Below are 45,104 nucleotides of genomic sequence, written 5' to 3' on the forward strand. Positions count from 1 at the left end.
TTGAGCTACTTCTGTAGTTGTTGCTGGTGCTTCTGCAATCGGTTGAGATTCTACCGGTGCTGGTGGAGTAAATACCGCTGGAGTTTCCACCACTGTTTCACTTGGTGTCACCGTAACGTTGCCGCCATTGTCAGCGGTATAGACATTAGCGGCAGTTGGTTGTGTGTCTGCTACTGGTTGAGCAGTTTCGTCCGCTGATACTGTGCCAGCACCAATTAATAGAGCTGTAGCAATAGCGAGCGTGCCACACAATCCAAATGCTTTGCTTTTAGTGAATCCAGTTTTTGCGATTGTTTGAGTGTTGAATGATTTCATGGTATACTCCTTGTATAGATGTTTTTTTCTTGCACAGGCCCTTACCTGTGCTTTTTTTAGTGCCTTCAACGTGCACCCACAACCTCGCCGCTTTGTAAATATGTTTTTTAGAAAGATTTTTGTGTGGGTAGTAAAGTGTTAATTTTTGGGGAAAAATTATGGGTATAAGATGCACTCCACGACGAGGTCATGGCTGCACGCTGAAAGATGGCTACTATTTGCTATATTTCTGTTTAAGCCGCTCTTGTTTTTCCTCTGGGGTTTCCACCACTTCAAAGAAATACTCTTTTTGTTTTGGCTTTTTCTTGCCGAATAAGAACTTTAATAGATGTTTCAAATCAATGTTTCTCCCAAACCGTGCATTTTGTTATAACGATCTCGACTAGGCTCCGATGCGTTTTTCTCAAAAGTCCAAGCTGGAACCTCTACTGTTTCTGCTTGCTCTTTTACAAAGAGCCATTTAAATAGTTTTTTCATTTTTAATTCCTTTCTTTCCCTAACCGCACTAGCTCGCTGCTACGGCTAGGGGTGTTCTTTCTTAAATGTCTAAGATGTCGTGTGTCCTACAAACGGCAACGAAATCAATTGCTGCATCTTGAAACAAATCTTTACATTTATCGTCTGATGTGTCTGGTTTGCTGCAAACATCTCTGTACATCAGACATTTTGTATCAATGTCATCTAGTTCGCTCTTTGCTTTTTTTGAAACATCCAACGTCTGATTGATGTAGAGGATTAACTCCGTAATGTTGTCGAGAGCAGGGATGCCACCTTCCATCTTGTGGAAGTCTTTGTCAAATTGGATAGCGCACGCTACCAACCGTTTTATATAATGATTATTCATAGTTTCTCCTTTTTGAATCTATTCCTGGTTTTCCATTCGATGAAGGACTTGAAACCTTCATAGTTTATGAAGACTAACTTGTGTGTTGGGTTGAACACGTAGTCTCGGAAGTCTTTGTTATCCCTCATTTCTCGAATGAGGTTCTTTGCCATCGACTTCCCTAGACCTTCCCACCGCTGCATGAGGTGGTCGTAGTCTCCCCACTCAGCCGTCTCGTTAACTCCGACTGGTTTGTAGGTGATTTCCATTTTTTTACTCCTTTAATCCTCTTGTTCGATGAGTGGCAGGATGTCGTTAGCTTTTAGCAATTCATACAAAAACAAGCGCCCCTTTTGTGTCCAAGTCGTTGTCATATTGACTTGATCTTGACCGTTCTTATCCTTGTAATCAAATGTCGAACTATCGACATAGCCCTTACCTATGTGTTTCTTATACAAAATCCATTGACTGTTGACTTTGTACTGAACACCTAGATCATGCAAGATTGCATTGAATTTCCTGGCACTCATGCCATAATCTGCCGCAATCTGGGTAACACGCACCGCCCCTTTGCTTTCTAGAATGATGTCGAAGTAGCGTGCTTGCTCTTGCGCCAAGGCCAATTCAGCCTCTAGTTGCACCACTTTAGCTCGTTCGTCTTTAAGAGCTTGAAAGGCTGCAATGGCAAGATCAGGATCATTAAGCAGTTGGTCTGTAGCATACATGCCATGCTTGCGTATGGTTGGCAAAACCTCTGATGTGACCCAACGTTTAAACTCCTTGGCTTGTGGTAGTTTGCTGGATAGGATGAGCGAGTAAAGACCCGATTCGTTGATGATTACTAGGTCTTGCTTACCTCCAGGGGTGTCCATTGTGGTCACCCCTTTATCCTCTCCGTCTACATGGGTACGGATTGCTTTAGCGGTTCCTGAGTAGCCTAAAATCTCTGCTACATCTTTCCCTACGAAATAAGGCTCGTTGTCAACTGTTACAGTTCGGACTGCCTTCCCATTAAAGTTAAAAATTTCATTCATAGTGTTTCCTTTCTTTGCTATAATAGTTAATAAAAACGAGGTATTAACATGAAGAATAAATCTGAAGTATTAGTCCCACTAATGTTAGTAGGTTTGCTATACGTTGAATTTCACTGTATTACACCAGATAGACATTCAGCTTTGACTAGCCTAACTGACATCAATTGGATGTATCTATGTCTAGTGATTGGTGTTGCTTTATTAATCTCGCTGATAGCGCTAAGCTATATTCATGACGTCCTACTCTTTTTCAAGCTTGAGAAAGAGGGAGATATAACTTATAGCTTTGTGATCGCTTTGGCTATCTTTGGAATCCTCGTTTTGAGAAACTGCTTAATTGTCCTGTCTGATACTCAATTTGGAAATTTAATGTCCTTCGTCAGCTTCCCTATCTTCGGCGCTTTCTGGTCGCTTTCCAAACGAACGCTCAAAGCGAATAGGAAGCAAGATAAGAACCCCAACAAGCATTGAGAATGTAAAGAACATGTAGGTCGTGAAGTCCCATTCTGGGATTGTGCGGCCTTTTTGCATGAACTCGATAAAATCGTGAATGTGATTCATTTTCTTCAACCTCCTACTCTCCTAAATCAACCCAAGTCTCGTCGATACCCAAGACATCGCACACTCGGTTTTTCAATCTGTTGCTTCCTTTACCATACTTCAGCAATTCTGAGATGGTAGGCTTCTTTACTCCACAAGCACGAGCAAGGTGTGTTTGTGTCATCCCCTCCGAATTCAATTTGTCTTTGACAAGCTGAGTCCACTTTTGATGTTGTTGAGTCATATTCTCTCCTTTCTTTTTTAAAATATTGACTAAAAAGTTAGCTAATTTCTTGACATCGATAAATAAATTTATTAAAATCAAGACATAGAGAAAAGACTCACTAAAAAAGTAAGGGTTACCTATTCAAAACGGACGCCAATCAGTTTTTAGGTTTTTATTTTTTTAATTGTCTTATTCGCTAACTCTTTAGCTTACAAAAATATTGTAATAAATTTATTAAAGTTTGTCAATGGTTTTGTAGTAAATTTATTAAATATTTTTTGTCGTGCCTTAGAAAGGTTGATGTATCAATGTTTTTCACATTTGAAAAAATAAAAGAATTGGCTGACAAACAAGGTATTTCATTAAATAAACTTGAAGAAAAATTAGGTTTTAGCAGAAATACAATTTATAACATGAAGAAATCAACACCAAATGTTGAACGAGTTTCAATGATTGCCGACTACTTCAACGTTTCCACTGATTATCTTCTAGGTCGTACTGATAATCCTAATATAGCAAACAACGATAGAATCGCAGGTTACACGTCTGACGACCTCCGAAAAATGGCAGAGAACGCCAAGACATTCGATGGCAAGCCACTTACTGAAGAAGACATCGATGCCATCCAGAACATCATTGAGATTTATTTGAGAGGTAGATAGTATGACAAGTATTCCAATGAAAAAGAATCCGTTCAGAGAAAAGATGACAGCAATTAGAATTGTCAATCCTGAAACAGCTCAATCGTTAGGAACAATAACTAATTTCGATGTATTCCCTGGTTCGACATCTTTGGTTGCATTTCTAGACTTCTTTAATCTAAGACCTGAAACAGATTATATCTTATCTCTAACTGCCCACTTCCCTAACGGCACGTCTTACCCTGTCCATGCTACTAGAATTAATATCGCGAGACAAGATTTTGCGCTACTTGAAGACGGCTTTGGTATGGCCACTGGAAATTTCAGCTTTAATTTTACGATACAGAGCCCAAGTGATTTTTACTTTTTCTTCATCTTGATGGACGAAAACGGTCAGGAAGTAGATACAGCATATAGTTATCATCATTTTGGAAAGTGGGGATAAACGATGCCGGACACACAAGATAATTTCAAAACCACCCCTTCCAATGTTTCTTCAATTCACGCTTCTAAAACTTCATTGAAAACTGTACCCACACAAAATCGTGGTATAATGGAGTCAGAAATGTTATCGGAGGAAATTATTATGCCACAAGATACTTACAGCAAATCTGAAATCGACTTAAAACTTGATAAAATTAATTCTGACACCCAGCACGGATTTGAGAAAATTGATTTAAAAATTGACCAACTCAGACAAGAGATGAGTAGCGGATTTGAAAAAATCGGCTTGAAATTTGAACAAGTTGATTTGAAATTTGATAATTTCGAGAAACGTGTAGAGACTATGTTTCTAACTCAAGAGAATAAGAGATTAGAAGAGCAAGCTAAAAGCAAAAAAGAGTTCATGTATTGGTTTATCGGATTGTTAGTTAGTACTTTACTGGGGATACTAGCAATCATCGTAACCATTTTAACAACAAAATAACACAAAAAGGATAATAGCCTATGACTATTGAAGAGCTAGTAGACTCGCACGGTGTCACTCTCGCTTACTTTGATAATGACCTCTGGCATAGACCAGGAGTTTACATCAAAGAAATCAATATTATTTTCATAAACCGTGAGCTGTCAGAAAACGCCAAAAAACGGGTTATATACCACGAATTAGGGCATCTGGATCATTCTGCTGAACTTTATCAAAACAATCGCACTAGATGCGAAAATGAAGCGAATAGGCACATGATCCATAAACTGCTCGAAGAAGAGCTTTCAGCATCAGATGACCACAAGTCTTTTAACTACTTGCATTTTATGCAAAAGCACAAGCTTAGGACAGTAACAGATGAGTTGATGGTCATTGATGAGTACTACGAATTGATAGGGTGAAAATATGGACTTCAAAAAAATAAAAAATCTAGGTACTCACTGAGGAAGAATTTCAAGCACAGAAAGCCAAATTATTATCGCAATAAAAAAAGCCCTATAATCTCCCTCGCCAAAGTTAGATTATAGAGCAGCACCACAGAAAAAACGTGTAAACTGGAAAACAGCCTTACATGTCCTTTTCTGTACCCATTTTACCAAATAATAGGAGATATGACAATGTGGGTAGAAGAATTGCCAAACGGAAAATACAAATATTTCGAAAGATATAAGGACACTTACACTGAGAAATGGAAACGGGTATCTGTTACGCTTAATAGCGGCTCAAATCGAGCAAAGAAAGAAGCTCAGCGCTTACTGGATGATAAGATAGCCCAGAAAATAGAATCATCAAGCACTACTAATGTATCGTTCCATAGTGCCTTTAACGAATGGTGGGAATTTCATCAAAAACAGATTAAGTTAAGCTCAATCAAGAGCCTTGCAGCATCCGTTAAACGAATATATGACACTATTGAACAAGGAACTATCCTATCGAACATCAATGTCAGACTTATCCAATCCTTACTAGACACTGAAGACTGGACAGATTCACAGAAATATCGTGCCAAGACCGTACTAAATACATTCTTCGATTATGCTATGGATCAACAACTTATTACCGATAACCCATCGAGGAAAGCACGACTTCCAAAGAAGACCAATAAACTTGAGAAACAACAAGCTGCCAAGAATAAATACTTAGAACCAGACGAATACAGTCGATTGCTGAAAGAACTCTACCGAAAGGACATAACACTGAGATATGCTCTAGCGTGCGAGTTTATGCTCTTGAATGGTTGCCGTATTGGTGAACTGGCTGGGCTGACTGTTTCAGACTACCACAAGGAAACACGCTCCCTGGATATCCACACTTCTTTCAACAGATACATTCCAGAAAACGAAGGGACGAAAACCGTCGCTAGTTACCGGACAACCTACCTCACCAATCGTGAAATGGAAATCATTGACCAGATACTAGAATTGAGAGAGTTAAGCGAATCAACCAATCCAGATTGGTATCGTAGCGATAAGATTTTCACGACTAACACTGGTAAGCCTATCCACAGCACAATCCTAAGTGCATCACTCCAACGAGCTAACACAAGATTGGAAACACCTATCGATAAACACCTATCCCCTCACATCTTCAGACATACCACGATAAGTATACTGGCTGAAAACAATGTGCCACTTAAAACCATCATGGATAGGGTTGGGCATGCTGATTCGGAAGTCACTACTAGCATCTATACCCATGTCACAAGGAATATGAAAGACCAAGCTGTCAATGTTTTAGATAATATCATCACGAACAATCTTGCCCCTTCCTTGCCCCTTGGGTAGAAAAAAAGAACCCTAGGTTTAACCTAGAGTCCTCAGAAACGTTGTTAAATCAACGTTTTATTTTTTCAAGTTGTAGAATGATTTCAAACCACGGTATTCTGCAACTTCACCAAGTTGGTCTTCGATACGAAGCAATTGGTTGTATTTAGCGATACGGTCAGTACGTGACAATGAACCTGTCTTGATTTGACCAGCGTTAGTTGCAACTGCGATATCAGCGATTGTTGAATCTTCAGTTTCACCTGAACGGTGTGATACTACTGCTGTGTATCCAGCTTCTTTCGCCATTTCGATAGCGTCGAAAGTTTCAGTCAAAGTACCGATTTGGTTAACTTTGATAAGGATTGAGTTAGCAGCGTGTTCTGCAATACCTTTTTCAAGGTAAGCTGTGTTAGTTACGAAGAAGTCGTCACCAACCAATTGAACTTTACCACCAAGACGTTCAGTAAGAGCTTTCCAACCGTCCCAGTCATTTTCGTCCATACCATCTTCGATAGTGATGATTGGGTATTTGTTAACCAATTCTTCAAGGTAGTCGATTTGTTCTGCAGCAGTACGAACAGCAGCGCCTTCACCTTCAAATTTAGTGTAGTCGTAAACTTTACGTTCTGCATCGTAGAATTCAGATGATGCACAGTCAAATCCGATAAATACATCTTTACCTGGTACATATCCAGCAGCTTCGATAGCTTTGATGATAGTTTCAACACCATCTTCAGTTCCGTCGAAACGAGGTGCAAAACCACCTTCGTCACCTACGGCTGTTTCAAGTCCACGTTCTTTAAGGATTTTCTTAAGTGCGTGGAAGATTTCAGCACCCCAACGAAGAGCTTCTTTGAATGTTGGTGCACCAGCAGGTACAATCATGAATTCTTGGAAAGCGATTGGAGCGTCTGAGTGAGAACCACCGTTGATGATGTTCATCATTGGAGTTGGAAGAACTTTAGTGTTGAATCCGCCAAGGTAGCTGTAAAGTGGAACTTCAAGGTAGTCAGCAGCTGCGCGTGCTACAGCGATAGACACACCAAGAATAGCGTTGGCACCAAGTTTACCTTTGTTTGGAGTACCGTCAAGAGCGATCATTGCGCGGTCAATACCTTGTTGATCACGTACGTCGAATCCGATGATGTGTTCAGCAATAACGTTGTTTACGTTATCAACTGCTTTTTGAGTACCAAGACCACCGTAACGAGCTTTGTCACCATCACGAAGTTCTACTGCTTCGTGTTCACCAGTTGAAGCTCCTGAAGGAACCATACCGCGACCGAATGCACCAGATTCAGTGTAAACTTCTACTTCAAGTGTTGGGTTACCGCGTGAGTCAAGGACTTCGCGTGCGTAAACATCAGTAATAATTGACATTACAATACTCTCCTTATGAGTTAAAATTTTTTACACCTATATATTACCATAATATCAAGGCTTAAGCAAATTAAAACCAGAATTTTCTAGCGATTTTCTATTTTTTAATATTTTCAATTATTTTTGAAAATCTCAGAAAGCAACTCAAATGAAAAGGAATTCAAAATATTGTATAATACAAGTAGAAAACTAAGAGGAGATTCCTATGACTTCACTTGAAAACAAAGTGCTCCAATGCGCTAGTGGCGAAAAACGCCTAAATCCCGATGAACTTCGTCAGTATTTTGGAACCTATGCGGAACGTGTAGTCCTAGCTGTTCTATTGGAAAATACCGAAAAGAAAACTGTAATTGACAATTTTCCGCAAATATTAAAAGACTTATTAGCCGTTCACCCTAATCTTAGTCTCAAACTTTCTCCAAAATTAGCTGACCAGACACAATTTAACTATATCAAGACTGCTCAAGCACTAAATATTTCTGCAACTATCGTTGACGAGGCCAAGGCCCATTCACCATACGGTCTTATCGTACATAGTAATCAAGCAGAGAATCTTGATAAAGTGTTATTTTCAGAACTCTATCCTGATATCCTTGCTCCTAGTGAAACTGAACCTATCCTTGAAAAAAAGGGATTTTTTGCTAAACTATTTGGAAAATAAAAGCTGATGCAAAGTCAGCTTTTTCTTATATCACAATGTTTTACTGAGCTTGATGACATTCCCAATATTGAGTCCTGTGCGATAGAGATTCTCCTTAGCGGTAGCTAAAACTTGGTCTAACTCTAATACTTGTCCAATGATAGGGAAAGCAGCTGAGATACCTGCAACTGGAAAATCAGGCAGGTCATCCTTCAAACTACCACAGATAGCAATGACGGGAATAGTTGATGGTGTCCGCCTAGCCACCCCGACTGGTGCTTTACCAGACAAGGACTGGCTATCCATACGTCCTTCACCAACTATGACCAAATCAACTTCCTTCACACGTTGATCAAAATCAACGCAATCAAGTACAAAGTCAATCCCTGATTTAATTTCTGCGCCTGCAAAGGCTACTAAACCCGCTGCCATGCCTCCTCCGGCTCCTGAACCAGCCAGTTTTAAAACCTCAGGAGCAAAGTTTTCGTAGAATTGTGTCATGTCTTGGTCAACCTTTTTAAATTGTGAAGGAGCTAGGCCTTTTTGTCCACCAAAAATATAGGTCGCTCCATCTTGACCACACAAGGGATTATCTACGTCAGTAATCAGATGAATAGTAACACCAGACAAATCAATCTTATTTTTAGAGGATACCTTTTTAATAAGACCAAGATTAGCACCTATTGGCTCAAGTTCCTGTCCCTGAGAGTCATAATAACGATAACCCAATCCATATGCCATACCAATACCACCATCATTGGTAGCAGACCCACCTACGCCTATGATAAAATCTCGGATGCCAGATTGAACCAAATGAACAATTACTTCACCCACGCCTTGTGTCGTTAGAGCTAGAGGATTTCGTTTATCCTTAGGAATCTGTTCCAAGCCACAAATCGCAGCCATTTCAAAAACGGCAGTCTGGCCATTGCTGGCAAAAGAAACACTTCCATCACTTGTATAGGCATGAGGAATCTCGATACTTTTCTTCTCAAGATTTAGATTTTCAGAAAGAGCATCTAAGGTGCCCTCGCCACCATCACCTATTGGCATGAGGTCAAACTCAGTGTCGGGTAAGGCATTTTCAAAGCCCAATTTAAGAGCTAAGGCAACCTCTTTTGCAGACAAACTTTCCTTAAACGAATCAGGTGCAATCAAAATTCGCATGATGTCCTCCTTCTATTTTTCTTTTAGGTAAGGGGATAGGGACTGAACTAACTCATCTGTCATATGTCTTGGACCTCGAACAGTTTTGATACCTAAACTCTTTAGTCTATCACTGTCAAATTCGGTGTCATTAAAGGTGTATAAGGGTTTAATCCGCATCAACTCCTTAATACTCGCCTCTTCACAATAACCTTGATTAGGGATATTCGCTTCTAAAACCTGACAGAGGTAACGGATGGCCTTGGTAGGTGCCGTAATATAGATAGCCACCAAATCTCCCTTTTGCATACTAGCTTTCTGTGTCCAAAGAATCTCCTCATTTGCGGAGAACTCCTCTCCAATATCGTAGTATTTCAAATTTACCGGGATAATCCAATAATGAGGCTCAAAAGCCTTTCTAAGATGTTTTGGGGCCACTAGGGAGCGACTGTCACTAAGAAGCTCAATAATGGTTTGGTCCGACAATGTCTCGTCTAAAACAAGACTAATCCAGGTCTTCTTGGACATATGGTAGCTAGGAAAAACCCCATCCATTTCCAAGAGCTTATCCATTTGCTTTGGATTAACCTTCAGGTTAACCACATCATAAATTAAATCCGCCTTTTCTCCATCAAGCCCTAGTTTTTCTCCCTTAAGAGGAAAAAACAAGGCGTACCATTTACCATCAACCCTAAAGGACAAATAGCTTGGTTCCTTTTCGAAAGGATGGTCTGCTTGGTCTGAAAATTCTTGAACTAAAAACTGAACTAGGCGATTAGCTTGTGGAGATGAGAACAATTGATTTTCATAACAAGAATCAGCTAGCTGTGAGAGAAGTTCTCCATAAGCTTCTCTGACTTGACCAACGTAAGTTCCAGTGGCCTGAGGACTCCTGAAGATATCATAAGGCTCATCAAGATCGATATCAACAACCTGTCCCGTCAACTTACCTTCTAAATCAATAAGCAATCGAGCTTCAAGTTCATCCGCCATCAGTGTTTTTCTGAACTCGTAACCTTGCTCAGTAGTTGTAAAACCAAAAGGCTCTAGGCTATCCTGTTTTAGGATCTTCTGTTTAAAATAAGCATCCTCAAAAGTCATTGGTTCTCCCTTTTTCTAAAAAAGAGAAGTTGAGACAAACTTATGTCCCAACTCCTTTTTTATTTTGTTGACTGACGTAAGGTAAGACCGTGATTAAGAATAACATCTTTTTCTTCGAGCTCTTCCTTATTCATGATTTTAGTCAACATACGCATGCTAACTGCCCCTAAATCATAGAGAGGATGATTAATACTAGAAAGGTTTGGACGTGTGTAGCTTGTAATTGGTGAGTCATTGCTTGTGATGATTTCGAAGTCTTCTGGAACTGATTTACCTGCAGCAAAGAGGCCATTCAAGAGACCTGCAGCCAATTCATCTTCTCCAACATAGGCAGCAGTGGCACCAGAGTTCAAAACACGTTGTGCTAAATCAAAGCCATCTCTATAGCTATATTTGGCTTCAAAGACAAGACCTTCATTGTAACGCAAATTATTCTTTTCAAGTCCAGCCTTATAACCAGCTAGACGGAGTTTGCCATTAATATCATCAATTAGTGGTCCTGATACAAAGGCAACCTTTTCATTATTCTTGGCAAGTTGCGTTACAGAATCCTCAACGGCAACTTTATAGTCGATATTAACGCTCGGTAATTGGTGCTCGAGGTCCACTGTTCCTGCTAGGACAATCGGAGTACGGGTACGAGAAAATTCTGCACGAATTTTTTCCGTCAAGTGGTAACCCATGAAGATGATACCATCTACTTGTTTGGCAAATAGAGAGTTAATCACGGTAACTTCGTGATCGTCATTTTCATCACTAGAAGCAAGGACAATATTGTACTTGTACATCGTTGCAATATCATCAATCCCCCTTGCTAAAGTAGCAAAATAACTATTAGCAATATTTGGGATGACAACTCCTACAGTAGTGGTTTTCTTACTCGCCAAGCCACGTGCAACCGCATTTGGACGATAATCCAAACGATCAATGACCTCAAGCACTTTTTTTCGGGTGTTTTCTTTTACATTTTTATTTCCATTTACCACACGAGACACAGTCGCCATCGAAACGCCTGCCTCACGCGCAACGTCATAAATAGTGATTGTTTCATCAGTATTCATAAAAACACTTCCTTTCTCATTTTACGCTCACTCTTTCACGCTAATTGTATCAGATTCTGAAAACACTTTCAATTATTTTGACTGATTTTTTACAAAAAAATGAAAGGGATTCCTTCTTTGTGGTTATGAGGAAGAAAGCCATTTCAGAAAAAGGCCTCTCATTTCGTGTTTCCAAGACTATCCATCGCTTACAAAACTAGCCTAAAAAAGTCTCAATGAAAGTAAATGATTTAATGAAAAGCCAAAAAAACAGCTTGCATTTTCCTTATAAAAGTGACAGAATGAGTGTAAGAAATACAAAGGAGTTTTTTTCTATGTCTAAACTTGATCGCATTCGTCATTTTTTGAATGAAAATAAAGCAGGGCTAGCTATTGTTTCAGATCCTGTAACTGTCAATTATCTTACTGGTTTTGATTGTGACCCACATGAACGCCAAATGTTCCTCTTCGTCTACGAAAATCGTGAGCCTGCCCTCTTTGTACCTGCTCTTGAGGTTGCACGTGCCTCTGCTTTACTCGACTTCCCAGTATTTGGTTATGTAGACTCTGAAAATCCATGGCAAAAAATCAAGGCTGGCCTAGCAAGTACAGACAGCCCTATTATTTATGCAGAGTTTGACAATCTCAATGTGACTAAGTTCCAAGGATTGCAAACGGTCTTTGATGGTCGCTTTGAAAACTTGACACCATTCATTCAAAAAATGCGCGTTATCAAGTCAGCTGATGAAATTCAAAAAATGATTGTTGCCGGTGATTATGCTGATAAAGCTGTTAATATCGGTTTCGACAATATTTCTCTCGACGTTACTGAAACAGACATCATTGCTCAAATCGAATTTGGCATCAAACGCTTGGGCTATGAAATGAGCTTTGAAACTATGGTCTTGACTGGTAACAATGCAGCCAACCCACACGGCATTCCTGGAAGCAACAAAATTGAAAAAGATGCTCTTCTTCTCTTCGACTTGGGCTGTATGGTGAATGGCTATGCTTCAGATATGACGCGAACAGTCGCTGTTGGAAAACCCGATGATTTCAAAAAAGAAATCTACCACTTGACTTTAGAAGCTCAACAGGCTGCCCTAGATATGATTAAACCAGGTGTAACTGCCAGCGAAGTCGATGCTGCAGCACGTAATGTTATTGAAAAAGCTGGTTACGGCGAATACTTCAACCACCGCCTCGGACACGGTATCGGAATGGATGTGCATGAATTCCCTTCTATCATGGAAGGAAATGACTTGGTTATCGAAGAAGGTATGTGCTTCTCTGTTGAACCAGGTATCTACATTCCTGAAAAAGTTGGTGTTCGTATCGAGGACTGTGGTTATGTTACAAAAGACGGCTTTGAAGTCTTCACACACACACCAAAAGAATTGCTCTATTTTGATGTTTAATTAATCCAGAAGGGTCTTAAATTAAGTTGAGGACCTTTTCGTTTGCACTCAAATTCAAAAGCCATATAAAAAGCTGACTCATCGTGAGTCAGCTTTTGCTATTTTTCCTCATGCTCTTGTCTAAGATAGTCAAGTCCTTCTTCAATCCATCCTGGCATTGCTTCTGCCAAAGGTTTAAAGCCATAGTTCAAACGACTATCTGAGAAACGATGACGATGAGGGATTTTATTTTTTTCTTCCTCAAGGGTTCTCAAAGAAAGACTGGCCTTTTGTGTAAATTCATCAAAATCAACAACTTGAACCAAGACCTCCTGGTCTACCTTGAGGGTATTGTAGATGTTGTCGATATAACCTGTCTTAATCTCCGAGATGTGAATCAAGCCTGTGGTACCATTTTCCAATGAAACAAAGGCACCGTAAGGCTTGATGCCTGTGATAACACCCCTAAGCTTGTCTCCAATTTTCATCTTAGTCTGCTACCTCAACTGTTTCAATCACAACATCCTCAAGTGGCTTATCTTGAGCTCCAACCTCAACATTGGCAATCTCATCAAGCACCTTGTAAGAGTCTTCATCCACCAATTGACCAAAGACTGTGTGACGACGGTCTAGGTGAGGTGTTCCACCATTTTCAGCATAAGCTTCCGCGATTGGTGCTGGCCAACCACCACGTTCGAGTTCCTTTTTAGCATAAGGAATTTCAGGCGTTTGAACGATGAAGAACTGGCTACCATTAGTATCTGGTCCAGCATTGGCCATAGAAAGCGCACCACGGAGGTTATAGAGTTCTTCAGAAAATTCATCCTGGAAGCTACCACCGAAACTTGACTCACCACCCATACCAGTACCAGTTGGGTCACCACCTTGAATCATAAAGTCCTTGATAATACGGTGGAAAATCACACCGTCATAGTAGCCACTCTTGGCCAAATTGACAAAGTTAGTAACTGCTAATGGTGCATGATCAGGGAAAAGTTTGATGACCAAATCACCATGGTTTGTTTTAATTGTTACGACTGGACCTTCTACTGCATCCAAGTCAAGTTGTGGGAAATGAAGTTCTTTTTCTACCAATCCGAGTTCCTCCAAGGCATTGAAAATGCCATCTTCTTCTACTGTTCCTGTAACGTAATCTGCTTTTTCTTTCAATTCTGGTGTAGCGTTACCCATGGCAATCTTAAGTCCAACATAGTCAAAGATTTCCATATCGTTTGGACCATCACCAAACATCATAGCATTGACCGGTTTAAGGTTTTCGTGCTCCAAGACATGCTCGACACCAGATGCTTTTGAGATACCATTTGCTACGACGTCAGAGGAGTGTTCGTGCCAAGGCACCAAGCGGACATGTGTCGCAAGTTCTTCTGGTAACTCAAGCTCACCATCATTTTCCGCAAAAGTCCACATATGGTAAACATCGTTCGACAAGTGGAAGTCTGGCTCCACATCACAAAGACCATAGACTGGTTTCATAGCATCATCAATCAAATCTGAACGCTCAGAAACAACTGGCTTATCCTTACCAGCAAAGCCCCAAGCAATCCCAATCTCCTTGCACCAAGCAACAAAGGCTTCTGTAACCTCACGAGCTAGGGGCTGGTTATAAATTTCTTCGCCTTTTCGATTAATCACATAAGTTCCATTGATGGTTACAAAATAATCGGGCTCTAAGTCTCGAATGTCCTCAACGACACCATAGTAGCCACGTCCTGTGGCAATCCCCGTCAAAATTCCTTTTTCTTTAAGCGCTTTGAAAACAGCCTTAATAGACTCAGGAATGTAGCCTGTCTTTTTGACACGAAGGGTGTCGTCAATGTCAAAGAAAACAATCTTAGTCTTCTTGGCCTTGTATTTTGTTTTAGCATCTACTGGCATCGCTAATCTCCTTTACAGTATCACAGCTAGAGTCAGGTATAGCTAGTATCCTAACTAAAGACCACATGGTACTCTCATTATATCATGTCTTAAAGCCAAAAACAAAAAATCATCTAGGACTATAGTAGTCTTAGATGATAGGCGGTTTAACGGTTAACACTCTTGATAATACGTTTAATATCACGCTCTTGTTCACGACGCTTGATAGACTCACGTTTATCGTAATCGTGTTTCCCTTTGGCAATACCGAGCAATACCTTGGCAAAACCGTTTTTTAGGTAGACCTTAAGAGGAACTAGGGTCATTCCTGTACCCTTAAGATCATTTTGAAGTTTGGTGATTTGCTTTTTCTTAAGCAACAACTTTCTCGTACGGTCTGGATCTTGATTCCAAATATTTCCTTGCTCAAAAGGAGCAATATGGACATTGATTAACCAGGCCTCACCATTTTTGATTTGGGCATAGCCATCTTTAAGTTGGATGCGGGCCGCACGAACAGACTTAATCTCTGTCCCTGTCAGTACGATACCCGCTTCAATAGTATCAACGATACTATAGTCATGTCTAGCCTTTTTATTCTGAGCAACAACATTGCCTTCACCCTTTGGCATAGCAGTCCCTCCATTCTCATCCTATTTTCGTTTTTTAGCAACGTCCTTGTAGAAAGGTTTGTTCCCTTTCTTCTTACGACGGCCACTCTCACGTCCCTTGTTATCATTATGAGGACGGTTTTGATTTTTACGTTTGTCTGGTTTCTTAGATGACTTACGTTTTTCGTCATAAGAGCCTTTACGACCATTACCATCTTGACGATTACGGTTATCCCCACGTTTACCACGACGTTCGAAGTCTCCATTTTGACGGTCACGACGTGGACCTCTATTACGGAAGGACTTAGCCTTCTCTTCACGTTCCTGACGTGCCTTGTGATCTACTTTTTCAGTAACATCATACTCGCTTGGAAGGTATTGGAAGTCAATGTCTCCTGTTTCCTTATCCGCACGTGTTAATTTGACACGGATAGGCTGACCAACTCGGAAAGTCTTACCAGTTTTTTCACCCTGAAGTGTCATGGTACGTTCATTGTAATTGTAAAATTCTGGAAGGGTCGTGATGTGAACCAAACCTTCGATGGTATTTGGCAATTCCACAAACATACCGAATTTAACCACACTTCCAACAATACCGTCGAATTCTTGACCAACAAACTCTTCCATGTATTCCGCTTTTTTCATCGCTTCAACGACACGTTCGGCATCAATGGCACGGCGTTCAAGGGTTGAAGATGATGTCGCTAACTCAGGAATAACCTCTTCAAAATGTTCACGCGTTTCTTGAGACATATTGTTAGTGTACTCACGAATCATTCGGTGAACCAAGAGGTCTGGGTAACGACGGATTGGACTAGTAAAGTGGGTATAATACTGAGCCGCAAGTCCATAGTGCCCATGATTGTGTTCTGAATAGCGGGCTTGTTGCATTGAACGAAGCAACATCATGTTCATGACCTCTGCTCCAGGTTTGCCTTGAACTCGCGCCATGAACTCTTGCAAGTCTAGTTGATCCATCTTATTGGCAGTTCCTTTGATTTGAACACCAAAGATAGAGGCATAATCCATGAAGCGTTGTAATTTCTCAGCTTTTGGCTCTTCGTGGATACGGTAGATAAATGGCAACTTAGCCTTAGCGAAATGCTCTGCCACACATTCATTGGCAGCCAACATGAAGGATTCAATCATTCGCTCGGCTGTTCCACGTTCACGCACCACGATATCCACTGGCATCCCCTTCTCATTTACCAAGATACGAGCTTCAGATGTATCAAAGTTAAGGGCACCACGACGCTCACGCATGTCTTCTAAAATCTTATGTAGTTCTGCCATAGCTGATACAGAGTCCATGATTGGCTTAAACTGCTCAATCTTATCTGGATTTCCAGCCAACATCTCATTGACATCACTGTAGGTCATACGGAAGGTTGTATTAATCACAGATTGGCAAATCTTATGATTAACCACCTTACCTTTTGGAGTAATCTCCATAATGGCTGACTGAGTCAAGCAATCAACATTGGGATTTAGTGAACAAATACCATTTGAAAGACGCTCAGGCAACATTGGCACCACACGATCTGTCACATAAACCGAAGTCCCACGTGCTACGGCCTCACGGTTAAGAGCTGAACCTTCAGTGACATAGTAGGACACATCGGCAATATGAACACCAAGCTCAAAATTACCATTTGGCAAACGTTTAATATGGACCGCATCATCCAAGTCCTTAGCATCAGCTCCATCAATAGTAAAGGTCACCTCTTGACGAAGGTCAACACGACCAAGGAGGTCTTCCTGACTAGGTGCATCTGGTACAGCTTCTGCTTCCGCCATGACATCCTCTGGGAACTCTGAAACAATATCCATTGATTCTAAGACTTCCAAGACATCAATACCAGCATCCCCTTGATGACCAATAATGTCACGAACACTTCCTACGAAATAATCATAGTGACGGTTAGGGTATTTTTCAATATCAACCTTGATAATTTCAGTACCGTCTAGGGCAACTGGTTCTTTCTTAATATAAATTGGCTGCTGAATTTTCTGATTTTTAGACTTAATGTAACCAGCATAAGGTTCTTTCTCGTCGCTAAGGATAAATTTCCCTACAACAGTCTTAAGCGAACGTTCTACAATTTCAACAACTCGTGCTTCCGCTGCTGTCCCACGCAAACGATCCGCTGGCTTCTTGATAACAACAGCAACAGTATCACCATCAATGGCATGGCCAACATCATTACGACCAATGAACATATCATCTTCACTGTCATCGACATGCAAGAAACCAAAACCGTTCTTATTGGCACGGAAAACACCTTCAACAGTCACCTGATTTGGATTTTCTTTCTTAGGACGCAAGGAAACAGAGCCATCTCGATTAAAACGCAACTGCCCCTTACTTTCCATGGCTGATATGGCCTTGATGAGCTGAGGAAACTTTTCTCCCCCAGCATGATTAAGAGCCTGGGCAATGTCGTTTACACTGGATTTCCCATGCTCCTTCAAATAATTTATAATAGATTCTTTCATGATTTCCTTTTCTTTTATTTATTGACTATAACGCAAAAAATGAGCCAACCTCAGTCAGCTCATTACTTACTTGAGAGAATGGAAAGGACGATTGCATCTACAATCCATAGAAAAACCATGATTCCTGTAAAGCGTTGCATAAAGGCTTCAAAACCACGTGGTTTACTACGTTCAAATAGTGCTTCTGACCCACCACCATCAAAGACATTGCTACTTGGATTCTTTTGTGGCTGCATGAATACCGCAATCACAATAATAGCTGACATCACCAAGAGCAGCGTTAATAATAAGTCGTACATAGTTATTCCTCCGAAAAAGTCCTTTTTATTCTACCATAGAACCCTTTAAGATTCAACATGTAAGGTTACTTTTCTATCCTTGGGGCAGAATTTGGGTACCTGAATTTTCTCAGGATGATTTTGTTTATTTTTACTTGTGAGATAGTTGATGCTCCCACATTCACTACACTTTAAATTGATTTTAACTCTCACCTATATTCTTGACTCCTAGCGATTTTCTAAAGATGATTAAAGACCAGACAAAATTTCCAAAGACAATCATTGCGGTCACAAAGAAGACCCAGCGATAACCTAGCCCAGTCGCAACTGCTGAACCAACAAAAGGACCTAAAACTTGTCCAATGTATGAAAAGCTTTGATTAAAGCTAAATATTCTTGAGATTCCTTCCTTGGGTGTCATCTTGGTCAATAAAGAATTGACACTAGGCATAAGGGCACCCACACCGAAGCCATAGGCAAAACGTAAGATACCCAATTGCAAGGCTGAACCGGCAAAACCACAGAGGAAATACAAGAGGAAGCTATAAAATAGTCCTATTAAAAGCAAGCGATGATTCCCAATACGGTCTCCTAATTTTCCCAGAAAAGGGGTACTCAAGAGACTAGAGAAGCCCATAGCAGAAACAATTAAACCTGAGTAAAAAAGGATATTGTCCCTCTGACCTAAATAACGAATATAAAGGGCCAACATAGGTGCAATCGATTGGGCAGAAATCTGGATAATCATACTGGTCACAAAAAGGCCAATCAACATAGATTTGCTGGGAATTTTCGCAAAAACCTGAGAAAGAGTCATCATCTCTCCCTTTTCGATAGGTTGAAAATTCTCTCGCAAACCAAAGACAGTTAAGAGGCAGCAGATAAATAGAATGAGGCCCACCAATAAAAAGGTCCCTCTCATACCAAACGCCTCAGACAAGGTACCACCTAACAAAGGGCCAATCAGAACACCTGCCGTTAGACCCGTAGATAAGGTCCCCAGGGCATAGCCAGAACGGTTCTGAGGAACCTGGCTAGCAATTAAAGCTGTGGCATTTGGAACATACCCCGCAAACAAACCATTCAGCGTTCTTAAGAAAAGCAGCCAGAAAACATTTGGGACTAAGGCAAGACCTCCCATTGTAAAAGTCATCACCATGCTGGCTCTAATCATCATGGGCTTTCGGCCATAACGGTCAGCCAAGCGTCCCCAAATAGGAGAAACCAGGGCCGAGGCTAAAGCAGAGATGGCAACAGACAAACCAGTATACCATTCAACCATGTCTCCTTTAACACCTAATTCCTCAATGTAGAGGGCCATGAAAGGCATAACAATGGAGAAACTAGCTCCAGTAAAAAAGGTTCCTATCCATGCAATTTTAAGGTTACGTTGCCAATCAGTACTTTTAAGCTCTTTTTGGCGCAAATAATCATCTTCTTTCTAAAATTCACTATCCATTATATCACAATGACTAGCTATGAGGAGCTAGGTAAATCATTTATTGCGCTCTTCACTTTCTCCTTCAAATCATCGAGACTACCGTTATTATCAAGAACCAAACTAGCATACGGCTTTTTCTCTTCTAAAGACATCTGGCTAGCGATACGCATACTAGCTTCCTTTGAACTTAAGTGATTACGTTTCATCAAGCGTTGGCGCTGGACCTCAGGTAACACTGCCACCAACCAAATCTGGTCAAACCATTCCTGATACCCATTCTCAATAAGTAAGGGAATATCCATGAAAAAAACATCTTCTTTCTTGGCCAAACAATCCCTTTGAGTTGCTAGTTCCTCTCGAATAATTGTCCCTTGAATCTCAGCAGACCGATGTCTCATCTCCTCATTCGAAAAAATCAGTTGCCCTAGTTTAGGACGATTCAATTCTCCATTAGGAAGGAGAATCCCCTCTCCCAACCAATCAAGCAAGGCACGATACAAACGGCCTCCTTTGGCCTGCATATCGTGGACAAGCTGATCAGCATCAATGACCTTGTAACCTGCCTCTTTAATCATTTCAACAACCGTTGATTTTCCTGAAGCAATACCACCTGTTAACCCAATAATCATCGTTTCTGACAATGAGGACACAAATGTGTCCCTCTCCCTCCTAACTTGATTTTCTCAATTGTGCTTGCGCAGCGTGGACAAGGCTGTCCCGTTTTTCCGTAAACCTGCAAATAGTTCTGCATGGTTCCGTCCTCACCAAGGGCATTACGATAGGTCCTTATGGTTGAGCCGCCTTTTTCAATGCCAAGCTGTAAAATGGCAATCGTTTGATCATGGACCCGCTTCATGGCTGCCTTGCTGAGTTCCTTTGCTGGCGTTTCAGGATGAACCTTGGCTGCCCAAAGCACCTCATCAACATAGATATTTCCTAGACCAGCCACCAATTTTTGCTCCAAGAGGAGACTTTTAATGGGCTTTGCAGAACTCATCAAGGCTCTCTCAAACGAGGCGTATTTGAAGGCCTTCTTAGTAGGCTCAGGACCAAGCTTTTTCCTTGTAAAATAAGCCTCCTCTTGACTTTTAGTCAATAAATCAAAGGTTCCAAACTTGCGGACATCTTGATAGACGAGGGTGGAGCCATCATCTAACTTAAAAAATAAGTGAAAATGCTTGTTGGTAGGAACTTGATCTGTAAACAGCAGGTATTTTCCCTCCATACGCAAGTGGGAAATCATAATCAACTGTCCAAAGTCAAAAATCAAGTACTTGCCTCTTCGTCGCAGGGCTTGAATGGTTTGACCAGGTAAATCAGTCAAAAAACTATCGTAGGAGGTCTTAATCATTTTTGGAACCTTGACCTCAAGCGACAAAATAGTCCGACCTACTACTAACCTTTCTAAACCTCGTCTAACAGTTTCTACCTCAGGTAACTCAGGCATCTGCTCCTCCTTCTAGCAAGAAAGCCGAGCAAGTGCCCAGCTTTTTAATATTCTTTTTCATTGTAACCAAAATCGGCCAAATCAAGTTTTTTATCACGCCAATTTTTCTTAACCTTAACCCAGGTTTCAAGGAAGACCTTGTCCCCAAGCATGACTTCAATATCTTTACGAGCAAGGGTACCAATTTTCTTGAGCATGGAACCTTGTTTACCAATAACAATACCTTTTTGGCTGTCACGCTCAACCATGATTGTCGCACGAATATGAATCTTATCCGTGTCTTCATCACGCTTCATCTCATCAATGACAACCGCAACGGAGTGTGGAATTTCTTCACGTGTCAACTGAAGGACTTTTTCACGAATCATTTCTGATACCAAGAAACGCTCAGGGTGATCGGTGATTTGGTCCGCTGGGAAATATTGGAACCCTTCCTCAAGGTTATCACTCAAGACATCCACAAGGTGGGAAACATTGTTCCCTTGGAGGGCAGATATCGGAATAATCTCCTTGAAATCCATTTGTGTATGGAAATCGTCAATCTGCTCTAGGAGCTGATCTGGATGGACCTTGTCAATCTTATTGATTACCAAGATAACTGGAACTTTAGCTTGTTTGAGGCGTTCGATAATCATATTATCACCCTTACCACGAGGCTCATCCGCTGGTACCATAAAGAGGACTGTATCAACCTCACGAAGGGTTGAATAAGCAGATTCCACCATAAAATCCCCAAGAGCCGTCTTAGGCTTGTGAATCCCTGGGGTATCGATAAAGACAATCTGTTCCTTATCGGTTGTGTAAATTCCCATAATTTTATTGCGGGTTGTTTGAGCCTTATCACTCATGATAGCAATCTTTTGCCCCATAACATGGTTCAAAAACGTTGATTTTCCTACATTAGGACGGCCGAGAATAGCCACAAATCCTGATTTAAATGTCATATAACTTCTTTCCTATTTCGTTTTAATTGAAAATTAAGTGCCAAATTTTAGGTATGAAAACAATCATCCCCGTAATGACTGCATAACAAGAAACCACTAAAACAGCTCCAGCGGCCATATCCTTGGCATTTTTGGCTAGCATTGAAAAGTGATAATTACTAGCTAAATCGACAACATTTTCAATGGCAGAATTAACAATCTCTAGGGCTATTACGAGAAAAACTGCCATCAAAAGAAAGAGCCATTCTGTCGCAGACACACGAAAGATTAAGCCAGCCAATACCACCAAGATAGCTGAAACCAAGTGCTTGCGCATATTGCGTTCTTCTTTGAAAGCCGTTATTATTCCTGTCAGAGCAAACTCAAAACTAGCTGTAAATTCTCTATTTTTCCACTTTTTTTGTGGATTATTGTCGCGTAAGTCCATAAGCAGTCAAAATTTCTTCCTGTAATCCAAACATTTCCGCTTCTTCTTCTGGGGTGTAATGGTCATAGCCATTGATATGGAGAAAACCGTGAACAGCCAAGAAACCCATCTCACGTTCAAAACTATGTCCATAATCCTCAGCTTGCTCGTGAGCCTTATCAACAGAAATAAAGAGTTCACCGATATAACTATCAAACTCTCCCATCATTTCAGCTAATTCAGGATTTTCAGCCAACTCTTCCTCATCAAAGCTAATATCTAACTCAGGCTTATATTCCAAACTAATGACATCCGTTGGACGGTCTGTATCACGATATTCCAAGTTTAGTTCGTGGCTGCGTTCGTTGGTTACAAATGTAACAGCCATTTCCTTGTCTTCCTTGCCAAGTTTTTGTGCTGCAAAATCTAGCAACTCCAAGGTTTGTTCTTTTAATTTCTCAGAGACTTGTCCAGTCTCGTCAATCATTTCAATATACATAAGATTCTTTAGGAACGGCTATGCTCACTTCAAGCACAGAACCGCTCGCTTCCTTTCACTAACTCATTAGCTTTTTATAGAAATACTCAAATACATAGAATCCTAACTTTGAGTATTTTTAGTTTAATATTAATCACCTCATTATACCATAAGGACACAGAAAAAGCAGACTTAAGCCTAACTGTCTGCTTTTTGTATGGCCTCTCCGTGAATCGCTTACTTATCCAAACTATCCTTAAGACGTTGAATATGAATGGTTAAATAGACCTGTTCGTCCAAACTCAATTCAAAAGTATAACCTGTCTTAATATAGTTAGCAATCTTTTGGGTACAGATAAAGGATTCTGGATAATTTACCCTAACCTGCTCGTAAAGAAAAGCATCATTTTTACCACCACTAACCCCACTCACAATCCGTTGCGCTAGATAGCGAAGATGTGTAATAAATCGGTTATAAGAGAAACTATCCTCCTCCAAATCACAACCAAAATGAAAACGGACAATGTCACTAATCCCAACCACAATTTGAGTCATCTGTCGGTCTTTTTCATGGAGACCCGCATCCTTTTGTGCATTGACAAAATGTAAAGCGACAGAGGCAGCCTCATCATCTGCCAATTTAACTTCTAAATCCTTGACAATCAAACGAAGAGCTTGTTTTCCAATCTCATACTCCCGAGGGTAAAATTTTCGAACCTCCCAAGCCAAGGGATTCTGCAGAGAAATACCTTCTCCACTTCTTTCAATGGCGTAATGTAGGTGGTCAGCAAGGGCGATGAAAAAAGAGGGGTCAAACTTGGTTTGTAAGACAGCTTCAGCAAAAGTAAGGATATTCAAAAAGACCTGCATTTCACCTTCAGGCAAATTGACATAAACACGATACCATTCATCTACTGCCTCTGTATTTTCCAAAACAAAAGTCTTTTCAATCTTTTCCTTATCAACAAAGTCTCCGACCTTCTTTTGAAAGCCCAGTCCCTTCCCCATGACAATGTATTCCACATTATTATCCAAAGCCTGAACAACATTGTTGTTTAAAATCTTTTCAATCTGCATCATGATCCCTCGTCATTAAAGCGTTTACTTTATTTTACCAAATTTTTAATGAGAAACCTACTTACTGCAAACGAAAAGCGCTGGACTTACCAACACTTTTCCTAAAGTTCTGTTCGATTTTCGATAGCTCTTAGCAAGGTAACTTCATCAGCATACTCGATGTCAGAACCAACAGCCAAACCACGCGCTAAACGAGTCACCTTGATTCCCGCAGGTTTGAGGACACGTGAAATATACATAGATGTTGCCTCACCATCTGCTGTTGCATTAGTAGCAATGATAACTTCGTCAACCTCGCTATCCATAAGACGAGTAATCAAACTTTTCAAGTTAATATCATCTGGTCCAACACCATTCATAGGGGAAATAAGCCCTTGAAGCACATGGTAGAGACCATGGTATTCCTGAATCTTTTCCATAGCTGAAACATCTTTGGAGTCTTCAACAACCAAAATCTTAGTACGATCTCTCGTTTCATCTGTACAAATGTTACAGGGATCATCATCTGTCAAACGACCACAGACCGAACAATAAGTCAATTCACGTTTGGCTGCCAAGAGGTTTTTTGCGAAATCATTGACATCTTCATCAGACATGCTAATGGTATAAAAAGCTAGGCGTGTCGCTGTTTTAGCCCCAATTCCAGGGAGTTTTGAAAAACTATCAATCAGCTTCGCAATTGGAGTAGGATAAAGCATGAAGGTCTCCTGTTCTTTATATGATTTTATTCATCTCTTATCTTTTGTCACTGTCATGGATCTGTCTTTACCCAAGAACAAATACTCAAACACTATATCACAGAAAAATCCCTCGTGCAAGGCACAAGAGATTTTCATATTTAGTGAGTATTTTGATAAAGTTCCATGATAGCTTTGACCGCATTTTGATGAGCCTTACTCTTCCAGTCTAGAGCATGTGGATACATAATCCCAACCGCCAACTTAGTACCATCTTTGGCAGTCGCATAGGCCACGGCATTAAGGTTAACCGTTGTTACAGAGTTACCGGAAGCATCCGTTGCATAAGTTTCGGCTGTCCCTGTTTTACCACTAATTGGAATGATAGAACTTGCCATAGCTTTACCAGTCGCAAGGCTAGAACCGGAATTAACGACATCATTAAAGCCTTGTTGGATAATCCCCATCTGCTCAGAATCAAGAGGTAAGGTATTTAATACACGTGTATCTACCGTTGAAGCTAGAGTTCCTAAGCTACCATTAGTACCAGCATCATAAATACCTCCCACAATATGAGGTGCTACACGTTTACCACCATTTGCAATTGAAGCAACATATTGAGCCAATTGAATAGTTGTATAAGAGTCGTACTGACCAAAAGCTTCTGTCAAGACGTTGGCTACATTGTAATTCTTAGAAATATACCCTTCTGATTCTCCAGGCAAATCAAGTCCTGTAGATACCCCCATACCAAAATCAGCGTAGGTATCACGAAGTGTCGTCATGGCCTTATCCATATTGTCAGTCGACAAGGCCATGCCTGGAACATATTGTTGGCCAAGTAGTTTGATTGCAATCTGCACCATATAGGTATTTGATGAATATTCTAGAGCCTGTGTCGCGGTAATAGGACGGCTACCTTGATCTGTAAACCAAGACGTAATCGAGGCTGAACCAGCAATGTTGATTGGTTGGTCAGTCAAGACCTGATTTCCATAGATGGCACCTGAACGCCAACCAGCAGTTAGGGTTGCTCCCTTAACAACAGATCCTGGAATAAAGACATCAGTGATTGTTCCTAAGGCATTTGCTTTAAAATCTTGTGCTCCTTGTTCATGTTTTTGCCCCGCCATGGCAAGTACAGCACCAGTGTCAGCATTCATAACAACTGCATACATTCCTTCAGAATAGGTAGCTTTGTTCTCTGAAATCTCTGAAGAAAGCTGTTGACCTAGGATATCTTCAACTCCTTTTTGGAAATCAAGGTCGATGGTCAACTGCAGATTGTTACCCTTACTTCCCTTTTGAGTGATTTTATCACTATCAACTTCGCCTTCCTTGTCTACTGTAATCTCACGAACAGTATGTTTCCCTTGTAGCTTCTCCTCGTATTCTTTTTCTAGATAAGAAGTTCCTACACGGTCATTAAGGGCATAACCTTTTTTGAGGTATTCCTTGGCATCTTCTTGTGGCAAACCTGCTTCTGAACTTGAGACTTTCCCGATGAGAGGAGACAAGGCTGAATCAACCGTATGACGCTCCCAATCCTTAGCAACCGTAATACCATTAAGTTCCTTCTGTTTAGCTGCTACAATCGCAATTTGTTCAGGCGTCAAGTCTCCTGTTTTCAATGTGACTGTTGAGAAATTAGAAACAGCATTCATCTGTGAGTAAATGTAGACAATCTTAAGCTCATCCTCAGTGTAATCCACTGCTTCATCAGGAACGGCATCAACAGCATTGTTGTAAATAGTAGCTTCAGCTAATTTATTACCAAACTTATCTGTTTTCTTGTCCTTTGGAAGATCATTAACCACACGTTTGTAGGTGGCAGAATCCGCTAGATAGAAATCGCGTTTCTGGCGTGCTGTTACCTTCGTCTCCGTTAGTGTTACCATGGTCGCTAACTTTTCAGCGACTTTCTTCATAGTATCTGATGACACCAAATTGCTACGTGTAAAGGTGATAACGTCCTTACTCTGGTTGGTCGTAAGAGCGACCCCCTTAGCATCAAAGATTTGCCCACGTTCACTTGCAATCCTAACCGTATACTTAGAATTATCCTCTAATTTCTTAGTATAAAACGATTTGTTATAAACCTGCATATAGGTCAAACGTGCAAAAAGTAACAAAAAAAGGACAAAGACTACACCAAAAAGCAAGTAAACACGACGTGAAATGTTTACTGGCTTTCTAGGTTTGTTCGCTCGTTTTTCTTTTTGTTTTTGGCGCCGTTTTTCCCATTTTTGACTGAGTTTTTTCGAAAATGATGTCACTTTTTTTCCTCTATGTTCTCATAAAAATTCTCTTTTATTTTATCACAAATAAGCTTCAGCAATCTTAAAAAAATGTCGAAATCGAAAAAAACTTGCCTCAATACAAGACACGTTTTTTAGATTATAATGATAACTTTTTCATCCAGCTAGGAATGGCTTTACTGATATGTGTCGGCAAAACCACATAGGCATTTTTAGCCAGATCATCAGCAATAGCTGAGTGAAGCCAGGTAGCTACTGTGACAGCCTTATAGCGATCAATTGAAGGGAACTGGGCCAGAAAACCAGTAATCATACCAGCTAAGGTATCTCCCATTCCTCCTGTGGCTTGATAAGGCCCACCAACTTCTAAATGAGCTACTTTTTCACCTTGATAGACAGCCGTCTTGTGACTCTTGGCAACCAGGATTGTCCCAGCTTGGAACTCACCTAAGGCTTTTTGAGTGTTGGAAACTGTCTGCTCTGGAATCCTTAAACCAGACAAGCGTTCCCATTCTTTTTGATGTGGGGTGAGAGTAAGGTGACAATCTGGTAGGTCCTTCTTATTTTTCTTAGCCAAAAGATTGAGAGCTGAACCATCAACAACCAAATTTTGATCTGACCTAATATTTGCCAGCACCAAGTCCATAGCCTGACTAGCTACACCACCTTCACCTAGACCAGAACCGATTAATACCACATCAGCTGCCCTAAGATTCTCAAGAAATCTTTCAGTCTCTCTAAGGTCAAAAGCCATGGCTTCAGGGAGATGAGCATGAAGGGCTGTGATATTTTCACGATCCGTAGCCACTGTGACCAAGCCTGCCCCACTATTGACACAAGCTATGGCAGCCATAATGATGGCACCACCATAAGGATAAAGCCCACCAACTAAAAGCACTCGACCGTAAGAACCCTTGTGAGACTCTCTCAAGCGAGGTGTTATCACTTGCCTAGCTACATCGTCATCAACTTTCATAAACTATCCTTTCGCACTACGAAGAGCAGCTTGATAGGTCTGTTCCATCAACATAGTAATAGTCATAGGGCCTACACCACCTGGAACAGGCGTGATCATGCCAACCTTATCTTTCACTTGATCAAAATCAACGTCACCACAAAGTTTGCCTTCTTCATCACGGTTGATTCCCACATCAATGACAACAGCACCCTCTTTGACATATTCTTCTGTTACAAATTTTGCACGTCCAATAGCTACAATCAAGACATCTGCCTTGCTACAAACCTTAGCCAAATGCGGTGTTCGTGAGTGGGTCAAGGTAACTGTAGCATTCTTTTCTAGAAGAAGCTGAGCCATAGGTTTACCAACAATATTACTACGTCCAATGATAACTGCTGTCTTACCTTCCAATTCAACATTGTACTCACGAAGGATTTCCATAATCCCAGCCGGTGTACAAGGCACCATTTGACGGCGACCATTCCAAAGATTACCAGTATTCATAGGATGGAAACCATCGACATCTTTTTTAGGATCAATAGCCAAAAGAATACGCATTTCATTAATATGATTCGGTAATGGCAATTGAACCAAAATACCATGGAAAAGTGGGTCCTGATTATATTGTTCAATAACCTCAATCAATTCTTCCTCGCTGATACTCTCAGAAAGGTTGACTGTCTGGCTATGGAAGCCAGCCTTTTTAGCAGCACGTTCCTTGTTGCGCACATAAACCTGACTAGCTGGGTTGTCACCAACCATGATTACCACGAGTCCAGGCACAATCCATTCATTTTCTTTAAGACGTGCTACCTTTTCTTGCAATTGATCCTGCATTTTAGCAGCTAGGGCCTTACCATCCATTATTATCGCCATGGGTGTTCTCCAATACATACTTTTTTTCAATTATACCATAGTGAGGACTCTTTGTGACTAAATTTTCTAAATTTTCAAAAAGACGTTTCAAATGAAAACTAAAAAAGCTGGAATTGCCTTCCAACTTCTTCTGATTATCTTTCGTGACTAATCCACAAAATCATTTTGCTGACTCCAACCCTTAATAACCTTCAAGGTCTTCTGCTGGTATTTGCCACTTTCATACATATGATCTGCACCCGTTAAGGAGACAAGAACGGAATCACGGTAGTTCTTAGCCGTTCTTCTGGCAATATTAGGATGAGTCATCTTATCCTTAGTCCCAGAAATGACGAGAACAGGACATGAAATCCGACTAAAGTCTACGTAAACTGCTTTTGTCTTATCAAACCAATGGAGGGCCATTTGAGTATAAACTTTTCCTGATTCAGGAACCAAATCAGCAAAAACTTCCTCTTTCAAAGATTCCTCTTGTTCATTCATGCAATACTTGAAAAACTCCTTTTTATACGGAGGCATGGCTTTTTTCCAAAATCCCCAACGTAAAAAGTGTTTGCCAAAACAAGCTAACATGGTTGGATAAAAGGCAAAAATATCTGCTGTTGGTGCTGGTCCCATGAGAATCATACCAGCTACTTCTGTTTTTTCGGCAACCATCTGAGCCACTAAACACCCTAAAGAGTGTCCCAAGATAAGTGGTGGTTGGTCAAGACTTTCAATCAAGGCCACTAAATCATCTCGATAGTCCTGCAGGGTAACAGTCCCAACCTTAGCTAGACACTCTTGATAAGGTAGGTCATGGTAACGAAAGCTAGGTGTATGAACCTTATATCCCATTTGACGTAGACCTGTCGCAAATTCTCCCCAAACATTGCCATCACACCAGGTCCCATGAATTAGGACAATCTCTTTGTTCAAAACCATTCCTTATACATCTCCCTTTTTTGTTAAAAATTTAGATTATTTATCTATCTTATAGTATCACACTTCCAACCTAGATACCTTTATACATTTCTTACAATCGTAAGAAAATGGTCTCTTAAATGAATAAGAGACCATTTTTCTATATATTATTTTATTAGCGATTAGCCTTATGCATTTCTTCCTTAACCGGACAAGAACACTCGCAATCGCCACAAGAGCCTTTGCCTTTGATATAGTGACGGATGCCAAGACCAGCCAAAGCAAAAATAATGAAAGCAATGATAAAGGTAGACATAACAATTCCTCCTAAACCTAAATATGAGCTTCTTGAAGATTATCCAAGCTAATGATTTGATCCTTAATCTGACGTGGTTTACGAACAACAAAGTAAATCATCGTTACTAAAAGTAAGAAAGCAACAAAAGTCCAAATTGTCATTGACTTACCGTACAGGATGACTTGACCAAACTGGTAAAGGATTAAACTCATACAATAAGCTAGACCTGTTTGGAAACCGATAGCCCCAACCGTCCATTTCAGATTGGCCATTTCACGCTTAATAGCTCCAATAGCCGCAAAACATGGTGCACAAAGCAAGTTAAAAATCAAGAAGGAATAGGCAGCTAAGGAAGAATAATCTCCTCGTAGAGCCTCAGCGAGACCCGCCTCACTGCTATTATGATAGAGAATACCAAAGGTGGCGACAACGGTCTCCTTGGCAGCTAAACCTGTAAGAGCCGCAACTGTTGCCTTCCAATTTCCAAATCCGAGTGGGTCAAAAATCCAAGACAAGCCCTTACCTAAAGTCGCCAAAATGCTAACTTCCGTATCTACAGTATGTAGGGTAAAGTTGTAGTTAGACATAAACCAGATAAGCACCGTCAAACTAAAAATGATAGTTCCCGCACGTTTGACAAAACTCATAGCCTTACCAAAAGCATAACGCAAGACTGACATGGCTTTAGGCCAGTGATAGGCAGGCAATTCCATAATAAACGGACTGGTTAAACCACCTAAAAAACTCGTCTTTTTGAGGGCAATACCCGATAGGATAATAGCAGCCATCCCAATAAAATAGGTACTTGGTGCTACTAAAGAATTACTAGGGAAGAAAGCTCCAGCAATCAAGGCAATAATTTCCAACTTGGCCGAACAAGGCATGAAGGTTGCCGTCATAATGGTAATGCGACGGTCCCTTTCATTTTCAATCGTTCGACTAGACATAACCGCTGGAACCCCGCAACCTGTCGAAATCAACATGGGAATAAAGGATTTTCCAGAAAGCCCAAAACGTCGGAAAATACGGTCCATAACAAAGGCAATACGACTCATATATCCAATGTCCTCAAGCACACCCAAACAGATAAAGAGCACAAAAATTTGAGGAAGGAATCCTAGTACTGTCCCAATCCCAGCGACGATACCATCAATAATCAAAGACTTAAGCCAGTCCTGAACTTGAAGAAAGTCAAGACCAGAAGTTACCAAATCTGGAACATACTTACCAAAAAGCACATCGTTAGCCCAGTCTGTCCACATGGTTCCAACAGTTTGGATAGATAAGAAATAAACCAAATACATAACTGCTGCGAAAATTGGTAAAGCCAAAATACGGTTGGTAACAATCCTATCAATCTTATCTGACAAGGTCAGGGCAAAATCTTCCGTATGACTTTGAGCCATCTGACAAACACGTTCAATAAAGGCATAACGCTCATTAATGACAATTGACTCCGCATCTTCTGTGAAAATTTCCTCAGTGATACGAATGATATCTTTGATTTCTTTTCGTTGGAATGGGGACAAGTCTAGCTCAGCCTCAACTAAAGCATCGTGTTCAAAGAGTTTAATGGCATAAAAACGCGCAGACCTTTGTGGCACCGAATTTCCCAAGACTTCCAAAATTTGTGAGATGGCAGCTTCTAACTTATCGTCATAAATTGGAAAGGCAATGTCACCGACTGTAGAAGTCGTCGTATGAGCTGCCTTCTTCACTGCCTGATCGACACCAGTTTGTTTGAGAGCACTAGTAGCTACTACTGGGACGCCTAGATGATAAGATAATTTATCAATATTTATCTGTTTTCCCTGAGCCTCCAAAACATCACTCATGTTAAGTGCTAAAGTGACTGGTATACCTGTCTCAATCAACTGCGTCGTCAGATAAAGGTTACGCTCCAAATTAGTCGCGTCAACCACATTTAGAATGCTTTCGGCCCTTTGGCTCAACAAATAGTCACGCGCTACCTTTTCTTCAGGGCTATAGGGTGACATTGAGTAAATCCCTGGTAAATCCTGGATTTCTAAATCCTTATTCTTTTTGACCAGACCACTTTTTCGTTCTACAGTAACACCCGGCCAGTTACCAACACGCTGATTGGTCCCTGTTATCAAGTTGAATAAACTGGTTTTACCACTATTAGGATTACCTATTAATGCAATTTCTGTCATTTTTCCTCTCCCTCGTCCAGCATGACCACACTAATCATTTGCGCTTCTGACTTGCGTAGGGTTAATTCATACCCTCTCAAACTAATTTCTAGAGGATCTCCCAAAGGAGCTACCTTACGCAATAAGACTCGAGTACGCTTTGTAATTCCCATATCCATAAGACGCCGTTTGGTCTCATTTGCTGAAAAAATAGCAGTAACGATAGCCGAACGTCCAACTGGTAATTCAGAAAGAGGTATCTTTTCCTGATCTTCCTCTGCAGGTGCCAAATCAATCTTATCTAGAATCGAAGCATCAAAGGCTAAGCGACTCCCCTTTACGATAATAATAGCACTGTTCTTGGTCTTAGTTACCACCTCAATCATTTCACCGGCAGCCAGCCCTAGGTTAGATAAGTGCAAAAGACTATCCTTAGGGAGGTTAATGCCAAGAATCCGGTAAGGCGTTTTTAAGGCCGCATCATATATGAGCATTTTTCTTGACCTACTTTATTATTTTTGATACGGCATCATTATAGCATATTTATCCATCTTTTCCGCAAAATTATCCTAAACAAGAATAATTCTAGAAAAGCAGAACACAAAAAGAAAAGGCCGGAAAAGTTCCAGCCTTCACAAACAATGTATACATACTTAATGAATATCTTACAAAACCTTACTCAAGAAATCCTTAGTACGATCTTCCTTAGTATTATCGAAAATCTCTTGTGGTGTGCCTTCTTCTACAATAACACCGCCATCCATAAAGATAACACGATCAGCCACCTCATACGCAAAGCCCATTTCGTGGGTAACGATTGCCATTGTCATCCCTGATTTAGCAAGGTCTTGCATGACGGCAAGAACTTCACCAACCATTTCTGGATCAAGGGCTGATGTTGGTTCGTCAAACAAGAGAACGTCTGGATCCATAGCCAAACCACGTGCGATAGCAATACGTTGTTGCTGACCACCAGATAGACTTGTTGGGTAGGCATCTGCCTTATCTTTCAAGCCAACCTTTTCTAAAAGTTCCATAGCTTTCACGTCTGCATCAGCTTTTGAAACACCCTTGGTTTTAATCGGTGACAAGGTGATATTTTCCTTAACTGTCATGTTCGGGAAGAGGTTAAACTGTTGGAAAACCATTCCCATTTTTTCACGCATTTTGAAAATGTCGTTATTCTTATCTGTAATATCCACACCTTCAAAAGAAATAACGCCTTTGGTAGGTTTCTCAAGCAAGTTCATTGAGCGTAGGAAGGTTGATTTCCCTGATCCTGAAGGACCAATGATAACCACTACTTCACCCTTTTTAATATCTAGATCAATCCCTTTGAGAACTTCATTCTTACCGAAATACTTGTGAAGATTTTTAATCTCAATAATTGTTTCTGCCATTATTTACGTCCCTCCCCAAGTCGTTTTTCCATTTGTTTCAAGAGTGCCGTCATAGCTGTTGTCACAATCAAATAATAGAAGGCTGCGAACAAGAGCGGCGTCAAAGTCAAGTAGGTCGTTGTTGCAACAGTTTGTGCACCATTCCACAATTCCATAACCCCGATGGTTTGCAAGAGCGAACTATCCTTGATAATAGTGACAAACTCGTTACCTAAGGCAGGCAAGATATTTTTAATAGCTTGAGGCAAGACCACATAACGCATGGTATTCCATGGACGGATACCAAGTGAGTAGGCTGCTTCAATCTGACCTTTAGGAATAGACTCGATACCTGCACGTACGCTCTCAGAAATATAAGCACCACTGTTCAAAGAAAGGACGATAATACCTGGAACAATACGTGACAAATCAAGGTTTAAAATCCCAAACTGCACAGTTGGAAGGTTCATGTGGATGAGGTTAAAAGCAATCATAATCTGCACAACCATAGGAGTCCCACGGAAAACCCAAACATAAAGACTTACTAGCCACTCCAAAGGTTTGATTCCAGAACGCTTGGCCAAGGATACCAAAACCCCGAGGATGGTTCCGAAGAAGACCACGCAGACCGAAATCATAATTGTTACTAAGACACCATAGTTAAAGTAAGACCAAAACTGCGGTAGAAATGAAAAATTCATCTAGATACTCCTTACTAATATTCTTCAATATTATATCAGAAGACTGTATAATAATAAAGTATTTTCTTATAAATGCGATATTTCAGTATAAAAACTAAGTTATAGACATCGCTATCAAATCTCTCAAGCAAGACACCTCAAGTCCTCCTAAGATGACATCTTCCCAAAAGGTTTGTCAATGATTTGAAATACTGCCTATTTTGGTAATCCATACAAGCATTACCGGATGCTTTCATCCTGATAAAAATGCCTGAAACTCGATAGTTTCAGGCATTCTGAATTTTTGGAACCTTGTAAAGTCCCAAAATGATTTATTAGTAAAGCAAATCGTAGATTTCCATTGCAATCAAGTCGATGCTATCAAATGAATAAGATTCACGTGCTTCAACGTCACGCAATGTGAAAACTGGACCATTTTCAGGATCGTTGCTAAATGATACTTCGGCAACAACCACTCCTTCACGTTCAAAATTACGTTTCAAATTACCACCATCAGCCGCCATCATTTCAAGACGGTTAATGATTCTCACCAAATGTGATTCCATGTTATTTCTCCTATTAATTGTGTATTTCTTACTTATTTTATCACACTTATGGGAAAAATGGGGGAATTTTAAATATTTTTCAAGGAATTGTACATAATGGCCTTAATAGAATGCATACGATTCTCAGCTTCTTGGAAGATGATGTCACTGTATTTTTGGAAGACTTGATCTGTAATTTCTAACTCTGCCAAACCATATTTGTCATAGATTTCTTTCCCAATTTGGGTATTGAGATCATGAAAGGCTGGGAGACAATGCATAACGATAACATCTGGATTTTCTGTCTTGGCTAGTAGGTCTGCATTAATTTGATAAGGCAAGAGTAAATCAATACGAGATTTAAAATCTATCTCTTCACCCATAGATACCCAGACATCCGTATAAAGCATATCAACTCCCTTGACCTCTGAAATATCATCTGTAATGGTTAAGTCGGCACCATTATTATGTTTCTGAGCTAAGGCTACAATCTCATCTTCGGGTTGCAGTACCTCTGGGGCAATAATCTTGACATTAACGCCTAAAATAGCTGAAGTGACCAAAAGTGAGTTGGCCATATTATTTCTACCATCTCCAATATAGGCGATGGTCAAGTCTTCTAAACTACCGAAGTGTTCCTTCAAAGTCATGAAATCCGCAATCATTTGAGTTGGATGCCAGGTATCCGTCAAACCATTCCAGACCGGAACCCCTGAGTACTTAGCCAAATCTTCAACATCTTCTTGTTTAAAACCACGGTACTCGATTCCATCAAACATAGAACCAAGCACCTTGGCTGTATCAACTACAGATTCCTTTTTACCTAACTGAATGTCTCCAGCACCAAGGTAGGTCACATTCATACCTAGGTCCTGACCAGCCACTGTAAAAGCTGAGCGAGTTCTTGTGGATGTTTTTTCAAAAATCAAGGCAATATTTAAGCCATCTAAATATTTATGCGGAATTCTTTCCTTCTTTAGCTGTTTAAATTTTATAGATAAATCGATTAACTCCTCAAGTTCCTGCTTGGTAAAGTCGATTTCTTTCAAAAATGATTTAGCTTGTGTCATAGGTATCTCTCTTTCGTTCTGAATAATATAAAACCATTATATTATATTTATGCATTTTAGACAAGTGGTTTTGAATTAAAATTCAATATTAGCACTCTTGTTGAGAGAGTGCCAAATCTAGATGCTTTTTACTTGCAATCTACCTTCCGCATGCTATAATGGAGACATAGATTTGACCTTTTTTGACCAAGATTGTTTTCAATAAAGGTCTTACCCAATTCAGATAGAAAAGAGGTACTGATATGCTCTGTCAAAACTGTAACCTTAATGAAGCTAGTATTCATTTGTATACCAATGTAAATGGTAATCAGCAACAAGTTGACCTCTGTCAAAATTGTTATAAAATCATGAAATCTGACCCAGAGAACCCCCTCAATCAATTCAATCAAACAGGAGGTTCCAACTTCTTCGACGATTTCTTCAGCGACCTAAATAACTTCCGTTCTTCTAACGGCGATCTGCCCAATACACCTCCAACACAAGAAGGTGGTAACCGAGGAAATGGCGGCAATACACAGGGGCCAGGCCGTCCAGGAGGACCACGCCAACAAGCTCCTCAACAGCCCCAAGGTCTTCTCGAAGAGTTCGGCATTAACATCACTGACATCGCTCGTCGTGGAGACATTGATCCTGTTATTGGTCGTGACGAGGAAATCATTCGTGTCATCGAAATTCTTAATCGCCGTACCAAGAACAATCCCGTCCTCATAGGCGAACCCGGTGTCGGTAAGACTGCTGTTGTTGAAGGTCTAGCTCAAAAAATTGTAGATGGTAGCGTTCCTCAAAAACTCCAAGGCAAACAAGTCATCCGTCTTGATGTGGTCAGCTTGGTTCAAGGAACTGGTATCCGAGGCCAATTTGAAGAACGCATGCAAAAACTCATGGAAGAAATTCGTCAACGTCAGGATGTTATCCTATTTATTGATGAAATCCATGAAATCGTAGGAGCTGGTAATGCTGGAGATGGCAATATGGATGCTGGAAACATCCTAAAACCTGCCCTTGCTCGTGGGGAACTTCAACTGGTCGGAGCAACAACACTCAACGAATACCGCATCATCGAAAAAGATGCTGCCCTTGAGCGTCGTATGCAACCAGTTAAGGTTGACGAACCAACTGTTGAGGAAACCATCACTATTTTGCGTGGGATTCAGCCTAAATATCAAGACTACCACCACGTCAAATATACGGACGAAGCGATTACTGCAGCTGCAGAATTGTCCAACCGCTACATTCAAGACCGTTTTTTGCCAGACAAGGCCATCGACCTTCTGGATGAAGCTGGTTCGAAGATGAACTTAACCCTCAACTTTGTTGATCCTAAAGATATCGACAAACGTTTGATTGAGGCTGAAAATCTCAAGGCTCAAGCTACTCGTGACGAAGACTTTGAAAAGGCTGCCTATTTCCGTGACCAAATTGCCAAATACAAGGAAATGCAAAAGCAAACCATCAAAGACCAGGATATGCCTGTCATCACCGAAAAACATATCGAAGCTATTGTGGAACAAAAAACCAATATTCCTGTCGGTGATTTGAAAGAAAAAGAACAATCACAACTTCTTAGTCTTGCCGATGATCTTAAATCACATGTTATCGGACAAGATGCTGCAGTTGATAAGACTGCCAAAGCTATCCGCCGTAATCGTGTTGGCTTGGGTGCTCCAAACCGCCCAATTGGTAGCTTCCTCTTCGTAGGTCCTACAGGAGTCGGTAAAACTGAGCTCTCTAAACAATTAGCCATTGAACTCTTTGGTTCAGCTGACAGTATGATTCGTTTCGACATGTCAGAATACATGGAAAAACACGCTGTTGCTAAATTGGTTGGTGCCCCTCCAGGATATGTTGGTTACGACGAAGCTGGTCAGTTAACTGAAAAAGTCCGCCGTAATCCTTATTCACTTATTCTTTTAGATGAGGTTGAAAAAGCTCACCCAGATGTTCTTCACATGTTCCTCCAAGTACTTGACGACGGTCGTTTGACTGATGGTCAAGGGCGCACTGTAAGCTTCAAGGATACCATCATCATCATGACATCAAATGCTGGTACTGGTAAAGTTGAAGCTAGCGTTGGCTTTGGAGCTACTCGTGAAAATCGTACCAATTCTGTTCTTAACCAACTTGGAGATTTCTTTAGTCCTGAATTCATGAACCGCTTTGACGGTATTATCGAATTCTCTGCCCTCAGCAAAGAAAATCTCCTTACTATCGTGGACCTCATGCTTGATAATGTCAACCAACGCTTGGCTAACAACGGTATCCACCTCAGTGTAACTGAGAAAGTTAAGGAAAAATTGGTTGACCTTGGTTACGATCCTAAGATGGGTGCTCGACCACTACGTCGTACCATCCAAGATCACATTGAAGATGCTATTACCGACTTCTACCTTGAAAATCCAAACGAAAAAGATCTCAAGGCAGTCATGACTTCAAAAGGCCACATTACCATTAAGTCTGCTAAAAAAGCCGATAAAGCTACTCAAAAAGCTGAGGCAGCAAAAGAATCTGATTAAACAAATAAACCAAGTCATTACGACTTGGTTTATTTATCTTTTCATTTCCTATTTTCAAATTTATCCCTAATTCTGCCTAAATCAATAGGAAAATGAGCAAAATTTTAGTATAATATAGGCAAATAAACGTAAGGAGCAACTCATGAATCCAACATTTGGTGACAAGGTTGAGGGAGCTCATTATCAAACACGTTACGGTGTTTATGCTGTGATTCCTAACCAAGAAAAGACAAAGATTATTTTAGTCCAGGCTCCTAACGGAGCTTGGTTTCTCCCAGGTGGAGAAATCGAAGCAGGCGAGGATCACTATAGCGCATTAGAACGCGAGTTAATTGAAGAACTTGGGTTTACAGCCACTTTAGGCCAGTACTATGGCCAGGCTGATGAATACTTCTATTCAAGCCACCGTGACACTTACTATTACAATCCAGCCTATATTTATGAAGTTGTAGATTTTTCAAAAATTGGCAAACCTCTCGAAGATTTCAATAACCTGGCCTGGTTTCCAATTGATGAAGCCATTGCTAAACTTAAACGTGGCAGCCATAAATGGGGAATCGAACAATGGAAAGCAAACAACATAACAACTAGCAAATCTTAGGAGGAAACTATGAAACTCATTAATACGACCCGTACACACCAAGAACTCGTTCAAAACCAACTAGACAACACGGATGCCTTTCTCGTAGAGACCTACTCTGCTGGGAATACTGATGTTGTCTTTACACAAGCACCTAAGCATTATGAACTCTTGATTTCAAATAAACATCGTGCTGTTAAAGACAACGAATTAGAAGTTATCCGTGAATTCTTCCTCAAACGAAAAATCGACAAAGATATCGTTTTGATGGACAAGCTTAGAACAGTACACACTGACAAATTGATTGAGATTTCATTCCCAACAACTGTATAAGACAGAACAAGCAATGGCTAACACCACTGCTTGTTTTTTAGTATGTTACAAAGCTTTCGAAGCTTGATCCAGAACTTCCATAACCTGACGACTATGTTCCAACTGCTGGGCAACACTGTCAAAATCCTTGGTCGCCACCATCTTTTCAAAAGCTACAAATTCATCATACATACGATGTTGTGGACTATTAAGATTGACAACTCTCTCTTTCTGATCATTGAGAGTGACTCCAATTTCAGGAAGAGTGTTGGTTGCACCAAAAATAGTAATAGCTCCCTTATCCCCTTGAATAGTTGAACGAATCTCCGCACTACAGTCTTTAGCTCCAATGGCAACAGCCTTAAAGTTACCATAGTCCAAAACTAGAATTCCTGACGTATCCACTCCTCGCTCCACATTAGGAAGATATTCCACACGATTAGGCTTACCAAAAAGGCCAACAAGAAGGTGAATATTATAGATATTCAGATCTCTAAGTGCTCCTCCACCCATTTTAGGATTGAAGGCAGGAGCAATTTCCCCTCGTTTGAAGGCATCGTAACGTGAAGAATATTGGGAATAATTGATATTCACAATCTTAATATCCCCAATATCAGACAAGGCTTCCTTAATCGCTGTAAAATTAGCCAGATATTGATTGGTAATAGCCTCCATCAAGAGAAGCTTTCTTTCTTGAGCAAGCTTAGCTAGCTCTTCAAAATCTTCTAAATGAAGGGTGAAGGGTTTCTCACAGATCACATGTTTTCCGGCCAAAAGTGCTTTCTTAGCATAGTCATAGTGGGTATGATTGGGCGTTCCGACATAAATCGTATCAACTTCTGGATTAGACAAAATTAACTCATAATCACTAGTCGCCTGAGATAAGCCATATTGTTTAGCTAGGGCTTCTGCCTTATCGAGCGATCGTGGTGTCGATAAGATAGCTTCAAGCTCGATGCCCTCAATAGTTGTTAACACAGGAAGAACCTCTGTCACAATCATTCCTGTCCCTAATAATGCAAGTTTCATCAACTTACCTCCTTCTTCCTCTAAACTCTCTTACTATACAGCGTAATTCTATAAACAGAACTATAGTGAAAGAGGACTCAAATAGAAGCCCTCTAAAATTTAAGAACGGCCAAGCAGTTTCTTAACTCCTTGAATCGCTTTATATTTAAGCGGTTGTGGATAATAACGGAAGGTTCCCATCTTGCGAACGATATAACCATTAAAGTTTTGTTTAAATCGCAAAACCCCATCTGAACCATCAAAGATCCCCATAATACCAAGGAAGTTATAGAAAGTAATTCCACGTTTAATGGCTTGGGTCATCACATACTCTTGTAAGAGTGCTGGCGCATAAAACTTATTAAACTCCGGATAAGATCCACTAAAAAGATAAACAGCTTCTTGAGGTGTATAGACAAAAAGACTTCCTGCAAGAACAATGTCTTCCTGACCATATTTATCAATAAAAGCAGTCGCTTCGCCCTTCCGAACATCAAAGGTCTCAAACTGACTTGATAATTCTCTTAATTGGTTTTGTTTTTTCTCAGATTTTGGGTTAGCCTCTAAATCAGCTTGTAATTTGACAATTCTAGCTCCCAACTTCGCTTGATCACTTTCCAAATGGTCATAGTAATCCTGAAAATTCAAGGTAGCCACCATAAAATCAGCATTGTCACCAAAAGCATCATAAAAATCTTGGTAATAATCTAGGGACTTGTCACTATACTCACGACGATCAGAGGTCGCCGAAGTGATTTCTTTAAAAATAGATAACTCATCACGTTTCAGTTTTTTCAACTTAATCCCGAAAGTTTTGGCTTTTTTAACCAAAGGCTTCCCTTTTTTACTGAAAGACTTGATAAGATTTTTTTCTTCAATCCCAGATAAATCCTTAACATAGTGCCAGTCAGGCTCACCACCAGGATAACCTGTCTGTAAACCATCAAAGCTATAGCCTAAATCTGTCAATTGACTAATCAATTGCTTCTGCTCTTCACCAGTTGGTTCACCATTACTATCAAAAGTTTGATAAGTATCATAAGGCTTGATTAACAGCTCAAGAGCGCCATTTGCCTTAGCATAATCCTTCAAACCCTGATAAAAGTCACTCAAATGAGCTGTATTTGAGTGAATCGGTCCACAATTCACCTCCATGCGAAGCCCACCAGTCATAGGCATGCTGTAGACAATTGCTGAGACTTCTAGTTGGTTTCCTTCTTTCCAAGCGACATAGCTAATGCTAAATCCACGTTTTTCAAGAAGCTTAGCCATTTCCTCCGTTTGCATAAAAGAACGCTCAGACACTTGTTGAGCATGTGTGTTAAATTCTTCTTTAGTTACTTGAATGAAGCTCATTTTTTTCCTTCCTAAAATGGATAAAGTAAATGACGAGTGAGATAAAGAGCAAGATGGTAAGTACTGCCACTAATGGTATTCGAATCGGACGGATATTAAGCAACAAATCTCCACTAACTGCATAAACAATCGAGACTGGCGTCACTCCAATAAGGGTTGCCAAAATCCTCGTCCTTGTGGGTAAATTCATCTGAACACAAGCATAATTGACCAGAGCTGATGGTATAAAAGGAATAGAGAAGGCTAAAGAAATCCCAATAAAACGATGCTTAAAGTTTTCAATATAGTTTAGGAGTTTCTCCATACGTTTGGACTTCTCTGGCTTTTCAAGTCTTCTCAGAATTTCAAAACTAGTCAAATTTCCAAAAGTATTACCAATAATATTCATCGGAATCGCAAGCAAAGGGCCATAGAGTAGCCCAACAAAAATACAAAAAATAGAACTTGAAACTCCAGGAATAGCTGATGACAGAATCATAAGACTAATAAGGATAAGTGCATTTTGGAAATTAGCCTGCTTAAAAACTTCTCTTAAAAAGGCTTGATCATGCTTAGCGTTGATCCATTCCTTGATTAAGGGGATGAAGTTATTTAAAAGAGGCCATAAGAACACCAGTATTAAACCTGCTATCCCTATAAAAAATAGTCTTTTTTTGGTCATTACATCTCCACAATTTTAATCACTCCTTTTATTATAACAAAAAAATGCCCTCATTGATTTAGAAAGGCATTTTTTACTGTGATTACTTGTTAATCAAATTTGCTTGTGACTTATTTTCCAAGGCACCATTTTTAAAGTTAAGGGTAAGGCTACCTGTTTCACCCTTCTTAGCGACAAGGTTGGATGACCAAAGAGCCTGTGTCATTGTTGCATCTGAAGAGACAGCGATTGAATAAACATCCGGTGTGCCAAGCGTTTTGACAGCATCATCATAGCTAGTTCCATTTTTGAGGTTTTCATACATCTTCAGTGTGATTTTGGGATCACGGACGTAAGAAAAGTTTGAAATTGACTTAACAACAGTGCTATTGTTAAAGAGTTTCGCTGTAACCACAACATTGTCATACTGCCAATTATAAACATCAAGCTTAGCATCTCCTGCTTGCTCTTGACCAGTTGATGAGGGTTCACCAAACCAACCCTTCAAGCTATCAAGATTTGAGCCTCCTGAGAATTCTTGAGAAGCATTGGCCATGGTGATTTTATCAAAGTTCTGGCGAACATTCCCATGCTTAACAGTTAAAATCTTTGAAGCCTCATTATCCAGAGATCCCTTCGACTCAGTTTTAGACGAAGATTTTCCACAAGCAGCTAGAGTAAAAAGTGAGAGACCTAAAACGGTCAAAGACAAAAGTTTTTTCATAATAAATTCCTATATACACAAATAAAAGGCTGACGCCTCAAGTATTTATGGAGCCGGTGGGAGTCGAACCCACGTCCAAACACCTGCCAACATATTCGTCTACAACCATAGGTTATGTCTTTCATTTAACAGATAGACGACACATAACTCAAGCCTTCTATCTGCGAGCCTATAAATCTCTTTTCAACCAGTTAGGCAATGGTCAAACGTAGCTTATAAATCAATAAAACCTCTAAACAAACATAAGCAATCTGCTAGAAGTTACGCGAGCAGGTGTTTAGGCTGCTACAGCGTAAGAATTAGTATTTTTTGCAGTTATATTTAACTGAGCGTTTACGTCGCCACACGAGTCGCAGAATATGCCTCATAATGCCTGTCGAATCCGTAACGACCCCAATATGAGATACTGAGTATTATATCAAATTCTTTAATAAATTGCAAAAGATTAGCCAAACTGTCTCTCCCAATAAATCCACTATAGAGACGCTAATACAGTAGTCAACTTTGATTTTAGGATAAGCTAGTAGCCATTCATCTGTATGTTTGCGTTTTTCCTTTCAACACTAAAAGATTTTACATAATAATTTCACTAAAACTTAGCAACTAAAAAAACGTTGAGCGAACAAATCTTTCAACGTTTTTTCTTTTTGCACCCTAAGGGAATTGAACCCCTATCTCAAGAACCGGAATCTTACGTGATATCCATTACACTAAGGGTGCTAACAGTATACTATTATAGCATATTCTAAAATAGAAAAAAAGACATGTTTCCATGCCTCTTTTCTATCTTACAATTCGATATCACCGAAAAGATCCGCCATTGAGAATCCAGATTGAGTTTCTGGAAGTTCGTAGTCACGTTTTTCTTGACGTTTTGGACGACGTGGACGTGATTGACGTTTTTCGTTGTTTTCGCCTTCAGCGTTAGCTGGACGTTCTTCAAGAGCTTTGATAGAAAGTGATACACGTTCTGCATCAGCGTTTACTTCAAGAACTTTAACAGTAACGTCTTGACCTACTGAAAGAACATCTTTTGGATTTTCAACACGTTTGTGTGAAATTTGAGAGATGTGAACAAGTCCATCGATACCTGGCAATACTTCAACGAAAGCACCGAAGTCAGTCAAGCGTTTAACTTTACCTTCGATAACATCACCAGCAGCAAGTTTTTGTTCAACGCCATCCCATGGTCCAGGTGTTGTTGCTTTAAGTGAAAGTGATACACGTCCTGCTTCTTCGTCGATAGCAAGAACTTTAACTTCAACTTCATCACCTACAGATACAACTGATTTAGGTGAAACGTTACGTTCGTGAGACAATTCAGTCACGTGAACAAGTCCGTCAACACCACCAAGGTCGATGAAAGCACCGAAGCTTGTCAAACGAGCAACTTTACCAGTTACGATTGAACCAACTTCAAGTTTAGAGAAGACTTCTTTACGAGCTTCTGCAGCTTCAGCTTCAACAACTTCACGACGTGAAAGGATGAAACGGTTTTCAGCTGGATCAACTTCTTTAATTTTAGCGTCAAATTCTTGACCTACAAATTGTTCAGTGTTACGAACAAAACGAGTATCGATCATTGAAGCTGGAATAAATCCACGAAGACCTTCAAATTCAACTGAAAGTCCGCCTTTAACAGCGCGTGTTCCTTTAACAGTAACAACTTCTTCTTCACGACCAACAAGTTTATCCCAAGCTTTGCGAGCTTCCAAGCGTTTTTTAGATACAAGGTAAGTTACAGTATCAGTATCTTTACCAACAACTTGACGAAGAACAAGCACTTCAAGTGTTTCACCAACTTTAACAAGGTCTGCAACGTTTGCGTCACGGTCGTTTGTCAATTCACGACGTGTCAAAACACCTTCGATACCAGTTCCTTCGATAACAACATTTGCTTGATCATTATCTACTGAGATAACTTCAGCTGTTACAACGTCACCTGTGTTAACTTCGCTAACACTGTTTAGCAATTCTTCAAATTCGTTCATTCTAAAAAGATCCTCCAACAAGAGCCAGCCAATTCTGACCCTTGATAACAATATATTTTTAAAGGTACCCGCAAAGACAATGGTTAACATAGACGGTGCCAATGCACCCGATACCTTTTACTGGGGTAGCTGGATTCGAACCAACGCATGAGG

The 45,104-nt window shown here is 40.3% G+C and carries 50 protein-coding genes, 1 tRNA gene, 1 other RNA gene and 1 pseudogene; 10 read left to right on the forward strand and 43 right to left on the reverse strand.

Features of this window, described 5'->3' with window-relative positions; translation table 11 throughout:
• The 7 genes and pseudogenes from HMPREF2867_RS05470 to HMPREF2867_RS05495 all read right to left on the reverse strand — a co-directional run.
• Positions 1–315, reverse strand: a pseudogene (locus HMPREF2867_RS05470) (hypothetical protein); the annotation flags it as partial.
• 333 nt (positions 316–648) lie between these two features.
• Entirely contained in the window at positions 649–792 is a 144-nt protein-coding gene (locus HMPREF2867_RS11355; protein ID WP_173018551.1) for a hypothetical protein, read from the reverse strand.
• 61 nt (positions 793–853) lie between these two features.
• Positions 854–1,159, reverse strand: coding sequence for a hypothetical protein (locus tag HMPREF2867_RS05475; protein WP_070576280.1), 306 nt, complete (start codon positions 1,157–1,159; stop codon positions 854–856).
• The gene (locus HMPREF2867_RS05480) at positions 1,156–1,407 is read right to left on the reverse strand and encodes an excisionase (RefSeq protein WP_070576283.1); all 252 of its coding nucleotides are present in this window, start codon (positions 1,405–1,407) and stop codon (positions 1,156–1,158) included. The genes HMPREF2867_RS05475 and HMPREF2867_RS05480 overlap by 4 nt, the downstream gene beginning before the upstream one ends.
• A 12-nt stretch (positions 1,408–1,419) precedes the next feature.
• The gene (locus tag HMPREF2867_RS05485) at positions 1,420–2,172 is read right to left on the reverse strand and encodes a phage antirepressor KilAC domain-containing protein (protein WP_070576288.1); all 753 of its coding nucleotides are present in this window, start codon (positions 2,170–2,172) and stop codon (positions 1,420–1,422) included.
• Between the two features lie 366 nt (positions 2,173–2,538).
• Positions 2,539–2,733 (reverse strand): hypothetical protein, encoded by a 195-nt coding sequence (locus HMPREF2867_RS05490; protein WP_070576291.1) that lies wholly within the window; start codon positions 2,731–2,733, stop codon positions 2,539–2,541.
• A gap of 13 nt (positions 2,734–2,746) precedes the next feature.
• Positions 2,747–2,956, reverse strand: coding sequence for a helix-turn-helix domain-containing protein (locus tag HMPREF2867_RS05495; RefSeq protein ID WP_070576294.1), 210 nt, complete (start codon positions 2,954–2,956; stop codon positions 2,747–2,749).
• Positions 2,957–3,246: 290 nt separating this feature from the next.
• Between HMPREF2867_RS05495 and HMPREF2867_RS05500 the strand changes: the two genes are divergently transcribed.
• The 5 genes from HMPREF2867_RS05500 (at position 3,247) to HMPREF2867_RS05520 (ending at position 6,291) form a co-directional block, all read left to right on the forward strand.
• Positions 3,247–3,600 (forward strand): helix-turn-helix domain-containing protein, encoded by a 354-nt coding sequence (locus HMPREF2867_RS05500; RefSeq protein ID WP_070576297.1) that lies wholly within the window; start codon positions 3,247–3,249, stop codon positions 3,598–3,600.
• A gap of 43 nt (positions 3,601–3,643) precedes the next feature.
• Positions 3,644–4,024 carry a hypothetical protein gene (locus tag HMPREF2867_RS05505; protein ID WP_256263064.1) on the forward strand — a complete coding sequence of 127 codons (381 nt, stop codon included), beginning with the start codon at positions 3,644–3,646 and terminating at the stop codon, positions 4,022–4,024.
• Between the two features lie 3 nt (positions 4,025–4,027).
• Positions 4,028–4,507, forward strand: coding sequence for a hypothetical protein (locus HMPREF2867_RS05510; RefSeq protein ID WP_241672530.1), 480 nt, complete (start codon positions 4,028–4,030; stop codon positions 4,505–4,507).
• A gap of 20 nt (positions 4,508–4,527) precedes the next feature.
• A complete protein-coding gene (locus tag HMPREF2867_RS05515; RefSeq protein WP_070576305.1) occupies positions 4,528–4,908 on the forward strand; it encodes an ImmA/IrrE family metallo-endopeptidase in 381 nt (126 codons plus the stop codon).
• Between the two features lie 210 nt (positions 4,909–5,118).
• The gene (locus HMPREF2867_RS05520; RefSeq protein WP_083306753.1) at positions 5,119–6,291 is read left to right on the forward strand and encodes a tyrosine-type recombinase/integrase; all 1,173 of its coding nucleotides are present in this window, start codon (positions 5,119–5,121) and stop codon (positions 6,289–6,291) included.
• Between the two features lie 57 nt (positions 6,292–6,348).
• Here the strand turns inward: HMPREF2867_RS05520 and eno are convergent, their stop codons facing one another.
• On the reverse strand, positions 6,349–7,653 hold the full coding sequence (gene eno, locus HMPREF2867_RS05525) for a surface-displayed alpha-enolase (RefSeq protein WP_002886048.1): 1,305 nt from the start codon (positions 7,651–7,653) through the stop codon (positions 6,349–6,351).
• 205 nt (positions 7,654–7,858) lie between these two features.
• Here eno and HMPREF2867_RS05530 point away from each other — a divergent pair, with 205 nt between their 5' ends.
• Complete coding sequence (locus tag HMPREF2867_RS05530; protein WP_070576312.1) at positions 7,859–8,314, forward strand: YueI family protein; 456 nt, start codon at positions 7,859–7,861, stop codon at positions 8,312–8,314.
• Positions 8,315–8,344: 30 nt separating this feature from the next.
• On the opposite strand, the gene HMPREF2867_RS05535 is transcribed toward HMPREF2867_RS05530, so the two are convergent.
• The 3 genes from HMPREF2867_RS05535 to ccpA are packed head-to-tail and all read right to left on the reverse strand — an operon-like array spanning position 8,345 to position 11,601.
• Positions 8,345–9,460 (reverse strand): glycerate kinase, encoded by a 1,116-nt coding sequence (locus HMPREF2867_RS05535; protein WP_070576315.1) that lies wholly within the window; start codon positions 9,458–9,460, stop codon positions 8,345–8,347.
• Positions 9,461–9,472: 12 nt separating this feature from the next.
• Complete coding sequence (locus tag HMPREF2867_RS05540) at positions 9,473–10,540, reverse strand: MmcQ/YjbR family DNA-binding protein (protein WP_070576319.1); 1,068 nt, start codon at positions 10,538–10,540, stop codon at positions 9,473–9,475.
• Positions 10,541–10,599: 59 nt separating this feature from the next.
• Positions 10,600–11,601, reverse strand: a complete 1,002-nt coding sequence (ccpA, locus tag HMPREF2867_RS05545) for a catabolite control protein A (protein WP_070576321.1) — start codon at positions 11,599–11,601, stop codon at positions 10,600–10,602.
• 314 nt (positions 11,602–11,915) lie between these two features.
• Here ccpA and HMPREF2867_RS05550 point away from each other — a divergent pair, with 314 nt between their 5' ends.
• Positions 11,916–12,998 (forward strand): M24 family metallopeptidase, encoded by a 1,083-nt coding sequence (locus HMPREF2867_RS05550; RefSeq protein ID WP_070576324.1) that lies wholly within the window; start codon positions 11,916–11,918, stop codon positions 12,996–12,998.
• Positions 12,999–13,096: 98 nt separating this feature from the next.
• On the opposite strand, the gene HMPREF2867_RS05555 is transcribed toward HMPREF2867_RS05550, so the two are convergent.
• The 25 genes from HMPREF2867_RS05555 to argF all read right to left on the reverse strand — a co-directional run bounded on the left by HMPREF2867_RS05555 (position 13,097) and on the right by argF (position 35,827).
• Positions 13,097–13,465 (reverse strand): S1 RNA-binding domain-containing protein, encoded by a 369-nt coding sequence (locus HMPREF2867_RS05555; protein ID WP_002886108.1) that lies wholly within the window; start codon positions 13,463–13,465, stop codon positions 13,097–13,099.
• A gap of 1 nt (position 13,466) precedes the next feature.
• Positions 13,467–14,873: a Cof-type HAD-IIB family hydrolase gene (locus HMPREF2867_RS05560; protein ID WP_070576327.1), complete on the reverse strand. Its 1,407-nt coding sequence runs from the start codon at positions 14,871–14,873 to the stop codon at positions 13,467–13,469.
• 146 nt (positions 14,874–15,019) lie between these two features.
• Positions 15,020–15,484 (reverse strand): SsrA-binding protein SmpB, encoded by a 465-nt coding sequence (gene smpB / locus HMPREF2867_RS05565; RefSeq protein WP_002885905.1) that lies wholly within the window; start codon positions 15,482–15,484, stop codon positions 15,020–15,022.
• A gap of 21 nt (positions 15,485–15,505) precedes the next feature.
• Entirely contained in the window at positions 15,506–17,959 is a 2,454-nt protein-coding gene (gene rnr, locus HMPREF2867_RS05570; protein WP_070576329.1) for a ribonuclease R, read from the reverse strand.
• 62 nt (positions 17,960–18,021) lie between these two features.
• Positions 18,022–18,258, reverse strand: a complete 237-nt coding sequence (gene secG, locus HMPREF2867_RS05575; RefSeq protein WP_002886135.1) for a preprotein translocase subunit SecG — start codon at positions 18,256–18,258, stop codon at positions 18,022–18,024.
• 45 nt (positions 18,259–18,303) lie between these two features.
• A complete protein-coding gene (gene rpmG / locus HMPREF2867_RS10990; protein WP_002890443.1) occupies positions 18,304–18,450 on the reverse strand; it encodes a 50S ribosomal protein L33 in 147 nt (48 codons plus the stop codon).
• Positions 18,440–19,663 (reverse strand): multidrug efflux MFS transporter, encoded by a 1,224-nt coding sequence (locus tag HMPREF2867_RS05580; RefSeq protein WP_070576332.1) that lies wholly within the window; start codon positions 19,661–19,663, stop codon positions 18,440–18,442. Before HMPREF2867_RS05580 ends, rpmG begins: the two co-directional genes overlap by 11 nt.
• A gap of 50 nt (positions 19,664–19,713) precedes the next feature.
• Positions 19,714–20,307: a dephospho-CoA kinase gene (gene coaE, locus HMPREF2867_RS05585; protein WP_070576335.1), complete on the reverse strand. Its 594-nt coding sequence runs from the start codon at positions 20,305–20,307 to the stop codon at positions 19,714–19,716.
• Positions 20,304–21,125, reverse strand: a complete 822-nt coding sequence (mutM, locus tag HMPREF2867_RS05590; protein ID WP_070576338.1) for a DNA-formamidopyrimidine glycosylase — start codon at positions 21,123–21,125, stop codon at positions 20,304–20,306. The genes coaE and mutM overlap by 4 nt, the downstream gene beginning before the upstream one ends.
• Before the next feature lie 44 nt (positions 21,126–21,169).
• Positions 21,170–22,069 (reverse strand): GTPase Era, encoded by a 900-nt coding sequence (era, locus tag HMPREF2867_RS05595; RefSeq protein ID WP_070576340.1) that lies wholly within the window; start codon positions 22,067–22,069, stop codon positions 21,170–21,172.
• Positions 22,070–22,091: 22 nt separating this feature from the next.
• Positions 22,092–22,496, reverse strand: coding sequence for a diacylglycerol kinase family protein (locus tag HMPREF2867_RS05600; RefSeq protein WP_002890438.1), 405 nt, complete (start codon positions 22,494–22,496; stop codon positions 22,092–22,094).
• On the reverse strand, positions 22,477–22,974 hold the full coding sequence (gene ybeY / locus HMPREF2867_RS05605) for an rRNA maturation RNase YbeY (RefSeq protein ID WP_002890437.1): 498 nt from the start codon (positions 22,972–22,974) through the stop codon (positions 22,477–22,479). Before ybeY ends, HMPREF2867_RS05600 begins: the two co-directional genes overlap by 20 nt.
• 216 nt (positions 22,975–23,190) lie before the next feature.
• Positions 23,191–24,030: a BglG family transcription antiterminator LicT gene (gene licT / locus HMPREF2867_RS05610; RefSeq protein WP_070576343.1), complete on the reverse strand. Its 840-nt coding sequence runs from the start codon at positions 24,028–24,030 to the stop codon at positions 23,191–23,193.
• A 101-nt stretch (positions 24,031–24,131) separates the two neighbouring features.
• A complete protein-coding gene (gene recR / locus HMPREF2867_RS05615) occupies positions 24,132–24,728 on the reverse strand; it encodes a recombination mediator RecR (RefSeq protein ID WP_070576346.1) in 597 nt (198 codons plus the stop codon).
• Positions 24,729–24,868: 140 nt separating this feature from the next.
• Positions 24,869–26,983 (reverse strand): penicillin-binding protein PBP2B, encoded by a 2,115-nt coding sequence (gene pbp2b / locus HMPREF2867_RS05620; protein ID WP_070576349.1) that lies wholly within the window; start codon positions 26,981–26,983, stop codon positions 24,869–24,871.
• A gap of 121 nt (positions 26,984–27,104) precedes the next feature.
• Positions 27,105–27,941, reverse strand: a complete 837-nt coding sequence (locus tag HMPREF2867_RS05625; protein WP_070576352.1) for an NAD(P)H-hydrate dehydratase — start codon at positions 27,939–27,941, stop codon at positions 27,105–27,107.
• A 3-nt stretch (positions 27,942–27,944) separates the two neighbouring features.
• Positions 27,945–28,799 (reverse strand): bifunctional methylenetetrahydrofolate dehydrogenase/methenyltetrahydrofolate cyclohydrolase, encoded by an 855-nt coding sequence (locus tag HMPREF2867_RS05630; RefSeq protein ID WP_070576355.1) that lies wholly within the window; start codon positions 28,797–28,799, stop codon positions 27,945–27,947.
• A gap of 147 nt (positions 28,800–28,946) precedes the next feature.
• The gene (locus tag HMPREF2867_RS05635; RefSeq protein ID WP_070576357.1) at positions 28,947–29,723 is read right to left on the reverse strand and encodes an alpha/beta fold hydrolase; all 777 of its coding nucleotides are present in this window, start codon (positions 29,721–29,723) and stop codon (positions 28,947–28,949) included.
• Between the two features lie 154 nt (positions 29,724–29,877).
• Positions 29,878–30,018: a FeoB-associated Cys-rich membrane protein gene (locus tag HMPREF2867_RS10995; RefSeq protein WP_002890392.1), complete on the reverse strand. Its 141-nt coding sequence runs from the start codon at positions 30,016–30,018 to the stop codon at positions 29,878–29,880.
• Between the two features lie 17 nt (positions 30,019–30,035).
• Positions 30,036–32,174, reverse strand: a complete 2,139-nt coding sequence (feoB, locus tag HMPREF2867_RS05640; protein WP_070576360.1) for a ferrous iron transport protein B — start codon at positions 32,172–32,174, stop codon at positions 30,036–30,038.
• A complete protein-coding gene (locus HMPREF2867_RS05645) occupies positions 32,171–32,647 on the reverse strand; it encodes a ferrous iron transport protein A (protein WP_070576363.1) in 477 nt (158 codons plus the stop codon). The genes feoB and HMPREF2867_RS05645 overlap by 4 nt, the downstream gene beginning before the upstream one ends.
• Before the next feature lie 171 nt (positions 32,648–32,818).
• Positions 32,819–33,553, reverse strand: coding sequence for an amino acid ABC transporter ATP-binding protein (locus tag HMPREF2867_RS05650; RefSeq protein ID WP_070576366.1), 735 nt, complete (start codon positions 33,551–33,553; stop codon positions 32,819–32,821).
• Positions 33,553–34,233, reverse strand: a complete 681-nt coding sequence (locus HMPREF2867_RS05655) for an amino acid ABC transporter permease (protein ID WP_070576369.1) — start codon at positions 34,231–34,233, stop codon at positions 33,553–33,555. The genes HMPREF2867_RS05650 and HMPREF2867_RS05655 overlap by 1 nt, the downstream gene beginning before the upstream one ends.
• 314 nt (positions 34,234–34,547) lie before the next feature.
• Entirely contained in the window at positions 34,548–34,778 is a 231-nt protein-coding gene (locus HMPREF2867_RS05660) for a DUF1797 family protein (protein WP_002885970.1), read from the reverse strand.
• A gap of 68 nt (positions 34,779–34,846) precedes the next feature.
• Entirely contained in the window at positions 34,847–35,827 is a 981-nt protein-coding gene (gene argF, locus HMPREF2867_RS05665; RefSeq protein ID WP_070576372.1) for an ornithine carbamoyltransferase, read from the reverse strand.
• A 242-nt stretch (positions 35,828–36,069) separates the two neighbouring features.
• On the opposite strand from argF, the gene HMPREF2867_RS05670 reads away from it, so the two are divergent.
• The 3 genes from HMPREF2867_RS05670 (at position 36,070) to HMPREF2867_RS05680 (ending at position 39,253) form a co-directional block, all read left to right on the forward strand.
• Positions 36,070–38,340 (forward strand): ATP-dependent Clp protease ATP-binding subunit, encoded by a 2,271-nt coding sequence (locus tag HMPREF2867_RS05670; protein ID WP_070576375.1) that lies wholly within the window; start codon positions 36,070–36,072, stop codon positions 38,338–38,340.
• A 142-nt stretch (positions 38,341–38,482) separates the two neighbouring features.
• Positions 38,483–38,941, forward strand: coding sequence for an NUDIX hydrolase (locus HMPREF2867_RS05675; RefSeq protein WP_037599229.1), 459 nt, complete (start codon positions 38,483–38,485; stop codon positions 38,939–38,941).
• A gap of 9 nt (positions 38,942–38,950) precedes the next feature.
• Positions 38,951–39,253 (forward strand): DUF1827 family protein, encoded by a 303-nt coding sequence (locus HMPREF2867_RS05680; protein WP_002885967.1) that lies wholly within the window; start codon positions 38,951–38,953, stop codon positions 39,251–39,253.
• Between the two features lie 45 nt (positions 39,254–39,298).
• Here HMPREF2867_RS05680 and HMPREF2867_RS05685 read toward each other — a convergent pair whose 3' ends face one another.
• From HMPREF2867_RS05685 to rpsA, 7 genes are all read right to left on the reverse strand, one after another.
• Entirely contained in the window at positions 39,299–40,261 is a 963-nt protein-coding gene (locus HMPREF2867_RS05685) for a Gfo/Idh/MocA family protein (RefSeq protein ID WP_070576379.1), read from the reverse strand.
• 99 nt (positions 40,262–40,360) lie between these two features.
• On the reverse strand, positions 40,361–41,596 hold the full coding sequence (locus HMPREF2867_RS05690; protein ID WP_037599227.1) for an aminoacyltransferase: 1,236 nt from the start codon (positions 41,594–41,596) through the stop codon (positions 40,361–40,363).
• Positions 41,574–42,257, reverse strand: a complete 684-nt coding sequence (locus tag HMPREF2867_RS05695; protein WP_070576382.1) for a TVP38/TMEM64 family protein — start codon at positions 42,255–42,257, stop codon at positions 41,574–41,576. Before HMPREF2867_RS05695 ends, HMPREF2867_RS05690 begins: the two co-directional genes overlap by 23 nt.
• An 82-nt stretch (positions 42,258–42,339) precedes the next feature.
• Positions 42,340–42,960 (reverse strand): DUF3862 domain-containing protein, encoded by a 621-nt coding sequence (locus HMPREF2867_RS05700; RefSeq protein WP_048675996.1) that lies wholly within the window; start codon positions 42,958–42,960, stop codon positions 42,340–42,342.
• A gap of 45 nt (positions 42,961–43,005) precedes the next feature.
• Positions 43,006–43,355: a transfer-messenger RNA gene (gene ssrA / locus HMPREF2867_RS05705) on the reverse strand.
• Between the two features lie 253 nt (positions 43,356–43,608).
• A tRNA-Arg gene (locus HMPREF2867_RS05710) sits at positions 43,609–43,680 on the reverse strand.
• Between the two features lie 68 nt (positions 43,681–43,748).
• A complete protein-coding gene (gene rpsA, locus HMPREF2867_RS05715; protein ID WP_003094841.1) occupies positions 43,749–44,951 on the reverse strand; it encodes a 30S ribosomal protein S1 in 1,203 nt (400 codons plus the stop codon).
• Positions 44,952–45,104: the final 153 nt, after the last annotated feature.

The organism is Streptococcus sp. HMSC064H09, assembly GCF_001812625.1.
Taxonomy (GTDB): Bacteria; Bacillota; Bacilli; order Lactobacillales; family Streptococcaceae; genus Streptococcus.

What these genes read in the sequence shown, in the direction of transcription:
- coaE (WP_070576335.1), bottom strand. Translation starts at nt 20,307, where the DNA reads ATGATTATTGGGTTAACAGGTGGTATTGCTTCAGGAAAATCAACGGTT.
- HMPREF2867_RS05480 (WP_070576283.1), bottom strand. Translation starts at nt 1,407, where the DNA reads ATGGAAATCACCTACAAACCAGTCGGAGTTAACGAGACGGCTGAGTGG.
- HMPREF2867_RS05540 (WP_070576319.1), bottom strand. Translation starts at nt 10,540, where the DNA reads ATGACTTTTGAGGATGCTTATTTTAAACAGAAGATCCTAAAACAGGAT.
- HMPREF2867_RS05535 (WP_070576315.1), bottom strand. Translation starts at nt 9,460, where the DNA reads ATGCGAATTTTGATTGCACCTGATTCGTTTAAGGAAAGTTTGTCTGCA.
- HMPREF2867_RS05475 (WP_070576280.1), bottom strand. Translation starts at nt 1,159, where the DNA reads ATGAATAATCATTATATAAAACGGTTGGTAGCGTGCGCTATCCAATTT.
- HMPREF2867_RS11355 (WP_173018551.1), bottom strand. Translation starts at nt 792, where the DNA reads ATGAAAAAACTATTTAAATGGCTCTTTGTAAAAGAGCAAGCAGAAACA.
- HMPREF2867_RS05495 (WP_070576294.1), bottom strand. Translation starts at nt 2,956, where the DNA reads ATGACTCAACAACATCAAAAGTGGACTCAGCTTGTCAAAGACAAATTG.
- mutM (WP_070576338.1), bottom strand. Translation starts at nt 21,125, where the DNA reads ATGCCTGAGTTACCTGAGGTAGAAACTGTTAGACGAGGTTTAGAAAGG.
- ybeY (WP_002890437.1), bottom strand. Translation starts at nt 22,974, where the DNA reads ATGTATATTGAAATGATTGACGAGACTGGACAAGTCTCTGAGAAATTA.
- HMPREF2867_RS05630 (WP_070576355.1), bottom strand. Translation starts at nt 28,799, where the DNA reads ATGGCGATAATAATGGATGGTAAGGCCCTAGCTGCTAAAATGCAGGAT.
- HMPREF2867_RS05675 (WP_037599229.1), top strand. Translation starts at nt 38,483, where the DNA reads ATGAATCCAACATTTGGTGACAAGGTTGAGGGAGCTCATTATCAAACA.
- HMPREF2867_RS05695 (WP_070576382.1), bottom strand. Translation starts at nt 42,257, where the DNA reads ATGACCAAAAAAAGACTATTTTTTATAGGGATAGCAGGTTTAATACTG.
- HMPREF2867_RS05690 (WP_037599227.1), bottom strand. Translation starts at nt 41,596, where the DNA reads ATGAGCTTCATTCAAGTAACTAAAGAAGAATTTAACACACATGCTCAA.
- HMPREF2867_RS05700 (WP_048675996.1), bottom strand. Translation starts at nt 42,960, where the DNA reads ATGAAAAAACTTTTGTCTTTGACCGTTTTAGGTCTCTCACTTTTTACT.
- HMPREF2867_RS10995 (WP_002890392.1), bottom strand. Translation starts at nt 30,018, where the DNA reads ATGTCTACCTTTATCATTGCTTTCATTATTTTTGCTTTGGCTGGTCTT.
- era (WP_070576340.1), bottom strand. Translation starts at nt 22,069, where the DNA reads ATGACATTTAAATCAGGATTTGTGGCTATTCTCGGCCGTCCTAATGTA.
- HMPREF2867_RS05655 (WP_070576369.1), bottom strand. Translation starts at nt 34,233, where the DNA reads ATGAATTTTTCATTTCTACCGCAGTTTTGGTCTTACTTTAACTATGGT.
- argF (WP_070576372.1), bottom strand. Translation starts at nt 35,827, where the DNA reads ATGACACAAGCTAAATCATTTTTGAAAGAAATCGACTTTACCAAGCAG.
- smpB (WP_002885905.1), bottom strand. Translation starts at nt 15,484, where the DNA reads ATGCCAAAGGGTGAAGGCAATGTTGTTGCTCAGAATAAAAAGGCTAGA.
- rnr (WP_070576329.1), bottom strand. Translation starts at nt 17,959, where the DNA reads ATGAAAGAATCTATTATAAATTATTTGAAGGAGCATGGGAAATCCAGT.
- ccpA (WP_070576321.1), bottom strand. Translation starts at nt 11,601, where the DNA reads ATGAATACTGATGAAACAATCACTATTTATGACGTTGCGCGTGAGGCA.
- HMPREF2867_RS05680 (WP_002885967.1), top strand. Translation starts at nt 38,951, where the DNA reads ATGAAACTCATTAATACGACCCGTACACACCAAGAACTCGTTCAAAAC.
- HMPREF2867_RS05510 (WP_241672530.1), top strand. Translation starts at nt 4,028, where the DNA reads ATGCCGGACACACAAGATAATTTCAAAACCACCCCTTCCAATGTTTCT.
- HMPREF2867_RS05550 (WP_070576324.1), top strand. Translation starts at nt 11,916, where the DNA reads ATGTCTAAACTTGATCGCATTCGTCATTTTTTGAATGAAAATAAAGCA.
- rpsA (WP_003094841.1), bottom strand. Translation starts at nt 44,951, where the DNA reads ATGAACGAATTTGAAGAATTGCTAAACAGTGTTAGCGAAGTTAACACA.
- eno (WP_002886048.1), bottom strand. Translation starts at nt 7,653, where the DNA reads ATGTCAATTATTACTGATGTTTACGCACGCGAAGTCCTTGACTCACGC.
- secG (WP_002886135.1), bottom strand. Translation starts at nt 18,258, where the DNA reads ATGTACGACTTATTATTAACGCTGCTCTTGGTGATGTCAGCTATTATT.
- HMPREF2867_RS05635 (WP_070576357.1), bottom strand. Translation starts at nt 29,723, where the DNA reads ATGGTTTTGAACAAAGAGATTGTCCTAATTCATGGGACCTGGTGTGAT.
- HMPREF2867_RS05515 (WP_070576305.1), top strand. Translation starts at nt 4,528, where the DNA reads ATGACTATTGAAGAGCTAGTAGACTCGCACGGTGTCACTCTCGCTTAC.
- HMPREF2867_RS05500 (WP_070576297.1), top strand. Translation starts at nt 3,247, where the DNA reads ATGTTTTTCACATTTGAAAAAATAAAAGAATTGGCTGACAAACAAGGT.
- HMPREF2867_RS05600 (WP_002890438.1), bottom strand. Translation starts at nt 22,496, where the DNA reads ATGGACTTACGCGACAATAATCCACAAAAAAAGTGGAAAAATAGAGAA.
- recR (WP_070576346.1), bottom strand. Translation starts at nt 24,728, where the DNA reads ATGCTTTATCCTACTCCAATTGCGAAGCTGATTGATAGTTTTTCAAAA.
- HMPREF2867_RS05625 (WP_070576352.1), bottom strand. Translation starts at nt 27,941, where the DNA reads ATGAAAGTTGATGACGATGTAGCTAGGCAAGTGATAACACCTCGCTTG.
- HMPREF2867_RS05520 (WP_083306753.1), top strand. Translation starts at nt 5,119, where the DNA reads ATGACAATGTGGGTAGAAGAATTGCCAAACGGAAAATACAAATATTTC.
- licT (WP_070576343.1), bottom strand. Translation starts at nt 24,030, where the DNA reads ATGCAGATTGAAAAGATTTTAAACAACAATGTTGTTCAGGCTTTGGAT.
- HMPREF2867_RS05670 (WP_070576375.1), top strand. Translation starts at nt 36,070, where the DNA reads ATGCTCTGTCAAAACTGTAACCTTAATGAAGCTAGTATTCATTTGTAT.
- HMPREF2867_RS05490 (WP_070576291.1), bottom strand. Translation starts at nt 2,733, where the DNA reads ATGAATCACATTCACGATTTTATCGAGTTCATGCAAAAAGGCCGCACA.
- HMPREF2867_RS05650 (WP_070576366.1), bottom strand. Translation starts at nt 33,553, where the DNA reads ATGGCAGAAACAATTATTGAGATTAAAAATCTTCACAAGTATTTCGGT.
- HMPREF2867_RS05645 (WP_070576363.1), bottom strand. Translation starts at nt 32,647, where the DNA reads ATGCTCATATATGATGCGGCCTTAAAAACGCCTTACCGGATTCTTGGC.
- HMPREF2867_RS05555 (WP_002886108.1), bottom strand. Translation starts at nt 13,465, where the DNA reads ATGAAAATTGGAGACAAGCTTAGGGGTGTTATCACAGGCATCAAGCCT.
- HMPREF2867_RS05560 (WP_070576327.1), bottom strand. Translation starts at nt 14,873, where the DNA reads ATGCCAGTAGATGCTAAAACAAAATACAAGGCCAAGAAGACTAAGATT.
- HMPREF2867_RS05660 (WP_002885970.1), bottom strand. Translation starts at nt 34,778, where the DNA reads ATGGAATCACATTTGGTGAGAATCATTAACCGTCTTGAAATGATGGCG.
- HMPREF2867_RS05530 (WP_070576312.1), top strand. Translation starts at nt 7,859, where the DNA reads ATGACTTCACTTGAAAACAAAGTGCTCCAATGCGCTAGTGGCGAAAAA.
- HMPREF2867_RS05485 (WP_070576288.1), bottom strand. Translation starts at nt 2,172, where the DNA reads ATGAATGAAATTTTTAACTTTAATGGGAAGGCAGTCCGAACTGTAACA.
- feoB (WP_070576360.1), bottom strand. Translation starts at nt 32,174, where the DNA reads ATGACAGAAATTGCATTAATAGGTAATCCTAATAGTGGTAAAACCAGT.
- HMPREF2867_RS05505 (WP_256263064.1), top strand. Translation starts at nt 3,644, where the DNA reads ATGACAGCAATTAGAATTGTCAATCCTGAAACAGCTCAATCGTTAGGA.
- HMPREF2867_RS05685 (WP_070576379.1), bottom strand. Translation starts at nt 40,261, where the DNA reads ATGAAACTTGCATTATTAGGGACAGGAATGATTGTGACAGAGGTTCTT.